Here is a 56,580-nt window from a genome sequence, read left to right on the forward strand (position 1 = left end):
CGCAGCCCTCCGTCCCGCAGCCGCCCGTCCAGGAGCCGTCGTTCGCGCAGGTCGTGTTCCCGCAGCAGACCGCGGGTGACCAGCCGCTCTCATCGGCGTCCTCGTCCACCGGTGTCGCGGGCGTCACCGATCCCGTGTCGGCGACCGCCGCGGCTGCACGAGCCGGCCACGCTGTCCAGGGCGGGACGAGCGTCGGAGGCGATCCGTCCCTCCAGACCGAGACTGCACCCGCAGCGCCCGGTTCCCGCACGTCATCCGGTGCGCGCAGGACGTCGAAGGCGGCGGCGCGCCGTTCGGCCGCTGCCGCACGCTCGACGGCGAAGGTCGAGGCGGCCGCTGCGCGGCAGCAGGCCGGCGCCGGGCGCACGGAACGCTCTGGCATGCCGAGGGGCGCTGCGGCCGAGCGACGGACCACGACACCGACCGCGACGAGGGCGTCGCGTCCCGCACGTTCTTCCGCCGAGTCCGGTGCTCCCGCGCGGCCCGTCATCGCGCCGTCGACGGCGGCGTTCCTCGCGGCCGTGCTCGGTGTCGTCGTCCTGGCGCTCGGGGCGCTCGGCGTCCTGTCGGGCGGGCAGGTGCACGCCGCCGGAGTCGTCGTCGGCGTGCTCGCGATCCTGCTCGCGACGCTGGTGCTCCGCGGGGGAACGGCTTCGACGTGGCGACTGATCGCGCTGGTCGGACTGGTGCTCGGTGTCGTCGGCACCGCACTCACGCTCTACGAGGTCGCGGTCGTCGCTGGACCGGCCATGGGCATCCACGTCCCCGCGATCCCCGGTGGGCCGGGGCTCACCGGCCTCGGCCTGTAGCCACCGGCCACGCGGCGGAGGCCTGCCGCCACCGGCCACGCGGCGGAAGCCCGTCGCCACCGGCCACGCGGCGGAGGCCTGCCGCCACCGGCCACGCGGCGGAGGCCTGCCGCCACCGGCCACGCGGCGGAGGCCTGTCGCCACCGGCCACGCGGCGGGGGGCCGCCACTGCTCCCGGTCACACGTGCCCGACGCGCCGGGGGCGACCGCCTCAGACCGCGCGGATCACCCCGCGGCTGAGGATCGCGTTCGTCAGCGCGTCGACCGGCTCCCTGGCCACCGTCGGGTTCGCCATGAGCACGTAGTCGACGCTCGGCAAATCGGGGAGACCGAGTCGCTGGGACACCTTGACGAGGTCCGCGGGGATCAGCGAGTGCGGGAACACGGCGACGCCGATCCCGGCCCGGACGGCGGCGAGGACCCCGTTGACGTCACGGGTGTTGCAGGTGATCCGCCAGGTGCGGCCCGCTGCCTCGAGGGCGTCGATCGCCATCTGCCGACTGATGCTCGGTGCCTGGTAGGCGATCAGCGGTACCGTCTCGTGCCGCTCGACCGCGATGCCGTCCTGCGCCATCCACACCATCTGGTCGGTCGCCACACGGGTGCCGTCGGCGGACTCCCCCGCGGTCTGCTTGATGAACACCAGGTCGAGCTGCCCGGCCCGCAGTCGGCGGAGGAGCGGGGTCGACTGGTTGATCGTCAGCTCGAGGTTGATCTGGGGGTGCAGCCGTCGGAAGTCCCGGAGGATCCGCGGCAGCTGGGTGATCGCGAGGTCGTCGGCGGCACCGAAACGGAGGCGCCCGCGGGTCGCCGTCCCGGAGAAGTACGAGTCGGCCTGCGCGTGCGCGGCGAGGATCGACCGGGCGAACCCGGCCATCGCGTCGCCGTTGTCGGTGAGCGAGACACCCCGGGTGTCCCGCGCGACGAGGGTCCGCCCCGCCGCGTCCTCGAGCCGTCGGACATGCTGCGACACCGTCGGCTGGCTGATCCCGAGCCGGGCCGCCGCCTGGGTGAAGCTCGCGGTCTCGGCGACGGCCAGGAACGTCTGGAGGAGGACGGGATCGAGCACGGTGCCCTCCTGGTGCGGTCGTTCGGCCTCGGTCATTGCGGAACCCAATGGGTTGATAGCCACCATACGGGGATCGAATGGGTCGCGGGCAACTAGTTTCGAAGGTGAATCACCAGCACCATCCATCACCGATCGTCGGAGCATCTGTCGTGACCGCGCCACCGTCCCTGTCCACCCGCACGTCGTCGACGCCGTCCGCCACGGCCTTCCCCCCGACGGAGCCACTGCCGATCCAGGGCGAGCGACCACCGTGGCGGCACACGCTCATCGCCCTCTCGGTGCCGAACTTCCGCCTGTTCACGGCGACGAACCTCGTCGCGATGACCGCCGGCTGGATGCAGCGGATCGCGCAGGACTGGCTCGTCCTCGAACTGACGCACTCGGTCGCCGCCGTCGGCGTCACCGTCGCGATGCAGTTCGCCCCGATGCTCCTGTTCGGACTGCTCGGCGGCGTCATCGTCGACCGGTACCCCAAGCGGATGCTGATGATGCTCACGCAGGGTGGCTTCGCGCTGCTCAGCGCGCTGCTCGCCGTGCTGACCCTGACCGGCGTGGTCGAGGCATGGCACATCTGGGCGATCGCGTTCGTCGTCGGGCTCGTCACCGTGATCGACAACCCGGCTCGCCAGGTGTTCGTCAGCGAGATCGTCGGCCAGAAGCACCTGCGGAACGCGATCAGCCTCAACTCGTCGGTGTTCCAGCTCGGCGGGATGATCGGTCCGGCGCTCTCCGGGCTCCTGCTCGTGGCGGTCGGCGCGGGCTGGTCGTTCGGCGTCAACGCGATCGCGTGCGCGGCCGTCGTCGTCACGCTCGGCTTCCTGAACGCCTCTGAGCTCCACCGGATGCCGTCGATGCCGCGTCGGAAGGGCCAGCTCGTCGAGGGTCTGCGGTACGCGATCGGCAAGCCGACGATCATCGTGCCGGTGATCCTCGTCGCGTTCTTCTCGGTGTTCGCGCTGACGATGCCGGTGCTGCTGTCGGCCTTCGCGTCGAACGTCTACCACGTCGGTGCCGGGGGCTACGGCCTGTTCAACTCGATGATCGCGATCGGAGCACTCACCGGGGCGCTGCTCTCGACCCGCCGGGCGACCGTCCGGCTCCGGACGATCGTCGGCGGTGTGTTCAGCACGGGGGTGCTCCTCGTGCTGGCGGGGTCGATCCCGGTGATCGCGCCCTTCGCGATCGTGCTCGTGGCGGTCGGGATGTCGCAGCTGCTCTTCCAGACGGCGTCGAACTCCCTCGTGCAGATGTCCTCGAACATCGCGATCCGTGGGCGCGTGATGAGCCTGTACGTGCTCGTGCTGCTCGGCGGCCAGGCGATCGGCGGCCCGCTCATGGGGCAGATCGTCGACCACTTCGGTCCGCACGTCGGCATGGTCGTCGCCGGCGGGGTGCCGGCCCTCGCGGCAGCCGTCATCGGCGTGCTGCTCGCGCGTCGGGGTGGCTTCCACGTCGAGATGCACCTCCGCCACCACATGCCCCTGCCGCACATCGTCGGGCAGCGCTGAGCGGCGGCGTTCCGCGCCGTCGGCCCGCGGCTCCGTGTTCTGAACACCTCCGTCCGACCGGAACACCCGGATGCCGGTGTTCTCGGCGGACGCGCGTGTTCAGAACACGCGTGGTCGCGCTGCGGCCAGGGCGCTTGCGCATCGTGTCCGCTCGGAATCCCCCGGAGGCCGCGGGTGTTGGCTGGAGGCATGCGATCCATCGTCTACACACGCACAGGTGACCCGTCCGTCCTCGAACTCGTGGAGCGCCCCGTGGCGGATCCGGGGGCCGGAGAGGTCCGGGTGCGCATCGTCGCCTCCGGCGTGAACCCCACCGACTGGAAGGCCCGCGCGGGCGGCACGTACGGCGAGGGCCTGCCGTTCCCGGAGATCACCCCGAACCAGGACGGCTCCGGCGTGGTGGATGCCGTCGGACCCGACGTCGACGGGCTCGCCGTCGGTGACCGGGTGTGGCTGTTCATGGCCGCCGCGTCGCGCCCGACCGGGACCGCACAGGAGTTCACCGTCGTCCCGGCCGAGCGTGTCGTCCCGCTGCCCGACGGCGTCTCGTTCGACGTCGGCGCGTCGCTCGGTGTCCCCGCGATGACCGCGCACCGAGCCCTCACGGTGCACGAGGACGGACCCTCGCGGCTCGCTCCGGGCAGCCTCGCGGGGCGCACCGTCCTCGTCGCGGGTGGTGCTGGCGCAGTCGGACACGCCGCGATCCAGCTCGCCGTCTGGGCCGGCGCAACGGTGATCTCGACGGTGAGCAGCGACGCCAAGGCCGCCCTCGCGACGTCCGCCGGCGCTCACCACACGGTGAACTACCGGTCCGACGACGCCGCGGCGCAGATCAAGGAGATCGCACCCGACGGCGTGGACATCGTCGTCGAGGTGTCGATCCCGCAGAACGCCGACCTCGTCGCCGAGGTGCTGGCGAACCACGGCGTCGTGTCGATCTACGCGAACAACGGCGGCGACGCGGCGACACTGCCGATCCGGCCGAACATGACCGTGAACGCGCGCTACCAGTTCCTGCTGCTGTACACGATCGGTGATGCCGCGCTCCAGGCCGCCGCCGAGGACGTCACCGCCGCACTCCGCGACGACGCCCTGCCCGTCGGCGAGGAGCACGGCCTCCCGCTCACCCGGTTCCCGCTCGAGGACACGGCCGGGGCGCACGCCGCGGTCGAGGCCGACACGGTCGGCAAGGTGCTGGTCGAGGTGGCGGCCGAGTAGCGCTGGCGTGGCTCCGGGGCCGGTTCCGGGCCTGGCTCCAGGGCCGGTCCCGGGTCGGGCTCCCAGGCCGGTTGCAGGCCCGGCTCCAGGCCCGGCCCCGGCCCGCGATCAGGACCCGGCAGGCTCGGTCTCCGCCGGGGGCACCGGGTCGGCTGCCAGCGCCTTGCGGCGTCGGTACACCTCCACCCCGATCGCCACGGGGATCGCCGCGAGCGCCAGTCCCCGCATCCACGGCCGGTCGAACACGTGACCGGTCGCGTGGTCGATCGACACCGGACCGGCGCCCCCGAGCGCGAACATCGACGCCGCGAAGCCCAGGAAAGCCGGGAACTCCAGGCCGCCGTCGGAGTTGAAGAACCCGTTCGGCACGTGGATGCTCGACGCCACCCCCATGGTCGTCGCGGCACCGGCACCCGCGAGCGGCGTGCCGATCCCGAGCGCCAGGGCAGCCCCCGCCCCGGCCTCCCCGAGTCCGGCGAGCACCGCGTGCTGCTTGCCGGGTCGGAACCCCATGCCGTGCATCGCCTGCGCGGTGCCCTCGACACCGCCCCCGCCGAACAGCCCGAAGAGCTTCTGCGACCCGTGCGCGACGAGGACGGCGCCGAGTCCGATGCGGAGGATGGTCTTGGCAGCGACGGCTGCGGAGGAGGAGTGCGTCATCGTCAGGACGGTACGCCGAGGTCGCTCGGACCGCCCGCGTCGGACACGGGGCGGACAGCGTTCGCGAGCAGCCAGCGCGCCACGCCGTCGTCGGCGTTCGACGCGATGACCGCCGTCGCGGCGCGGCGCACCTCGGCCACGGCGTTCCCGACGGCGTAGGCCTCGTCCGCGATCGCGAACATCGGCAGGTCGTTGAGGTTGTCCCCGAACACCACGATCCGATCGGCCCCGAGCCGGTCGGCCAGGGCACGGACCGCGACCGCCTTCGAGGTGCCGGCGGGAGCGACCTCGAGCCAGATCTCCTCCGGGTGGTAGGTGTCCGGGTGCGCGTTCACGACGGCACGGTCCCCCACGACCGCTCGGATCGACGCGGCGAGCGCCTGCATCTCGCCCGACCCGCCGATGCACTGCACGATGAACACACCGGACGTCGGCAGGTCGCCCCAGTCGCCGAGCGGGTCGTTCCGCGGGTCTGCGGGCCGGTCGTCCCAGAAGCTCTCGACGCCGGCGTTCCGGGCGGCGCGGACCCACGACACACGCTCCTGGCCGTCGTCGTCCACGCGGAACACCAGCGGCGGGCAGCCCTGTGCGCGACAGACCTCGATCGCGGCACGCACCACGTCGTCGGGGAGTGCATGCCGATCGAGCGTCGTGCCGTCGACCGCGTCGTACGTGAGGATCCCGTTGTAGAGCACGACGGGCACCCCGAACCGGAGGTCCCCGAGGATCCTCGAGGTCGAGAGCCACGACCGGGCGGTCGCACAGGTGATCAGGACACCCGCCCTCTGCAGCGTGGCGACCGCATCCGCGGTGAACGGGCTGACGTCGCCGGTGGGTGCGAGGAGGGTCCCGTCGAGGTCGGTCACGTACATCGTCGGCACACCCCCACCCTGCCAGAGCCAGGGTGCGGAATGCTGCCGGCGCCACGGGGACCGGGTCGCGGGTGTGCGGGTCACGGCCGGCAGGCTGCCGGACCCGGACACGGACGGGAGGCGCGGTGCGGGTCGGACGCGCACCGCGCCTCCCGTCCGGTGGTCGCGTCCGCGGCGTCTGTCGGACGGAACCGGTAAGCATGGGACATGACCTCTCCTGCACAGCACCGAACCGCGATCGTCTTCGGCGGAGGAGGTGTCGCCGGCATCGCCTGGGAACTCGGGCTCGTGCAGGGCCTGCTCGAGGCGGGTGTCCCGCTCGACGACGCGGACCTGGTCGTCGGGACGAGCGCCGGCAGCGTCGTGGGCGGGCTCCTGCGGTTCGGGAGCGTTCCGCAGAGCTACCGGGAACAGCTCGCGCCGACGCCGTCGTCCTACGAGGCACCGCTCACGCCGGACTGGGCGGGGATCGGCGGGCAGCTCGCCCAGGCCCTCCGCGGGGTCCGGACCGACGACGGCGGCCAGGAGGCCCGCGCGCGGGTCGGTCGGCTGTCGATGGCGGTCACCGCAGGCCAGACAGCGGACGAGCGGGAGACCACGTTCGCGGAGTCCTTCCCCTCGGGCACCTGGCCGGCGGCACCCCTGGCCGTGTGCGCGGTGGACGCGGTCGACGGGTCGTTCCGCGTGTTCACCGAGGCGGACGGCGTGCCGCTCACCCGCGCGATCGCCGCGAGCTGCTCGGTGCCGCTCGTGTGGAGCCCGGTCGAGATCGGAGGCACGCCCTACATCGACGGCGGCGCACGCTCCGTCACGAACGCGGACGTCGCAGACGGGTACGACCGTGTGCTCGTGATCGCCTGCCGACAGGAGGACCCGTCGCCGACCGGACCGTGGCTCGACGTCGCGGTTTCGGGGTTGGCCGCCGCCGGTGCGCGGGTCGAGGTGGTCGTCGCGGACGAGGCATCCCAGGCCGCGTACGGCGACGACGTGCTCGCCGTCGCGAGTCGTGCGCCGTCGGCGAGGGCCGGACGGGCGCAGGCCGAGGGTCTCGCGGAGCGGCTCACGGCGTTCTGGCGGGGCTAGGACAGCCGCCACTCAGGAGTTCTCCACAGATCCTCCGCAGCCCTGCCGCCGATCCGTGCCGCTCGCTAGCGTGGGAGCATGCCACACGACGACACGACGCCCTTCTCCGATCTCGACGCCTTCATCGCCCTGCCACGGGTGGACGGCATCGCGCTCGCGCCCGATGGTTCGCGTGTCGCACTGACGGTGAGCACCCTGAAGCCCGACGCGACGGGGTACACCCGCTCGATCTGGGCGGTCCCGACGTCGGGTGCCGGTGATCCTGTCCGTCTGACGCGGTCCGCCAAGGGCGAGGGCGGTGTGGCGTTCAGCCGACACGGGGACGTCCTGTTCACCTCGGCGCGACCCGACGCGGACGCCGATGCGGACACCGAGGCGTCGCAGCTCTGGCTGCTGCCGGCTGCCGGCGGGGAGGCCCGTGCGGTCACCCGTCTCGCTGGTGGCGTCGGCGGGGTGCTCGCCACCGCACTCGCGTCCGACACCGTGGTCGTCGGGGCGGATCTCCTGCCCGCGGCGAACGCGACACCGGACCGACTGCTCGAGCGCGACGCCGAGCTCCGGGCGTCGCGGAAGGACGCATCCGTGACCGCGATCCTGCACGAGACGTACCCCGTGCGGTACTGGGACCACGACCTGGGCCCCGACGAACCACATCTGCTCGCGCTCGACCTCGCCGGGTCGACGGACAGTGCGGTCGCTGCTGCTCGGAGTGGAGCGGCGGCGGGTGCCGGGTCTGGTGCGGGTGCTGGTGCGGGTGCCGGGTCTGGAGCGGTTGCTGGTGCGGGTGCCGGGTCTGGTGCGGGTTCGGGGCGCGAGACGCCGACGACCCCGTACCCATCGACGCTCCCCCGGCCCCGGACGCTCACCCCGAGCCCGGGCCGGAGCGCGGACACGGCAGGGCAGGCACTGAGCCCGGACGGCAGCACACTCATCGCCGCGCTGAAGGTGCCCGAGCAGCGGAACGGCAGGACGCGCCTCGTCGCGATCGATGTCCGGACCGGTGCCCACACGGTGCTCTTCGACGAACAGGACGTCTTCTTCGAGATGCCTGCGGTGAGCCACGACGGCCGATCGATCGCGTACCTCCGTGCGGTGCGGGACACCCCGGCCGGCCCGAACGACCACGAGATCTGGGTCGCCGACATCGACGGCGGCAACGCCAGGCGGATCGCGACGACCTGGGACCGCTGGGCGAACGAGTTCGTGTTCGACGCCGATGATCGCGCACTCGTCGCGACCGCGGACCAGGACGGCCGGGGCCCGGTCTTCCGACTGCCGATCGACGGCGGCGCAGTCGAGCAGGTCACCACCGATGACTTCGCGTACACCGGCATCGCGGTGGACGCCTCGAGCGGTGTGATCGTGGCGCTGCGGTCCTCGTGGACGACACCGCCGCACCCCGTGCGGATCGATCCCGACGGTTCGGTCACCGCGCTGCCGACGCCCGCGCCGCTCCCAGCCGTGCCGGGCCGGATGTCCGACGTGTCGACGACCACCGAGGACGGCGTCCGCGTCCGCGGGTGGCTCATCACCCCGCCGGACGCGACCGCGGAGACCCCGGCGCCGCTCCTGCTCTGGATCCACGGCGGTCCGCTCAACTCGTGGAACGCCTGGAGCTGGCGCTGGACCCCGATGCTCGCCGTGGCCCAGGGCTACGCGGTCCTCCTGCCGGACCCGGCGCTGTCCACCGGGTACGGCCTCGACTTCATCGCCCGCGGATGGGACGCCTGGGGCCAGGCGCCGTACACGGACCTCATGCGCATCACCGACGAGGTCGTCGCCCGCCCGGACATCGACCAGTCCCGGACGGCGGCGATGGGCGGTTCGTTCGGCGGCTACATGGCGAACTGGGTGGCCGGGCACACCGATCGGTTCGACGCCGTCGTCACGCACGCCTCGCTCTGGGCGCTCGAGCAGTTCAACGGGACGACCGACTCGTCGGACTACTGGCAGTCGATCTTCTCGCCCGAGGGCATGGCGGCGAACGACCCGCATCGCTTCGTCACGGACATCGTCTCGCCGATGCTCGTGATCCACGGCGATCACGACTACCGGGTGCCGATCGGCGAGGGCCTCCGGCTGTGGTCCGAACTGGCCGAGCACCACGCGGGTGCCGACGGGTCGATGCCGCACCGGTTCCTGTACTTCCCGGACGAGAACCACTGGGTGCTGAAGCCCCAGCACGCCAAGGTCTGGTACCAGACGGTCTTCGCGTTCCTCGGGCAGCACGTGCTCGGCACGGACTGGGAGCGGCCCGCACTGCTCGGGTGATGGTCCGAGGTCCGGCTCGATGCAACGGTTCGGAACGATGCAACGGTCCGAGGTGGTGTTGCGTGGTGCAACACCACCCGGATCCGGCGTAGGCTCGGAGTGTCGACGGCGACGGTGCCGTCCACGGACGGAGGCGGCATGCGCATCACGGGAGCAGTGCTCCGCGAGATCGGCAGTGCACCGCCGTACGCGTCGACCCGCCCGATCGAGGTCACGGATCTCGAACTCGACGACCCCGGTCCCGGTGAGCTCCTGGTCCGCATCGAGGCCGCCGGGATCTGCCACTCGGACCTGTCGGTCGTCGACGGGAACCGTCCGCGGCCGGTGCCGATGCTCCTCGGGCACGAGGCGGCCGGCATCGTCGAACGCATCGGCGAGGACGCCCCGGAGCTCGACGGCGTGCGGGTGGGCGACCGCGTCGTCCTGACCTTCCTCCCCCGCTGCGGACACTGCGCCGCGTGCGGCACGGACGGGCGGCTCCCCTGCGAGGTCGGATCCGCCGCGAACGCCGCCGGGACGCTCGTGGGCGGCGCGGTCCGTATCCGCGACACGTCCGGCGCGCCGATCGCCCACCACCTCGGTGCATCCGCCTTCGCCACACACGCTGTCGTCAACCGCACGTCGGTCGTCCGCGTCGATGCCGACGTCCCACCCGGGGTCGCGGCACTGCTCGGTTGCGCCGTGCTCACCGGCGGTGGAGCGGTCCTGAACGCGTCCGGAGCCGCACCGGACGACACGATCATGGTTGTCGGACTCGGCGGCGTCGGGATGGCAGCGCTCCTCGTCGCCGTCGCGCTCGGGCACCGCGTGGTCGCCGTCGACGCGATCGAGGCGAAGCTCGACGCCGCGAGGGATGCCGGTGCCGCCGAGACCCGCACACCCGTGGACCTCGCCGAGTCCGGTGTGACCGCACCCGTCGTCATCGAGGCGGCCGGACACCCGACGGCCTTCGAGACGGCGGTCGCGGCCACCGCAGCCGGCGGGACCACGGTGACCGTGGGCCTCCCGTCCGCCGACGCGCGAGCGTCCATCGCGCCACTGGCGCTCACGAGCGGCGCCCGGTCGATCGTCGGCAGCTACCTCGGCTCGTCCGTGCCGTCGCGGGACATCCCGCGGTACGCACAGCTCTGGCGCGAGGGCCGGCTGCCGGTCGAGCGCCTCATCTCCGGACGCGTCGCACTCGCGGACGTGAACGAGGCGATGGACGCGCTCGCATCGGGGCAGGCGCTCCGCCAGCTCATCACCTTCGACGCCACACCCACCACGGCCGACCCGACCGCGGACCACTCTCGAGAGGACCTTCCATGACCGACACCGAGTCCCCCAGCACGCAGCGCATCGCGATCGTCACCGGCGGTGCACGCGGCATCGGTGCTGCCACAGCGAAACGCCTCGCTGCAGACGGGCTCGCGGTCGCCGTGATCGACCTCGTCGAGAGCTCGACGAGCGACACGGTCGAGGCGATCACCTCCGCGGGCGGCCGCGCGATCGGCGTCGGGGCCGACGTCTCCGTCACCGCCGACGTCCAGGCCGCGGTCGCCCGCATCGCCGACGAGCTCGGCGCACCGACCGTGCTCGTCAACAACGCCGGGGTGCTCCGCGACAACCTGGTCTTCAAGATGACCGACGACGACTGGGACACCGTCGTGAACGTGCACCTCCGCGGCTCGTTCCTGATGAGCCGCGAGGTCCAGAAGCACCAGGTCGAGGCCGGGTGGGGGCGGATCGTGTCGATGTCCTCGACGTCGGCCCTCGGCAACCGCGGCCAGGCGAACTACTCCGCGGTGAAGGCCGGGCTGCAGGGGCTCACGAAGACCCTCGCGATCGAACTCGGCCGGTACGGCGTGACGGCCAACGCGATCGCCCCGGGGTTCATCGCGACGGACATGACCCGGGCCACCGCCGAGCGGATGCAGGTGTCGTTCGAGGACTTCCTCGAGGGCGCGGCGAAGGAGATCCCGGTCGGCCGCGCAGGCCAGCCGGAGGACATCGCGAACGCCGTGTCGTTCTTCGTCTCCGAGGCGTCGTCGTTCGTCTCCGGACAGGTGCTGTACGTCGCGGGCGGGCCGAAGGCGTGATGCGCTTCAACTCCCCCGCGGCGCTCGTCGACGCCGGCAGCCTCGACCTCGGCGAGTCGTCGTGGCTCGAGGTCACCCAGGACATGGTCGACGGGTTCGCCGACGCCACGGGCGACCACCAGTGGATCCACGTCGACCCGGTCCGTGCGGTAGACGGACCCTTCGGGGGCACGATCGCGCACGGGTACCTGACACTCGCGCTCGTCCCGCGGTTCGTCGGCGAGGTCCTGGAGGTCGGACACCTGGCACTCGCGATCAACGCCGGGTCCGACCGCGTCCGGTTCGTGCAGCCGGTCCCGGTCGGCGTCCGGGTCAGGGCCGGGGTGCGGCTCGTGGCCGCGGAGCCGTCCGGGCCGGGGATCCGCGCCACGGTGCGGGTGACGGTCGAGATCGAGGGCGAGTCGAAGCCGGCCCTCGTCGCCGACACCCTGACGATCTACGTGTCCGAGGACTGACCCCACCGCCGACGCACATCGTCTCGCGCCCGTAGCGGCCATCGGTCGAGCGCAGGCCGTTCAGCAGCGTGGCCGCAACCCGGGCCCCGCGCGCAACGGGCTCACCCGGCCGACGCACCCGATGTCGGGATCGTCGGGGTGTCGTGTTCGAGGTCGAAGGCGTAACAGGCGCTGACGACACCGGTGATCACGATGCCGTCGGCGGTGTTGAAGTCCGCGAACCGGCTGTCGGGTCCGAGCCCCACCACCCTCGTCGAGTCGCGGATCTCCGCGTCGTATCCGCGTGCGTGGAACAGGGCCAGGACGGTGCTCGCGACCTCCTGTCCGTCCGCCACAGCGGTACCGCGAGCGGTCCGTGCGATCTGGATGCCCGCCTCACCACGACTCGTGGTGCAGGTCATGAACCGATCCAGCGACGGTTCCTCCCAAGCTCCTGGAACCGCTCGTGTGATCGCTTCGATGAGGTCCAGCGATTCAGCGTTCGCGGACTCGACGGTGACCGCGGGCGGGTTCGTCATGGCACTCCTCGTGTGTTGTGGTTTCCCGGATGAGCGTGCTCCAGAACAGCCGGTGCACGCACCCAGCAGCACTGCTGCGATGACGACCACCACTGTCGTGCGGATGGTCTTCGAAACCTCACCCGTCATAGTTGCTCCGCGTCACGTGGTTTCCCTGTCCGACCGTGATCTTCGCGACACTGTCGAGCGAGTGGCTGCCGGGCGACAGGTATCCGTCGCCGTCACTCACCCAGTGTCCGTCGGACAGGAGCACCCCCGGATTCGAGTCGTGCGTGTGGCTGCCCAGCAGCAAGCCGTCCGGGCCGACGTCGAAGAGCTTCGTCCCGAACGCGGCGGTCGGCTTGGTCCGATGCTGGGACGGCCCGCGCCCCAGGTCGGCCCACCGATCACCCCGAGCCTCCGCCGAGTACATCTCGCCCGCCGGGACCTGGAGGTCGCTGCGTCGCTCGACCGCCAGACCCGCTGACGCGAGGGTGACGAATCGATCGGCGCGCGTCTGCTCGAGCGCGACGGACGAGACCGTCGTCCCGTAGGAATGGCCGACCACGTTGATCGTCGGATCGCCGTGGCGTGTCGCCCGGACTCCGTTCAACTCTCCGGCGAGGTAGGTTCCGCCCACTTTCGCCTGACGCACCGAGGGCTCCGTGAGCAGCGACGGGGCGTCGTACCCGATCCACGCCACGACCGCGTGCGTCGATCCCGGGTCGTACGTCATCTGGGTCCTGCGAAGCCGATCGGCCGAGTCCACCCACTGCGGGACAGCGTCCTCGCCGGCCGTCCAGGTCAGCATGCCCGGCACCAGGTAGGTGACATCGTCTGCGATGTCGAGGTCGCCGATGGTCAGTGCCGCCCTTGGCACGCCTCGCGGGTCGAGCGTCGTGATCTGCAGCGGAGTTCCCGTCGCGTCAGCGAGTGCCATCTGCTGACGGATCTTCGCGATGGTCCTGTCCAGGGCGGTGTTCCGCCCGGACGATCGATACGCGCGGACAGCGGTCCGGTTCGCGAGGTCCCGCGCCGAGAAGAACACACCCTGGAGGTTCCCGATCAGCACCGGCAGCGCCGTTGCCAGTGCCTGCTGCACTGCCGACAGCGTGTGCGGATCGTTCCCCAGACCCCGCCACCACGCGTCCACGGCCGTCGGATCGGGCGGCTGGTCGATGAACGCCTCGTACGCCGTCGCGTGCCGCTTCCGCCACCGTTCCAGCTCCGGGACGGTCATCACGCCGAGCCGCTCGAGCAGTTCCAGCTGACGATCGGTGATCCGCTTGTCGAACGCGGCAGCCGCACCGACGAAGTCGAATCCGTACCGGGTCTCGGGGACCGAGTGCTGACCGACGAACAGTCCGTCGTCCGTGTCGGTGTTGCGGAGGCGCCGGAGCGCGTCCGCGCAGTCGGCCTGGGCGGCGGTCCAGTCCCGCCGGAGTCGCTGGACGCGATCCTCGAGCTCGGCGTTCGCGTCGACGAGGTCCCCGATGCCACGCCAAGTCAGGGGTTCATCACCGACATCGAGGTCGTCGTTCCGCCGCCCCACCACCGCGGCAGCGTGCGCCCTGAACGCCGCGATGTCCTCCTCGAGCCGCCGCTGACGAGATCGGAGCGTCGTGACGGCGGCACAGAAGTCGTGAAGCGCCGCACTCGCACCGCCGGTGTCGGTGCTCAGGTCCACCCCAGCCGCGGCCGACGGGGCCATCGCGCCGTACAGACGCTCGACCGCACCGGGCACGGCCAGTCCGGATGGGAGCGCTCCCGTCCATCGGAACGAGATCTCGACAGCTGCGCGGCCGATCTCCCCACCCGCACTCCGCAGCACGCCCGACGCCGATTCGAGCGTTGCGACGTCGATCGCGATCCTCGGGAGATCGGACACGTCGACCATCCCGGCGATGGCGACGGCCGTCGTCATCGTGCGGCTCCGACGAGGTCAGCCACCGTCGGATGCGCCGCCGCTCGGAGGGCGTTCGCTGCCATCTCGTCATCGCCGAGCACGATCGCCGCGACGACATCACCGGTCGCCCCGAGCACAGCACCGATGTGCGCCTCGATACGCCCTGCCGCCGCATCATGCCGCCGGGCAAACAGCGACATCGCCGTCCGGACGTCCTCCGACGCGGCGACGGCGTCCACGGCATCCCGCAACCCGTCACCGAGCTGACGCCCCGCTCCGGCGATCTGCTCGGCCGCGCTTGCTTCCTGCACAACCACGTCACGAACCCCCGCAACGTCAACGCTCCACGTCGTCATCGATCCCCCGCTCCTCGGTCGGGATTGACGATAGCCACTCTGTGTTTCAGTGGCAAATACGTCGTGTTTCACATGCACAGAGCGTCGCTCAGTGCCCGCGTTGCTCCGTGTGGCCGGTCGGCGTGCGCAGCGAAACACCGCTCTCCCAGCACAACACCGCGCTCGATGGCGGTGTCCCAGCAGGAGAGCGGTGTCCCGCGGTGGTGGACGGACGTACGCTGACGCCATGGAGTCCGATGCCCGCGAGGACTGGGGTGCTGCCGACGAACGGGTGCAGCAGGTGATCGAGGGCCGCTACCCCGTCGTCGGGATGTCGAGCCAGGCACTGTCGACGGTGATGGCCGGCGTGTTCGCGGCCATCACCGTCGTCACCGCCGGCGGATCGATCGTCGACCCGAGCAACGCGGTCGTCTCCCTCCCACTCGCGGTCATCAAGCTCGCGCTGGCCCTCGTCGGTGTCGCGCTCGCCGTCGTCGGGTGGCAGCTCGCGAGACGGCGGAACGAACTCGCCCCGGCGGGGAGCGGGTACTCGCCGGTCCGGACGCTGACGTCGTCACAGCGCCGCGTGGTCCGGCGTCAGACCCGGGGACGAGACACCCTGACCGCCGAGGCTGCCCCGATCGTGGCAGCACTGCTCCGAGAGCGGCTCGCCCCAGCTCGAACGGTCCTGATGACCGTCGCCGGGTTGGAGCTGACCCTCCTCGGCAACGCGCTCCCGACCGTCTGGCTCTCGATCCTCACGGCGATAGTCATCGTGTCCATCGGTGCAGCCGTGGTGGTCTCGCACCGGATCGACACCCGCCGACTCGCCGCGGTGGAGCGCGCGTTCCCGTCCGTCTGACCCACGGCGACAACGGTCACCGCGACGCCGGACGCGGTGACCGCGACGGTGACGACCGTGACGGAGTGGAGCCGCGCCTCCCGTCCGGATCGCGAGCGGCCTCGCCGCGGGAACACCGTCCACCGAACACGACACCGCACTCAACCGCGGTGTCGTGGCGGGAGCGCGGCGTTCAGCAGGCCGGCTCCGCGACCCGGGCGAGGACGAAGCCCTGCGGGTCGCGCTCGTGCGCCGCGGCCGGCGGCCGCACCCCGCTGTCGACCACCGTGAAGCCGGACGCGACGAGCGCGTCGGTGACCTCCGTGACGGACTGGAGGCGCGCCTCCAGTCCGAATCCCTGTCTCGCCGCCCAGGCGAGCGGGCGCGTCCCCGCTCCCTCCTGGAACGCGAGGAGCACGTGTCCAGCAGGGGCGAGGACCCGGCGCCACTCGGCGAACACGCGCGGCAGCGCCTCCGGCGGCGTGTGGATGACGGAGTACCAGGCCAGGACACCACCGACGGAGCCGTCCGCCCAGGGCTGAGCGTCGAGCGGGGCGACCTCGAAGCGGACCCCGGGGTGTGCGGCCTTCGCGATCGCGATCATCGCCGGCGACAGGTCGGACCCGACGACGTCGACCCCGCGTGCGGAGAGAACGGGTGTCATCCGGCCGTGGCCGCACCCGACGTCGGCGACGACCGACACCGGGCTTCGTGCGACGACGTCTGCGAACGCCGAGATCCACGTCTGGTCGCTCGTCGTCTCCGCGCGGAGATCGGGCAGCGCGGCGGCGTAGGCAGCAGCTCCGGCGTCGTACGCAGCGCGGAGGAGGTCGTCCATGCGTCGACGGTACCGCCTGGCTCGAGAAGTCCTCGGGCGACGACGGCGGCTCCCGATCTCGCGGCCGTCGCGGACGCCACTGTCCGCAAGACACGAAGTCGGCGGCACCGCGCAGAGACATACCTCTGCGCGACGCCGCCAACGTGGTGTTTTGCGGATGGGGGGCCGGCTACAGCCGCTCCAGCACCATCGCCATGCCCTGGCCGCCACCGACGCACATCGTCTCGAGCCCGTAGCGGCCGCCGGTCGAACGCAGGCCGTTCAGCAGCGTGGCCGTGATCCTGGCCCCGGTCATGCCGAACGGGTGCCCGAGTGCGATCGCGCCGCCGTGCACGTTGAGCTTGTCGGGGTCGACGTCGAGTTCCCGAGCCGAGGGGATCACCTGGGCGGCGAACGCCTCGTTGATCTCGACGAGGTCCATGTCGTCGATCGTGAGGCCAGCGCGCGACAGCGCTTGCCGCGACGCCTCGACCGGTCCGAGGCCCATGATCTCCGGCGACAACCCGGTGACGCCCGTCGAGACGATCCGGGCGAGCGGGGTGATGCCGAGGGACGACGCCATCGTGTCGGACATGATGACCATCGCCGCCGCGCCGTCGTTGAGCGGGCAGGCGTTGCCGGCGGTCACGGTGCCGTCCGGGCGGAAGACGGGCTTGAGCCCGGCCAACCCGTCGGTCGTGGTGCCCGGTCGAGGTCCGTCGTCGGCCGATACCGCGGTCCCGTCGGCGAGCGTCAGCGGTGTGATCTCGTCGTCGAAGAACCCGGCGTCCCGAGCGGCGACCGCACGCTGCTGCGACCGCGCGGCGTACTCGTCCTGTTCGTCGCGGGTGACCCCGTGGACGGAGGCGACGTTCTCGGCAGTCTGCCCCATCGCGATGTAGGCGTCGGGCAGCTCCCCCGACGACCGAGGGTCGGTCCACGCGGACGCCCCGCCCGTCGATCGGGCAGCGGTCCGCGCCTCGGCATCGGCGAACACGAGGTTCGTGAGCGTCGCACCGGGGATGAAGTCCGACGACCCGACCGCCGTCCGCGACACGCTCTCGACCCCGGCGGAGATGAACACGTCGCCCTCACCGGCCTTGATCGCGTGCAGCGCCATGCGGGTCGTCTGCACCGACGAGGAGCAGTACCGCGTGATGGTGGTGCCGGGGAGGTGGTCGTAGCCGAGCAGCACGGCGACGATCCGGGCCATGTTGAAGCCCTGCTCACCGCCCGGCATCCCACACCCGAGCATGAGGTCGTCGATCCGTGCGGGGTCGAGCTGCGGCACCTGGTCGAGTGCGGCACGGACCATCTGCGCGGTCATGTCGTCGGCGCGGAGCGAGGTGAGCGACCCCTTGAACGCACGGCCGATCGGCGACCGGGCGACGGAGACGATGACGGCCTGCGGCGAACCGGCCATCAGACGAACGCCGCGATCCCGGTCACGGCGCGACCGACGATGAGCGTGTTCATCTCGCGGGTCCCCTCGTACGAGTAGATCGCCTCGGCGTCGGCGAAGAACCGCGCGACGCCCTTCTCGAGCACGATGCCGTTGCCGCCGAGCACCTCGCGGCACCAGGCCACGGTCTCGCGCATCTTCGACGTCGCGAAGGCCTTCGCCATCGCGGAGTGCTCGTCGCGCTGGACGCCCTCGTCCTGCATCCGGGACGCCTGCAGGCAGAGCCCGATCGACGCGGTGATGTTCGAGAGCGACTTGACGAGCAGGTCCTGCACCAGCTGGTGCGACGCGATGGGCTTGCCGAACTGCTCGCGTTCCTTCGTGTAGCGGAGGGCAGCCTCGTACGCACCGACGGCGATCCCGACGGCCTGCCACGCGACCTCGCAGCGGGTCAGACGGAGCACGGTCGCGGTGTCGCGGAACGAGTTCGCGTTCTGCAGCCGGCGGCTCTCCGGCACAACGACGCCGGACATCACGATGTCGGCGTTCTGCACCATCCGCAGGGCGATCTTGTCCTCGATCTTCGTCGCGGTGAACCCGGGGGTGTCCGTGGTCACGAGGAAGCCCTTGACCTGCCCGTCCGCGGTGTCCTTCGCCCAGATGACGACGACGTCCGCGAAGGTCGCGTTCCCGATCCAGCGCTTCTCGCCGTCGAGGATCCAGTTGTCCCCGTCCCGCCGCGCGGTGGTCCGGAGACCGCGGGCGGAGTCAGAACCGGAGAGGGGCTCGGTGAGCCCGAACGCGCCGAGCACCTCTCCGGTGGCCATGCGCGGCAGCCACTCCTGCCGCTGTTCCTCGGAGCCGCCGACGGCGATCGAGTTCATCGCGAGTCCGGACTGCACGCCGACGAACGTCGCGACGCTCGCGTCGACGCGGGCCGTCTCGAGGGCGGCCCAACCGCGGAAGACGGCGGTGTTCTCGAACTGCCGGACGCTCGGGATCGCAGAGCCGAACGACCCGGTCTCGGCGAGGGGCTTGATGAGGTGCATCGGGAACTCGGCCTTCGCCCAGTACTCGTTCGCGATCGGCGCGACCTGCTCGTCGAGGAACGCACGGAGCCGCAGCGCATGCGCGCGCTCGTCGTCGGTGAGCACGTCCATGTACCGGTAGAAGTCGGCCTCGAGGTAGTCCGAGGCGGGTGCGACCGGAGTCGCGGGGGCCGGGATCGCAGTGGCCGGAGCCGTGGTCGTCGTTGACATGCCTCCACTGTGCATCGTTCTGGAGAATGTTGCAACATCGGGGTTAGGATGCTCAGCATGGTCACGACATCGAGGTCGGGGACGGCGGTCGCCGTCGACGACGACACCGCTGCCGTCGGCGCGGTGGACGACGCCGGGCGGATGGTCGGCGACCGCGGGACGGCGCTCGTCCCGAGCGTGCTCTCCGACAGACTGGAGGCCCATCCCGACGCCCTGCGCGCGTTCCGTTCCGCACGCCACCGGTTCATCGACGGGGACAGGATCGACATGAGCCGGCTCGCCACCGAGCTCGGCGTGGACCGGACGAGCCTCTTCCGCTGGGTCGGGAACCGCGACCAGCTCCTCTCCGAGGTCCTCTGGTCGCTCGCCGTCCCGACGCTCGACGGCGCGGATCGGGCTGTCGATGCCCTGGGACCGGCCCGGATCATCGGGGTCCTGTCGCACTTCGTCGCCGACCTCATCGACGCGTCCTACTTCCGGGTGTTCCTCATGCGGGAGCCGTCGCGGGCACTCCGACTCCTCACCACGACCGACAGTGACGTCCAGCGTCGGTTCATCGCCGTCGTCACCGCACTCATCGACGACGAGGTCGTCGCCGGACGTTTCGACCCGGCACCCCTGTCGACCCACGAGCTCGCATCGCTGCTCGTGCGGATCTCCGAGTCCTTCACCTACGCCGACCTGATCAGCGGTGAGCCGCCGAGCGCGGATCGCGCCCGGGCCGCATTCGAGTACATCCTCCGACCGACCACGACGTCGACCACGACCACGACGACCACGGCCGCCTGACCAGGCCCGTTCACCGACCAAGAACCACCGACCAGGAAGCACGGATGCCCGACAACGACGTCGCCACCATCGACCGCACCGACCCCGAGGCACACCAGCAGCCCGATCCGTTCGGGACCGTCGAGGCGTTCCCCCACCGCCGCGCGTTCGACACCCGGTGGAACGACAACGACGTGTTCGGCCACGTCAACAACACCATCTACTACGCCGCGATGGACACCGCGATCACGAGCTGGTTCGTCAGCGAGTACCACCTCGACCCCACCGGCAGCGAGTGGATCGCGGTGATCGTCGCCTCGTCGTGCCGGTTCGTCAAGTCGGCGGTGTTCCCGGACGTCATCGAGGTCGGGGTGCGTGCCGAGCGCATCGGCCGCTCGAGCATCGTCTGGCGCTTCGGGCTGTTCCGGCAGTCCGACGGGGCGCTCCTCGCGACGGGCGAGTTCGTGCACGTCGTCGTCGCCCGCGACGGCGACCGCCGACCGGTCCCCGTGCCGGACGACCTCCGCGCGCTCGTCGAACGCACCATGCTCCGACCGGAGGCCGACGCTCCCAGCGCACACCGAGCCTCCAGTCCGAATCCCTCCTGACCATCCCGATCACGCAACCCGCACCTCGATCACGCAACCGAAAGGAACCGGAATGAACGACGATGTCCTGACCGGACCCGGCCTCGCCACCCTGAGCGTCGCCGCCATCCTCGCCGAGTCCGCCCACCGCCACCCCGACAAGACCGCGGTCATCTGGGCCGGCAACGACGGGCCGGAGCACGAGGTCAGCTACCGCGACCTGTGGGACCAGGCGCGCGCGACCGCCGGCGTGCTGCGGGACATGGGGATCGGGAAGGGCGACCGCGTCGCGATGATCATCCCGAACGTCCCCGCGTTCCCCCGCGTCTACTACGCGATCCTCGCGCTCGGCGCCGTCGCCGTCCCGGTGCACCTGCTGTTCAAGCACGACGAGATCGAGCACGTCCTCCGGGACAGCGGGGCGAAGGTCGCCGTCGTCGCCGCGCCCATGCTCGGCGAGGCACTCCCCGCGGCCGCGGCCGTCAGCATCCCGGTGCTCTCGGTGATGGTGCCGGACGAGATGGTGCCGCAGGTGCCCGTCCCCCGCCTCGAGGACCTCGCCGCCGACGCGACCCCGATCGACCGGTACGTCTCCACGAGCCCGATCGACGCCGCGACGCTGCTCTACACGTCGGGGACGACCGGGACGCCGAAGGGCGCCGTCGGATCGCACGTCGCGCTCGTCGAGCAGGTGCACGTGTCGCTTCTCGACGTGTTCGACCTGACGCACGACGACGTCATCTTCGGCGGGCTCCCGCTCTTCCACACGTTCGGCCAGACCGCCGTGCTGAACACCGCGTTCCGCCGCGGGTGCACCATCGTGATGCTCCCGAAGTTCGACGCGGTGCAGGCGCTCGAGGCGTGCGTCGAGTACGGCGTCACGGCGTTCGACGGCGTGCCGACGATGTTCATCGCGCTCCTCCAGGCCGCCGGGGTCACCGACGCGCGACCGCCGCTGCGGTTCTGCGTGTCCGGCGGCGCCTCACTGCCCGTCGCCGTGCTCGAGCAGTTCCAGGAGACGTTCGGGGCACCGGTGCACGAGGGGTACGGGCTCACCGAGACCTCGCCGATCGTCGCCGTCAACCCGATCGGCATCCCGACGCAGCCCGGGACCGTCGGGATCCCGCTGTGGGGTGTCGACGTGGTCATCGCCGACGCCGAGGTCGAGGACCGCATCGTGCCGCTCCCGCTCGGCGAGCTCGGCGAGATCGTCGTCCGCGGACATCTGCTGTTCAAGGGGTACCTCGGGCGTGCGGAGGCCACGGCGGAGGCGGTCGTCGACGGGTTCTTCCGCACCGGCGACCTCGGCACGATGAGCGAGGACGACCACATCACGATCGTCGACCGCAAGAAGGACATGATCGTGCGGAACGGCTACAACGTGTACCCGTCCGAGGTCGAGGCGATCATGCACCACCACGAGGCCGTCGGGAACATCGCCGTGTTCGGGGTGCCGCACGACACCCACGGGCAGGAGGTGCACGCGGCCGTGGTCGCTGCGCCCGGCGTGACGCTCGACGCCGAGGTCGCCGACGAGCTCATCGCGTACGCGAAGGAGCACATGGCGGCGTACAAGTTCCCGCGCGTCGTCCATGTGATGGACGCGCTGCCGCTGGGGCCGTCGGGCAAGGTGTTGAAGCGGCAGCTCGTGGCGGAGTTCGCGGACGCCGCGCCCGCGGCGGTGGCGCCCCCGACGAGCAGCATCGGGGTGGTCGGCGCGTAGGGGGCGCGGCGCGGCGCTCGGGCGGGGCGGGTGTTCTGAACACGCGCGTCCACGGCGAACACCCGGATGCGGGTGTTCGCCATGGATGGCGGTGTTCCGAACACCCGGAGCCGGAACGGCCGCCCCGCCCCGCCCCTCCGCTACAGCAGCCCCGCGGACAGCGCGTTCGGCGTCCCGAACCGGTGCGCCGTGATCGACACCGCCTGCTCCCGGAGGAACGGCAGCATCTCGACGCGGCCGGACTCCGTCACGGGGCCGTCGTACACCGCGAGGTCCGGTCGCCCGTCGGTCGCGGCAGCGAGCGCCGCGAACGACCCACCGATGAGCCGGACCCGACCACCGTCCATCCGGACGACCGACTCGTGGAACGAAGACGACGACGCGATCGACAGTGACGTGACAGCGGGCACGGTCCGCAGCGCGTTCGACACGACCGCGGGCAGTGACACCGACGGGTCGACCGACACCGCCACCGAGGCACCGGCCACCGAGGCCGCCGCGACGACCCGGACCAGGTCCCCGATCGACCCGTCGGCGGCGAGCCGCACGAGCACCGGCGACGGCCACGGCAGGTACCGCGCGACGTTCCGCTCGGCCTCGATCGCGGAGACGTCATCCGCCGTACCGAACAGCGTCGACCACGCGAGCGCGTCGGACGCCACGGCGCGATCCAGGGACGCTCGCGCAGCCGGAGACAGGGCGGGCCCGGCATCGGCCTGGAGGCGCGTCACGGCCCGGTCGGTCACGGCACCGCCCGCAGATGCCTGCGTCGGCACCCACGACCCGAGCCCCATCAGGTACGACAGTCCACCGGCCTTCGTGCCCGGACCGACGGCCGACTTCTTCCACCCGCCGAACGGCTGCCGCCGGACGATCGCCCCGGTGATGCCCCGGTTGATGTACAGGTTGCCCGCCTCGATGCGCTCGAGCCACGTCCTGAGCTCGCGGGGATCGAGCGAGTGCAGCCCCGAGGTGAGGCCGTAGTCGACCTCGTTGACGATGTCGATCGCCTCGTCGAGGGACGACGCGGTCATCACCCCGAGGATCGGCCCGAAGTACTCCGTGAGGTGGTAGTCCGATCCGCGCCGGACCCCGCCACGAACACCGGGCGACCAGAGCGAACCGGCCTCGTCGAGCTGCTTCGGTCGCAGCATCCACGACTCCCCCGGCCCGAGCGTCGTCAGCCCGGTGAGGAGCTTGCCCGCCGCCGGTTCGATGATCGGGCCCATCTGCGTCGTCGGGTCGGACGGCAGCCCGACGGTGAGCGACGACACCGCGTCGAGCAGCTGGTTCTTGAACCGCTTCGACCGGGCCACGCTCCCGACGAGCACCACGAGCGACGCCGCCGAGCACTTCTGCCCCGCGTGCCCGAACGCCGACGCGACGACGTCCTTGACCGCGAGGTCGAGGTCGGCCGACGGCGTGACGATGATCGCGTTCTTGCCCGAGGTCTCGGCGAGCAGCGGCAGGTCCTGGCGGAACGACCGGAACAGCGAAGCGGTCTCGTACGCGCCGGTGAGGATCACCCGGTCGACGAGGGGCGACGCCACGAGCGACTCACCCAACGAGTCCTCGGCAACCTGCACGAGCGTCAGCACGTCAGCGGGAGCCCCCGCGGATGCCAGCGCCGCTCGCAGCACCGACGCGAGCACGGCACCGCAGCGCTCCGCGGGTCCGGCGGGCTTCAGCACGACACCGGACCCGGCGGCGAGCGCGGCCAGAGTGGACCCGGCCGGGATCGCGACGGGGAAGTTCCACGGCGGCGTGACGAGCGTCAGCGCAGCGGGAACGAACGAGGCACCATCGACGGAGGACAGACCGACGGCGAGCTCCCCGTAGAAGTGCGCGAAGTCGACGGCCTCGGAGACCTCGACGTCGGCCTGGTCGATCGTCTTGCCGGCCTCGGCGCCCATCACCTCGACGAGCTCGGTGCGGTGCGCCTCGAGGGCGTCGCCGAGCGCGTGCAGGACGGCACCCCGCTGCACTCCGGTCCACGCGCCCCACTCGACGCCCGCCGAACGGACCCGGTCGAGTGTCGACGTGAGCAATCCGGGGTCCGTCACCCGCGCCGAGTCGATGTCGTCGACCCCCAGCGTCGACGAGGTGACCCGCTCCGTGATCGCGCGCGCCCACGCGCGGTTGGCGGCGATCGACGGATCCGTGTCGGGCGTGTTGGAGAACGCTCCGACGGTCGGGGCGACGACAGCCGCGAACCGGTCCGCCGACCGGTGTGGCGCCGGGGCCTCGAGCGCCCCGGGAGCCCCCAGAGCGGCGAGCGATGCCCGGAACCGCGACTCCTCCCGTGCGAACAGGGACGGGGACGAGGACAGCTCGAACACGGCGGACATGAAGTTGTCCTGCGACGCACCCTCTTCCAGCCGACGGATCAGGTACGCGATCGCGACGTCGAACTCGGCCGGGTGCACGACCGGCGTGTAGAGGAGGAGCGAGCCCACGGTGTTCTGCACGGCGGCGGCCTGCCCCTGCGCCATGCCGAGGAGCATCTCGAAGTCGATGCCGTCGCGGACACCGCGCTGCCCGGCGAGGAGCCAGGCGTGCGCGACGTCGAACAGGTTGTGGCCGGCGACACCGACCCGGACGTTCTCGACGCGCGAGGGGGTGAGCGCCCAGTCGAGCACGCGCTTGTAGTTCGTGTCGGAGTCCTGCTTGGTGTGCCACGTCGCGAGCGGCCAGCCGTGCACGGACGCCTCGACCTGCTCCATCGGCAGGTTCGCGCCCTTGACGAGCCGGACCTTGATGTCCGCGCCGCCGCGGGCACGACGGGCGGCGGACCACTCCTGCAGGTGCTGCATCGCGCCGAGGGCGTCGGGCAGGTAGGCCTGCAGGACGATCCCCGCCTCGAGCCCGAGGAACGCCGGCTCGTCGAGGAGCGCCGTGAAGACCGCGATGGTCAGGTCGAGGTCCTTGTACTCCTCCATGTCGAGGTTGATGAACTTCTGCGGCGACGCGGCGGCGGCGCGCTCGAAGAGGGGTCGGAGCTGTCCGACGATGTCGAGCACGGCCTCGTCGAACGCCCACGGCGAGTGCGGGTGCACGGTCGAGGAGACCTTGATCGACACGTAGTCGACGTCGTCGCGTGCAAGGAGCGCCATCGTCCCCGCGAGTCGCCTGGCCGCCTCCTGCTCGCCGAGGACCGCCTCGCCGAGCAGGTTCATGTTGAGTCGGATCCCGGGCTTCTTGATCTTCCGAATCGCCGGACCGAGCTTCGCGTCGGTCGCGTCGATGATCAGGTGGCCCACCATCTCGCGCAGCACACGGCGCGCGAGGGGCACAACGACACCCGGGAGGACCGGTGCGAGTCCGCCACCGAGGCGCACCAGACCGCGCATGGCGGCCGGGAGGAACGTGGGGACGTCCGGTGCGATGGTCCGGAGCGTGCGCCCCGCGACCGACAGGTCCTCCGGACGGACGACACCGTCGACGAAGCCGACCGTGAACGCCAGGCCCTTCGGGTCCTTGAGGACGCCGGCGAGCTGCGCGGCGCTGCCGTCGACCGGGTACCCGGATGCCTCGTCGAGCCAGCGGCGGACGAGCGCGACGGTCTCGGCGGCGAGCGCGTCGTCGGCGGGCGCGGCTGATGCGGCAGGAACGGCAGCGGTGTCGGTCATGTGACCAGTGTGGAGCGCGGGGACACTGTAGGGAAAGCGATGATTCGTGATGCATCATGTTCAGTACAGCTACCGAGTGGAGGAGCCGACCGATGCTCGACGTCCGACGCCTCGTGATCCTCCGAGAGCTCAGTGTCCGCGGGACCATCGCCGCGGTCGCCGACGCGATGAACTTCACGCCCTCCGCGGTGTCGCAGCAGCTCGCGACGCTCGAGCGCGAGGCCGGCGTGCCGCTCCTCCGGAAGGCCGGCCGCCGCGTGCAGCTCACCCCCCAGGCGGAGGTCCTCGTGGCGGCTGCCGGCGAGGTCCTCGACACGCTCGATGCCGCACAGGCCGCCCTCGAGTCGACCCTGACGACGGTGCAGGGCCGGGTCCGTGTCGCCGTGTTCCAGTCGGCCGCCCTCGCCCTCATGCCGTTCGCACTCCGGGCCATGGCGGAAGAACACCCCGACGTCCGCGTCGAGATGGTCCAGCGTGAACCGGAGTCGGCGCTGTACGAGACGTGGGCACGCGACTTCGACATGGTGATCGCCGAGCAGTACCCGGCACATGCCGCTCCCCGACACCCGGGGCTCGACCGGCGCGACCTGACGACCGACGCCGTCCGACTGGCACTCCCACCGGTCGACGTCGCGCTGCGCCCTGTGTCGACGCTCGCGGAGGCGGCAGCGATGCCGTGGGTGATGGAGCCGCGCGGGACCGCGTCCCGGCACTTCGCGGAGCAGCTCTGCCGGTCGACGGGGTTCGAGCCCGACGTGCGCTTCGAGACCGCCGACCTGCAGACCCAGATCCGCCTCGTGGAGTCGGGCAACGCGGTGTGCCTCATCCCGGACCTCGTCTGGGCCGGACGGCCGACACCGGCGCGGCTCGTCGAGCTGCCGGGGTCGCCGCGGCGGACGATCTTCACGTCGGAGCGGGAGTCCGGACGGCGTTCTCCGGCCGTCCGGGCGTTCCGCGAGACGCTCGAGCGGGCCGCGGTGGCGCAGCGGGCGCACCCGGACGGGGTCGCCCCCGCACGATGACCCTGCTCGACGCCGCGGTCCGCCCGTCCCCCAGTTCGTGGGGCTTTCGGCGGACCGTCTCGCACAGTGTCTCCTGAACCCCCTACGATCTGGGCACAGCCAGATTCATGGCTGATTCACATACTCGACATGTGAACACATGTCGGGTCTCGGACACACAGGGGATCTCCGTGGACCACAGCACCACTCCGTTCCGCCGCGCGTGCGCGGTCGGGGCGACCGTCACCATCGTCGGCCTCGCCGCCGGACTCGGCGGGCTCGGCGTCAGCGCCGCGTCCGCCGCGGAGCCGACCAGCGCGACGTCGCAGAGCAGCGACACGTCGAGCCCGGCGAGCGGTGACGCATCGACGCCGACCTCCGCACCCGCGGACAGCGGCACGAGCACCGCCGACACGAGCACGACGGCGCCCGGCACCACGGCTCCGAGCACGTCCGCCGGATCCACCGCGACGACACCGGACGCCGGCACGGACCCGAGCGGGACGGGCACCACGCCCGCGGCCACGACCCCGACGAGCGCGACGCCGACCGACACGACGCCGACCGCGACCGCCCCGGCCGACGCCACGCCCGCGGACACGACCCCCGCGACGAACGCACCGTCGTCGAGCACGCCCACGACGGTCACGCCCGCGGCCGCCGACCCCGAGGAGTCCTTCTTCGCCGGCAACGCGGTCGTGGACGGGAACGCCCGCGTCGGCGACACCCTCACCGCCAGCCTCGAGGGCAGCACCGATGTCGGCACCACCACCTACCAGTGGTTCCGCGACGGGAACGCCGTGCTCGGAGCGACCACCGCGACCTACGCGCTGACGGCCGCCGACCTCGCGACCCGCATCACCGTGCAGATCACCGCGACGAGCACGGACGGCACGCAGCAGACCACCCGCACCGGGGCCGCGCAGCGCTTCGTGCAGCCGGCGGGAGCCCCGGGCTTCGCCGAGACCAGCGTCGAGGTCCACGTGACCGCCGGCGAGGAGCTGAGCTACCTGTCGACCGCGACCGGTGACCCCGGCATCGACTACTCGATCGACACCACGCAGAACCCCCTCGTCGACGGCGTGACCTTCACGAACGGCCTGTTCTCCGGGACGCCCTTCTTCGCCGAGTCCGGCGTCTACACGGTCACCGCGACGAACGCCGCCGGTTCGGCCTCGCAGAGCGTGTCGCTCGTCGTCGACCCGGCTGCCACGGCCGGCCTGTTCGGGTACCTCCTGCCGACGGACGAGAACTCGGACGACGTCTGGTTCGCGGACAGCCTCGACGGCTCCTCGGACCCGGTCACCGTCACCGACGGCACCGCCCTGGCCGTCAACGCGTTCTTCGAGGACGAGTTCGGCAACGAGTCGGCGTCGGCGTTCGAGCTCGGCACGCTGACGTCGAGCAACGCGGCGGACACGATCACGGCCGAGTCCGAGGACGTCCCCGCCGGGGTCGTGTTCCACGGTTCGGGCGCCCGGACCCTGACGTACCGCGCCGGCGCGTACACGATCTCCTGGTCGGTCACCGTGACCGGTGCCGCGGTGACCACGCCGGTCGCCACCACGCCCGTCGTCGCACCGGTCGGCTCGACGATCGTCGTCCCGGCCGCCGCCCCGACGCGCGCCGTCGCGACCGCGCACCGCTCGGGTCTCGCGCACACCGGCTCCGACGACGCCGGGCTCCTCGCCTGGGCGCTCGGGCTCATCGCCGCGGGTGCCGCGGTGACCGTCCTGCGGTTCCGTCGCCGACGCACCCAGCGCTGACCGTCCCTCCAGTCCGCATCGTCACCGTCCCGTGGGCGGTCACCGATGACCGGACGGGAGGAACGGATCCCCTGACCGGAGCCCGTCACCCCACCGGGGTGGCGGGCTCCCGCCATGCCCGGCTGCGGATCGGTACCGTTGGCACATGCCGAACCTCCTGCACCTCGACTCCTCCGCCGACCTCGCACACTCCCGCTCCCGCGCCCTGACCGCCGCGTTCGCCGAGGCGTGGACCGCCCGCGGACCGGAGTACACCGTGACCCGCCGCGACCTGCACGTCGACCAGCTCCCGCACCTCGAGGCGTCCGCACTGCACTGGCCGGAGTCCGCCCGGCAGCCGGGTGCCTCGATCCCCGACGGGGCCGAAGCCCTGCAGCAGGAGGTCATCGACGAGCTCCTCGGGGCGGACGTGCTGCTCGTCGGTTCGCCCCTCTACAACTACACGGTGGCGTCGACCCTCAAGGCGTGGATCGACCGCGTGCACGTCCCCGGGGTCCTGGCACCCGCCGAGCCCGGTGACGTGCAGCCCCTCGCCGGGCGTCCCGCGGTGACCGTCGTGTCCCGTGGTGGGTCGTACGACGCGGGCACGCCGTCCGAGCACTGGGACCACGGGAGCCCCGTCCTGCAGCTCATCCTCGGCACCGCACTCGGCATGGACGTGCACCCCGTGACGACGAGCCTGACCCTCGCGGACGTGCTGCCGGGGCTCGCGGAGTTCTCCGAGCGGTCGCACGACGAGTTCGAGGCCGCGCGTGCGGAGCTCGTCGGCCTGGCGCGGACGCTGTAGCCCCGAACGGTTCTGCCCCGAACGGTTCTGCCCCGAACGGTTCTGCCCCGAACGGTTCTGTCGCAGGGAGCGTCAACTGGCCGAGGGACTCCCTGGCACAGTTGACGCCCGCTGGGGCAGAACCGGTTCCGCGCGCGCGGCCGGGAGGGACGACACGCGTCGCGCAGGTCGGCCGCGTCGGTAGGGTGGCCGGGTGACGAACCCGGCTGCCCCCGCTGGTCCCGCAGGCACCGCTGGCGCTCCGACCCCGCGCCCGCCGAGCCCGCCCGCCCCGATCTCCGCCGTGCAGGCCGAGGCCCTCCGCTCGGGGCAGCTGCCGCCGCTCGAGCAGGTCCGCGACGGCGTCTGGACGATGTCGATCCCGTTCCGGGCCGGCATCCCCGACTCCACGCTGACCTACGTCGTCGAGGGCTCCGACGGCTCCCTCACACTCATCGACCCCGGGTGGGGTGTGGACGCGACGCTCGACCTCCTCGACGACGGACTCCGGATGATCGGGCACTCGCTCGACGACGTCGCGCTCGTCGCCGTCACGCACCTGCACATCGACCACGTCGGTGCCGCCGCCGCGGTCCGTGCCCGGTCGGGGGCGCGCGTGGCGATGCACCCCGCCGAGGCGTTCGCGATCGATCACCAGCTCGAGGACCGTGCCCTCGACGACGAGGACATCACCGGGTGGGGTGTCCCGTCCGCGCTCCTGCCCGAGCTGCATGAGAAGTGGGGGTCCGGTCGGCGCATCCCCTCGGTCGACATCCCGTCGGTGTCGCCCGACCTGGTCGTCGAGGACGGTGACCTCCTCCCGGTACCCGGGCGGACGATCCGGGCGCTGTGGACCCCGGGGCACACGACGGGCCACCTGTGCTTCGTCGACGAGCCGGACGGGCTGCTGTTCACGGGCGACCACGTGCTCCCGCGCATCAACTCCGGACTCGGGCTCGGCGGTCGGTCGACGACGAACCCGCTCGACGACTACCTGGCCTCCCTCGACCGGGTGTCCGCGATCGACCGGTCGTCCGGACGCGCCCCGCTCGAGGTCTGCCCGGGGCACGAGTACCGGTTCGCCGACGTCGGCACGCGTGCTGCGGTGCTCGCGGACCACCGCAGCGAGCGGCAGGAGGCCGTCGCGGCGGCGCTCGACGACTTCGCCGCGCGGGGCGAGCGTCCGACGATGTGGGAGGTCGCCTCGCGGGTGCCCTTCCGCGGCGGGATCGACTCGATGACCGGGTACCTGCTGGCCTCCGCGCTCACCCAGACGGGGTTCCACGTGCGCGCGCTCGGCCGCCAGGACGAGGTCCGGGCGGCCTCGCGCAGCTGATCCCACCCCGGTACGGCTTGTCGCTGTGCCCGGAAAGCGACGAGATCGCCCGGGATTCGGCCGCGATCGGTCGCTCTGCCCGAAAACCGACAGGCGCACGGTCCGACCGAGCGGTCGAGCGCACGGTCCGCCCGAGCGCCCGAGCGTGCCCGCTCAGTACGGCGCGGTCTGCACCTGCACACCCGCGGCGGCCGCGACCTCGCGGACCCGGGCGTCGAGCTCGGCACCGCGCAGGGTCTTCGGGAACCCGATGACCGTCCGGTAGACCGGCAGGTCGATCGCCGTCCACTGTCCGTTGCTCACGACGACCCGCAGTGCGTCGACCCGGCCGAACTGATAGCGGCCGCCGGCGGTGGTCTCCCCGGACCCGACGGACTGCACGAACTGCCGCGGGATCCCGAGGACGAGCGTCGGGGTGCTGCCGCCGGTGTAGACGCCGATGCCGTTGTGGTCGGCCACGAGCGTGGCGTACCCGCGACGGGGTGGTCGGCCCACGAGCGTCGTGCCGAGCATGGAGGCCGCGTTCTCGATCTCCTTCGCGAGGTCGCGCTTCATCGTCACCGCAGCCAGGTGCGCACCGGGGTGCTGGGTCGCGAGGGCCCGCTCCCGGCTGCGGGTGCGGGCGTGGGAGACGGCGAAGACGATCTCGATGACGACGAACACGGCGAGCGCGATGAGCACGAGCGAGATGACGATCCCGCCGGTGGACATGCCCTCTTCGTGCTCGCGCCAGGCCAGCAGCCCGAAGCGCAGCACGATGTAGGCCGCGACCACCGCGATCCCGATGATGCCGCCGCGTCGACGACCCGCCCCGTTGTCGTTCCCCATGGGAGACAACTCTAGGGCGGCGATAGTCTCGTCCACGTGAACGATCCCGCAGGAACCTCCGCGTCCGACTCCGCCGCCGAGAGCCCCGTCCGCGTCGAACGGCCGGCTCCGGGCGTGCTCGTCGCGACCCTCGACAGCCCGGGCACCGGGAACGCGCTCGACACCGAGATGGTCCAGGCGCTCGAGGACCTCGCCGACAGCGTGCACGGAGACGTCGACGTCCGCGTGGTCGTCCTCCGGGCCACGGGCGAGCACTTCTCGCTCGGCTACGACGTCGCGGAGCTCGCTGACCGGGAGCGTGACAGCATCCCGGGAGACCTCGACCGCCAGGAGCGCACCGCCGACGTCCTCGCGGCCATCCGGTCGCTCCGCGTGCCCGTCGTCGCGGCGATCGACGGCAGCACGAGCGGCACGGGGCTCGCCCTCGCTCTCGTCGCGGACATCCGGATCGCCGGGCCGTCGGCGGTCTTCCAGGCGACGTTCACACCGCTCGGCACCGCGGCGGGCGAGCTCGGCGTCTCGTGGTTGCTCCCCCGGCTCGTCGGTCCGTCGATCGCCGCGGACATCGTGTTCACGGGCCGCGTCGTCGACGCCGACGAGGCCGCCCGGGTCCGCCTCGTGAACCGTGTCGCCGAGGACGTCGACGCCGCGGCACTCGACCTCGCGACGACCATCGCGGCGAACTCCCCGGCGGGCGTGCGGCTCTCGAAGCGCGCACTGCAGGCCGCGCAGGAGATCCCGTCGTACGACGCCCACCTGGAGCTCGAGAACCGCGGGCAGACCCTCCTCACGCGCACGTCCGACATGGCCGAGGCGCTCGAGGCCTTCCTCGAGAAGCGCCAGCCGTCGTTCGGGAACGCGTGATGGCCGCGCGCGCCGAGGCATGGCAGGGCATCACCGTCGAGCACCTCGGCGACGGGGTCAGCCGGCTCAGCATCGACAACCCGACGAAGATGAACGCCGTCGACGCCGCGGTGTTCGCCGAGATCGGTGCCGCCGCGCGGGAGCTCCGCCGCGACGGCACCCGCGCGCTCGTGCTGACCGGCGCCGGCGACCGGGCGTTCTGCGCCGGGTACGACCTCGCCGCGATCCCGGGACTCCGGGCGACGACGATCCCGGAGTTCCTCGACATCGAGGACACCGCGAGCGAGGCGCTCCAGGCCGTCCACGACCTGCCGTTCCCGGTCGTCGCGGCCGTGAACGGTGCCGCGGCCGGCGGCGGCCTGTCCATCGCACTCGCGGCCGACATCCGGATCGGTGTGCCGAGGACGAGCTTCACGGCGTCGTTCGTCAAGGTCGGGTTCTCCGTCGGCGAGCTCGGCACCTCGTGGATGCTCCCCCGTGTCGTCGGCCCGGGCGTCGCCGCGGAGCTCTCGTTCACCGGCCGGACCGTCCGGGCACCCGAGGCCCTGGACATCGGCCTGCTCGACCGCGTCGTCGACGCCGGCTCGGACGCCGAGGCCGCCGCGCACGTCGCGCTCCTGCAGGAGCAGGCGGTCGCACTCGCGCGCACCATGGCGGATCCCGCGCGTCGCGGCACCAGGATCGGCAAGCGATCGCTCGGGAGGGCCGTGGAGACCCCGTCGTACGAGGTCTCGGTCCGCCAGGCCCTCGGTGACCGCGCATGAGCGCGACCGACGGGAACGACGCGAGCACCGCCTCCAGACCGACAGGCGAACCGGCGGGAGGACGGACGGGAGGCACGGTGCCGGTCGCGCGCACCGGCGTGCGTCCGGAGGACGACCGGCGTCACCGTCCGGAACCGGGCGGCCGGATGCGGGACAGCCTGTTCTTCCAGACCGTGCTCGCCGAGGAGCAGGTCGCGCTGCAGGTGTACCTCTTCGTCACGGGGACCGGCGCGGCCGGCTACAACGTCGTCGTGTGGGGGGGACCCGGCGTCCCTCTCGTCCGGCAGTTCGACGGCGGACGCGTCCCCGACGACATGGACTTCGACGACTTCTCGGTCGGGTCCCTGACGATCCGGAACCTCGAGCCGCTCCGCACCGCGACGGTCTCGGTCCGTTCGGAGCACCTCGACCTCGACCTGTCGTTCCGGGCGATCCAGGACGCGTTCTCGTACCACGACAACCCCGACGGACTGCCGTCGTGGTTCGCGCTCGACCGGATCGAGCAGACCGGCCGGGTCGAGGGTGTTCTCCGCGCGGGCGACCGATCGTACGAGCTCGGACCGATGGGCCACCGCGACCACTCGTGGGGCATGCGCGACTGGCGCGCCCCGCAGCACTGGAAGTGGTTCGTGGCCTACACGCCGTCGGGTGCCGCGGTGAACGGCTGGATCTGGGTCGCCCGGGGCACGTGGGGGTTCGCGGGCTCGGTGCTCCGCGACGGTGTCACGGTCCCGGTTCGGACGATCGAGCACGCCGCGACGTACGACGATCGGTTCCAGCAGCAGACCCTGCGTGCCGTGCTGCACGACGTCGACGGCGGGGCGACATCGCTCGAGCTCGACGTCTTCGGGGTGGTGCACCTCGGTGACGAACGCACCGGGACCACCATCCTCGAGGGTGCGTGCACCGCGCGCATCGACGGCGAGGAGGGCGTCGGACAGTTCGAGACCGAGTGGCCGACGCCGTACTTCGAGCACCTCGGCGGTTCGGACCCCAGCGGGGCGGACGCCCGCGGCACGGATCGCCGCGGCGAGCAGGGACCGAGCGCGCCGGCATGAGCGACCCGATGCAGCCCGACGCCGCCACGACCGGGGCGCTCGGGACGTGGCTCGCGCGGCACGACCTGGTGTCCGAGCCCGTCACGGTCCGTCCGATCGGGGACGGTCACGCGAACATCACCTACCTCGTCACCGGGGCGGACTCGCGACGCGTCGTGGTCCGTCGTCCGCCGCCGCCGCCCACCCCGCCGGGCGCGAACGACGTCCTCCGCGAAGCGCGGATCATCGCGGCCGTGCACGCCCATGCCGACGACGATGGTCCGAACGCGGTGCCCGTCCCCGGCGTGCTCGCGGTGGCCGAGGCCGGCGACGTGCTCGACGTCCCGTGCTTCGCGATGTCGTACGTCGCCGGTCCGGTCGTCACCACGACGCTCCCGGACACCCTCGCCACGGCCGACGACCGGACGGCACTGGCGTTCGACCTCGTCGACACGCTCGCGGCCCTGCACCGCATCCCGTGGGACTCGCTCGGGCTCCGCGGTCGGCCGCAGGGCGCGAACCTCCGGCAGCGCGACCGGCTCGCGATGCTCGTGGCCGACCAGGACGGCGCGCCACCGGCCGCGTTCGCCGACGTCGACGCATGGCTCGTGCGGCATGCACCCGCGGAGTCCGGCGCCGCGCTCGTGCACAACGACTTCCGGCTCGGCAACGTGCTGCTCGCCCCGGACGCTCCTCGTGTCGCCGCCGTCCTCGACTGGGAGCTCGCGGCGATCGGCGATCCGCTCGTCGACCTCGGCTACCTGATCGCGGCGTGGTCCGGCCCGGGCGGACCCCGGAACCCCGTGCAGGAGCTCGGATCGGCGACGAGTGCGGCAGGGTTCCCGGACCCGGCCATGCTCGCGACGCACTACGCGGAGACGACGGGGGCGTCCCTCCAGTCCATGTCCTGGTACGTGACGCTCGCGAACTGGAAGCTCGCGGTCCTCTACGAGTACAGCCGCAGGCGGTACGAGCGCGGCGACGGCGATCCGTACTACGCGGGCACCGACAAGGTGGCTGCGTTCTTGGAGGCTGCCGACAAGTCACGACACGACTTCTCGTCGGACAGGTAGCGGAACGGTGAACGATCGTCGCTGTTAGCCTGGGAATCGGCCGAAGACGAGTCCAACCACACGCAGCGCGCCGCCGTTCCCGGAGACCAGACCGGGGTCGCCGCGGGCCACGTGCGGCGCCCGGACCAACCGGGAACCGTCCCGTCTCCGAACCAGCAGAGTCGGAACAGGAGCACGAATGACGAACACGATCGGTCACTACAGCCCGGAACAGGTCGAGCAGTACTACGCGAGCGGCGACTGGCAGGACCGGGTCCTCATCGACATCGTCCGCGAGCGCGCCGACCAGCACCCCGATCGGACCTTCGTCACCGACGGCACGCTCAGCCTCACGTACGGACGGCTCCGCGACGACGCGATCCGCCTCGCCGCCGGGCTCAAGGGCCTCGGGGTCGGCCGGGGCGACCGTGTCGTCGTGCAGATGCCGAACTGGGCCGAGTTCGCCGTGATCGTCACCGCGATCTCCCGTCTCGGCGCGATCCTGGTGCCGACGATGCCGATCTTCCGCCACGACGAGGTCGGGTACGTGCTCCGGCACTCCGAGGCGCGGGTCGTCATCGGCCCGCACGTGTTCCACCGCTTCGACCACCTCGACATGTACACCTCGCTCCGCGACGACATCGAGACGCTCGAGCACGTCGTGATCGCGCGCGCCGAGTACCCGGGCAACCTCGCCGACCTCGGCGGGACCGACCTGGCGTCACTGTTCGTGCAGGGCGACCTCGACGAGATCGACGCGTCGCTCGGCGAGACGGCCGCCCCCGACGACGGGTTCCTCGTCGTGTACACCTCCGGCACCACGAGCCGTCCGAAGGGCTGCTACCACACGTTCAACACCGTGTACGCCGCGGCGGTGGTGCTCAACGAGCGGCTGCACGTCGACGAGCACGACGTGTTCTTCAACCCGTCACCCGTGTCGCACTCGACGGGGCTCATCACCGGCCTCCTCGAGCCCCTGCTCGCCGGGGGCGGCACCCACTTCATGCCGGTGTGGCAGCCGGACGAGGGCATCGACCGCATCCGGGACTTCGGCTGCACCATCACCGTCACGAGCACCACCTTCCTGACGACCGTGATGGAGTCCTACGACCCCGAGCGGCACGACATGTCGTCCATGCGGTACTGGGTCTGTGCCGGTGCGCCGATCCCCGGGGCGACCGTGCAGGCCGCTCGGGCGATGTTCCCGTCGTGCCAGATCCTGTCGCTCTACGGTCGGAGCGAGAACATGACCACGTCGCTGTGCGCGCCGGAGGACCCGGCCGAGAAGTCCGTGCTGTCCGACGGCCGTGCGCTCAAGGACTCGGCGATCATGGTCGTCGACGAGGACGGGCACGAGGTCGCACTCGGCGAGTCCGGCGACATCGCGTACCGCGGCCCGTCGCACATGCTCGGGTACTACCGCGACCCCGAGCAGACCGACGAGCTGTTCACACCCGAGGGCTTCTCCCGCTCGGGGGACCTCGGCCACATGGACCCCGACGGGTTCGTCCGGGTCAGCGGCCGGATCAAGGACATCATCATCCGGGGCGGGATCAACATCTCGTCCCGCGAGGTCGAGGACATGCTGTCGGAGCACCCCGCGGTGCGCTCGGTGGCCGTCGTGGCGATGCCGGATGCCCGCCTCGGTGAGCGGTCCTGCGCCTTCGTGGTCGTCGCTCCCGGGCAGGACGAGCCGTCGCTCGGGGACCTGACGGACTTCCTGCGCGCCAAGCAGATCGCGGTGCAGAAGCTCCCCGAGCGGGTGGTCGTGATCGATACGCTGCCGATGACCCCGGTCGGCAAGGTGCGGAAGAACGTGCTGCGCGACCAGATCGCCGCGACCATCGAGGCGGAGCTGCACGGGGTGTCGAGCTCGCGCGACTGAGCATCGGGCACAGGTCGCGGTGCGCGGCAGTCGTCGCGCATCGCACCACGGCTGCCGCATGGCACCACTCCCGCTGCAAGGCGCCACTCCCGCTGCATCGCCCCTCTCCCGCTGCATGGCGCCACTCCCGCCGCATCGCCCCACTCCCGCCGCATCGCCCCACTCCCGCTGCATCGCCCCACTCCCGCTGCAAGGCGCCACTCCCGCCGCATCGCCCCACGGGTGACCCCGGGTGCGATGCGCCGTTCGTGGTGCGATGCACGGTCCGCGGTGCCTGCACTCCCACCACCCGCCACACCGCTTCTCACCCATCGCACCACTCCCGGCGCAAGGCACCACTGATCACCCCGGGTGCGATGCGCCGTTCGTGGTGTGATGCGCCAATCGGGGCTCCACGCGCGGTCCGCGGTGCCGCGGCGCGGGGTGGGAGCAGGATGGTCCCATGACCCTGCCGTCCGCGGAGAACCCCGTCCAGCCCATGCTCGCCAAGGCGGTCACAAGCGTCCCCGAGCCCGACTCCGTCGAAGGCGGACTCCGCTACGAGCCCAAGTGGGACGGGTTCCGCGGGCTGGTCTACTTCGACGGCACGGACGTCGAGATCGGCAGCCGTGGCTCGAAGATGCTGACGCGGTACTTCCCGGAGCTCGTCGCCGCCTTCGCGGAACAGCTCCCCGGGCCGTGCGTGCTCGACGGCGAGATCATCGTCCGCCGGCCGACGGACGACACCGGCGACAACGCTCCCGGAGAGCGGCTCGACTGGGAAGCCCTGTCCCAGCGCATCCACCCCGCGGCCTCCCGAGTCGAGCAGCTCAGCGTGGCGACACCGGCCGCGTTCGTCGCCTTCGACCTGCTCCGCTTCGAGGACCGCGACCTGACCGACCTGCCCTTCGACGATCGTCGCGCCGCGCTCGAGACGCTGGCCGAGTCCCTCGCCGACCCGCTGTTCCTGTCCCAGACCACACTCGACGTCGACGAGGCCCGTCGCTGGCTCGAGCAGTTCGAGGGTGCCGGCCTCGACGGGGTCGTCGCGAAGCCCCGCACCGCGCCGTACGCACCGGGCAAGCGGACGATGCTCAAGGCGAAGCACCACCGGACGGCCGACGTCGTCGCGATCGGGTACCGGGTGCACAAGAGCGGCTCGGGCGTCGGGTCCCTGCTCCTCGGTCTGTTCGACGGGGACGAGGTCCGGCAGGTCGGCGGCGTCTCGGCGTTCTCGGACGTCCGTCGGCAGGAGCTCGTCGCGGAGCTGGAGCCCCTCGTGGTGCGCGATGCGGACGGGAGGCCCGTGGTCGGCCAGGGCGAGCGCAGCCGGTTCTCGTCGGGTCGCGACACGACCTTCGTCCCGCTCCGGCCGGAGCGGGTGCTCGAGGTCCGGTACGACCAGATGGAGGGCGACCGGTTCCGGCACACGGTGCAGTTCGAACGCTGGAGGCCGGACCGGTTCGCGTCGTCGTGCACGTTCGACCAGCTCGAGGTCCCGGCGGCGTACGACCTCGGCAGGGTGCTTCAGTGAGCATCACTCACTGGCAGGTCGTCCCCCGATCGGGGAGTGACGCGCGGGCCGATCCCGATGTCCTCGTCACCCTTGTCCCCCGAAAAGCCTCTGTCGAATGTCCATCCTGCGCGATGTCGTCCCCGTGATGCGACGAACCGGCGACTTCGTGTCACGATGATTCCATCAGCATCCGGGACCCCGGTGACCTGCGGTCACATGAGCACGAGGAACAGCCATGAGCACACAGCTCCTCCCCCGGCGGACGTCGCAGCGAACCCCCTTCACCGAGGTCCGTCAGTCACGGCAGCTCCGCGCACTCATCGCGAGCGCGACCATCACCGGCATCGTCAGCGTCACCGTGGCGAGCCTCGCCGCCGTCACGATCTGGCTCGGCGCGTGACCGGCCAGCACCCGGTCGACGGGATCTCCGAGGCGCACCGCACCACATGGTCGCGACTGTCGCGGTTCCGGACCGCGAGCATCGCCGCGCCCCCGTACACGCTGCGCGACGACGAGCCCGACCAGGGCATCGAGACGACGATCTGACCGAGCGGGCAGGCGCCCGCTAGTCCTTCCGTGCCCGCGAGGGCTGCACGCGCGACGGCTCCCCCGGCATCTTCGGGAAGTCCGGCGGGAACGGCATCTCGCCGAGACCGTCCTCCAGGTCACGCTCCCACCAGCCGAGCAGCCCCTCGAGCCGCCCGGGTGACGCGTGCATGTCCTCCCACGGGTCACCGGCGCGCTTCAGCCGTCCGGGTGTGGTCGCGATCGTCAGGGTGGTCGGATCGGTGTGCTCGAGCTCGTCCCACTCGAGCGGCGTGGAGACGGACGCGTGCGGCAGCGCCCGAGGGCTGTAGGCGCCGGCCATCGTGCGGTCGCGGTTCGCCTGGTTGTAGTCCACGAAGATGCGCTGTCCGCGCTCCTCCTTCCACCACGCCGTCGTGACCTGGTCGGGCATCCGGCGTTCGAGCTCCCGGGCGGCGGCGATCACGGCATGGCGGACGTCGAGGAACTCCCACTCGGGGTCGATCGGGGCGAACACGTGCAGTCCGCGGTTGCCCGAGGTCTTGATCCACGCGCCGAGACCGACCTCGTCGAGGACCGTCCGGAGCTCCTGCGCCGCGGGGATCGCATCGCGGAAGTCGGTGCCGGGCTGCGGGTCGAGGTCGATCCGCAGCTGGTCGGGGAAGTCCGGGCGGTCCGCACGCGAGGCCCACGGGTGGAACACGACGGTGTTCATCTGCGCGGCCCACACGGCGACCGCAGGTTCGTCGATGACGAGCTGCGGGTGGCTCCGGCCGCTCGGGTAGGTCACCTCGACGGAGCGGACGTACTCCGGGGCGCCCTTCGGCGGGTTCTTCGAGAAGAACTGCTCGCCGTCGACACCACCCGGGAACCGCTGCAGCGAGATCGGCCGCCCGCCGTTCGCACGGACGAAGGCGTCGCCGACCTCGACGAGGTAGTTCGCGAGGTCGAGCTTCGTCAGCCCCGCGTCCGGCCAGAGCACTCGGCCGGGGCTCGAGACGCGAACTTCCCGGTCGCCGTCGGGACCGGGCACCGTCACGGTCGTCGCTTCGCTCACCATCCCTGAACGGTACTCATGCACCCCGCGCACCAGCGGTGAGCCGGTCACCCAGGATGCGTCCGCATGCAGCGACATCGTCCTGCGGAACCGACGTCGCATCTGCCCCGCAATGTCGCTCGATGCGCAAACATGCAGCGACCAGCCCCACGAGCCGCTCCGGCCGGAGCCACGACCGGGCAGACTCGACACGTGACGGATGCGGCGTACCTCGGGGTGGACCTGGCCTGGGGCGAGGGCTCCCCCACGCGGCCGGCCAACGAGACGGGGCTCGCTGCACTCGCTCGCGACGGCACCGTGCTCGACGCCGGCTGGGCCCGCGGGCTCGACGCCGTCGAGACGTGGATCGCCGACCGGCTCGGACCTCGGACCCTCGTCGCGGTCGACGCCTCGCTCGTGGTGACGAACCCGGCGCGGACGATGCGTGCCGGGGAGCGGCAGGTCGCTTCGCGCTACGGCCGGTGGCGCGTCGCCGCGAACCCGACGAACCTCGGCACCCCGCACCAGGCCGGCGCACGACTGCTCGACCGGTTGGCGTCGCACGACGTCGGGTACGTGTCGGACACGGCGTCGATGCGGGAGCGGACCGGCCCAGCGGTGTTCGAGTGCTACCCGTACACGACCATCGTCGGGGTCGAGGAGCTCGGCTACGACGACGAGCGCCCGCGGTACAAGCGCCTCGACACGAGCATCCCCCGGCCGGAGGCCCGCGCGCGTCGCGCAGTCGCCTTCGACGAGCTCGTCCGGCGGATCGGCACGCTCGCCGACCCACCGCTCCGGCTCGAGACCCACCCGACGACCGCCGAGCTCGTCACCGAGCCGTCGGGCATCGTCGATCGCGCGTACAAGCACCGCGAGGACCTGCTCGACGGCGCCCTCTGCGCATGGACCGCAGCGTACTGGGAGCGGCACGGCGACGAACGCGTGCAGGTCCTCGGCACCGACGGGCTGGTCCCCGAGGACGCCCCGGACGCACTCGGCCGCCGGCCGGGCATCGTCGCGCCCGCTCGCCCCGAGCAGCGCCGGCCGCGTCCGTGAGCGGCGCCGGAGCGGTACGCCGGACTGGAGGGACGGTGCGGGCCCGCCCCGCGCCTCCCGGCTAGGGTTGGTCCGTGACCGACGCGCGCACCGACCGACTGCGCATCGCGCTGGTCTCCCTCCACACCTCCCCCGGCGACGAGCCGGGATCCGGCGAGGTCGGGGGCATGAACGTCGTGGTCCGACACCAGGCCGAGGCGCTCGCGGACCTCGGACACGCGGTCGAGGTGATCACCCGGCGATCCTCGCCGGACCAGCCCGACGTCGTCGAGCTCGTCGAGGGCGTCTGCCTCCGCTTCCTGTCCGCGGGGCCTGCCGAGGCGGTCCCGAAGGGCGAACACGACGCGTTCATCGAGCCGTTCCGCGACGGCCTCGCCGCACTCGACCGCGAGTTCGACGTGTTCCACTCGCACCACTGGTTCTCCGGCATGGCCGCCCTCCCCGTCGCCCGCGACCGCGGCGTCCCGCACGTGCAGTCCTTCCACTCGATCGCCGCCGACGCCACCACGCCGCTGTCCGAGGGCGAGCGCCCCGAGTCCGCCGGACGGATGGCGGGCGAGACGTTCCTCGCGCGGTCGTCGGACGCCGTCGTCGCGATCAGCGAGGCCGAGGCGACGACGATCCGCACCCGGCTCGGCGCACCCGCGGACCGCGTGGTGATCGTGCCTCCCGGTGTCGACGGGTCCGTGTTCCGCCCCGCGACCGGCGGCATGCGAGCACGACGGCCCTACGCCGTGGCCGCGGCCCGGGTCCAACCGCTCAAGGGCCTCGACCTCGCGATCGCCGCGATCGCCGCCGTGCCCGAGGACGTCCGCCCGGACCTCGTCATCGCTGGTGACGCGTCGAGCGAGGCCGGTGGCTACGTCGAGGAGCTGCGCGCGATGGCCGCAGACCTCGGGATCGCCGACAGGGTGCACTTCGTCGGACCGCAGTCCCGGCCCGACCTGGCGATGCTCTTCCGCGGATCGAGCCTCGTGCTCGTGCCCTCGCACTCCGAGACGTACGGCCTCGTCGCGCTCGAGGGTTCGGCCTCCGGCGTCCCCGTCGTCGCGGCGGCCACCGGCGGACTCCGCGAGGCGGTCGTGCACGGTGAGACCGGTGTCGTACTCGAGTCCCGCGAGGCCACCGACTGGGCCGCCGCGATCACCCGGATCCTCACCGACCCGGAGCACGCACGGCAGCTCGCGACAGCGGGCCGGGAGCACGCCGAACGCCTCAGCTGGGAGCAGTCGGCCGCCGGGCTCGTGGACGTCTACCGCCGGGTCCGTCGGGTCCCCGGCGTCTGAACTCCGTGACGCTCGACCTCGCGCGGTTCTGGTCGCTGCTCGACGCGCTGCCGGTCGAGGCGGACGCCGAGTTCCTGTACGACGCCGGGACCCCGGACGGCGCGCTCCGTCGCGCGAACCTCGACCGGTACCTGTCGCTGCTGCACGACGCGGGCTCCCGGGTCCTCATGCTCGCCGAGGCGCCCGGCTGGCGCGGCATGACGAACACCGGGGTGCCGTTCACGAGCGTCCGGGAACTCGATGCCCGGCCCGGCCTCGTGACGGGCGACGAGGCCGGCGACGGGTTCCGCGTCCCACCGGAACCGACGGCCCCGTGGGAGGCCTCGTCGCGCATCGTCTGGTCAGCGCTCCGGGACTGGTCCGTCCCGCTGCCCGTGGCATGGGGTGTGTTCCCGCACCACCCGTTCGTCGCTGGAGACCGCCTCACGAATCGCACCCCGCGTCCCGCCGAGGTCCGGGCCGGTGCGCCGATCGCGCTCGAACTGGCGTCGGCGATGGGGATCGAGCACGTCGTCGCCGTCGGGAGGAAGGCACAGGGTGCACTGGCGGACGCGGGCGTCGACGCCGTTGCGGTGCGGCACCCGGCGCAGGGCGGAGCTCGGCAGTTCACCGAGCAGCTGGCCGCGTTCGCGGCAGCACACTGAGGCCACCGCGGCACCGCGGCACCGCGACGCACCCGCCGGTCAGCTCACTCCGTCTCGATCGTCACGCCCTTCGCCCGCAGCTCCGCGTCGACGTGCGCCGGGAGCGGTGCGACGGTCCACACGGCCTCGAGCGCCGGCAGGTCGACGATGTCCGACCACGTCTGCGGGTCGTAGCGGTCGTCGTCACCGTCCCAGTCCGGGTGCACGTCCTGGTAGATCTCGAGCGTGCCGTCGATGGTCAGCGTCGTGACGAGCTCGAGCTGGGCGGGCATCACGTCGAGCGATGCGTAGTACTCCCGGGCGAGCGCGTCCTGTCCCTCGACGGCGTCGCCCTCCTCGTCGCCGTCCTCCGCCCCGCCGGTGTACGGCACGAGCACGTCGAGGTCGTAGCACAGCGCCTCGAGCACGAGCAGTTTGGCGTTGAAGTCGGCGAAGTCGTAGGGCTCTTCGGTTCCGTTCGAGGCAGCGTCCATGGCGAGGATCGTAGACCGGCCGCCTGACGGACGCGCGGAACGGACCGGACGGGAGGCGCGCCTCCAGTCCGGTCCGCAGCGGACGCCATCAGGCGGTCGCCACCCGACCGGTGTCAGGACGCGGGGACGTCCTCGTCGATCGCCGCGCGGAGCACGGCTGCCAGCTCGGTGACGTGCGGCTCCCGCAGCAGCGAGGAGTGCTCGCTCTCGAGCCGCGGCCAGCGCATGTCACCGGTCAGGAACTCCGCCCACGCCTCGCGGCCGTCGGGGTTGTTGTCCGCCTGCACGAACGTCACGCGGCCGTCGTACTGCGGCACCCTGTAGCGCTTCGACATGAGCGACGCCTGGTCGAACAGCGCGTCGAACTGCTTCTGCCCCGAGTACTGGAACACACCCGCTCCGTACGCGCGGATCCGGCGGCCGACGCGGCGGAACTGCGCCGCGCCTCCCGGCAGGACACGGCGGACCTGCTTGTCGACCGTCCGGAGGACCGCCGCGATCGCGGGGTTGGCGTTCTCGCGGTCGGGGAGCCTCGCGAACTCGAGGGCACCCTGCTCAGCGGTGGTGCGCGGGAGGTAGGTGTCGAGGAGCACGACGTGCTCGACGACCTCGCCCGCGGTGGTCAGCATCCTCGAGATCTGAAGGGCGACGAGCCCACCGAGCGAGTGTCCGACGATGAGGTACGGACCGTGGGGCTGGACGACCCGCATGAGCTCGAGGTACCGCTTGGCGGACGCCTCGATGCTCCAGTCCGGGAACGTCCGGCGCTCGAGACCGTGCTGCTGGAAGGCGTACACGTCATGCCCGGCGAGGTGCCGGGACAGCGGCAGGAACGTCAGCGCGAGCGCGCCGGCACCCGTGATGCAGAAGACCGGCGAGCCGCTCCCGCCACTCGTCAGCTTGACGACGTCCGGGTGGCTCGGGATCGCGGCGGCCCCGGAGCGGACCCGGCGCGCGAACTCGCGGACGGTCGGGTTCTCGAGGATCTCCGACGACCGGAGGTCCACGCCGATGCGCTCCTGCACCGTGGCGAGCATCTCCTCGGCGGACAGCGAGTCGCCACCGAGCTCGGCGAAGTCGTCGTCGAGTCCCACCGACGGGAGACCGAGGACCTCGGCCCAGATCTGGCCGACCACGAGCTCCCACTGGTCGAAGGTCGTCTCGGACATCTCGGTGCCGGTGGACTCGGCGGCACCGACGACCACCTGCGCGGCGTCGACCTCGGAGTCCGTCGCGGTGACGGTCGGTGCCGTGACCGGCGTCGTCGCGCCGGGGGCCGGGACCGCGGGCAGCTGTGCACGGTCGACCTTGCCGCGCTCGTTCCGCGGGAGCACGATCATCGGCACGATCGCACCGGGGACCATGTAGTCCGGCAGCTGGTCGCGGAGTGCCCGACGGATCGCCGCGGGCGACGCGGTCCGCCGGCCGGAGCGCTGCACGACGTAGGCCACGAGGCGCGTCGGTGCCGGTGGGTTCTTGACGGCGAGCACGATGGCGTCCTGGACACCGTCGAGCGCACGGATGGCGGCCTCGACCTCGCTCGGCTCGACGAGGTAGCCACGGACCTTGACCGCGTCGTCCGCGCGACCGAGGAGCGTGATGCGCCCCTCGGCGTCGAACCGGCCGAGGTCGCCCTGCTTCCACGTCGGGGTGCCGTCGTCGTCGACGCCGGCTCGCGCCGCCGTCTGCTCCGGGGCGCCCCAGTACCCGGCCGTCATGGCGTCGGAGACGACCTGGATGTCGCCGGTCTCGCCGACGTCGGCCAGCGATCCGTCCGCGCGGAGGATCCTGACCTCCTTGCCGAACGCGATCCGGCCGGAGGGGACGGGACCGTCGGGGATCGGGTCCCCCGGGGCGATCTCGTTGAAGGCGATCACGTTCGTCTCGCTCGAGCCGGTCCAGTTGAAGAAGGACGCGTCCTCGTGCATGAACGGCCGGAGCGCGGCGATGTCCGGACCGGTGATCGCTTCGCCGACCGTCGCGAACATCCGGACGCCGTGCAGCCGCGACTCGTCGGCGTCGAGGGCTGCGACGACCGAGCGCACGAGGTGCGGTGTGCAGTGGAACGTCGTGACCCGCTGGTCCACGATCCACGCCATGAGCTTCTCGATCCCGGTGTCGCGGGGATCGACGATGTGGACGCTCGCGCCGGCGAGCAGCCCGGTGACGACGAGCGAGAACCCTGCGGCGAACCCGTGCGGCAGGACCGAGGAGACCCGGTCATTAGCACCGATCCGGAAGGCGATCCGCTCACTCGCGGCGTCGACGAGCACCTGTCGGTGCGTCATGACGACGCCCTTCGGCGCCCCGGTCGAGCCGGAGGTGAAGATGATGGTGATACCGTCACGACCACCGCGCTCGAGGCCTGCCGGAACGAGGGGGATCGCGTCGTCGCCCGCCGCGACGGCAGCGGCGTCACCGAGCATGGACGACAGCGCGTGCACTCGGTCGGCACCGTCGACGAGCGGCAGCGAGTACTCGTGGTTCGCGTCGTCGGCGATGACCTCGCGGATGCCGGCGAGCCGGATCACGTGCTCGAGACGCGCCTGCGGGAGGTGTGGATCGAGCGCGACGAACAGCCGCCCGGCCTTGACGAGCCCGAGCATCGCGAGGACACCGTCGGTGCCGTGCGCGGTCATCAGTCCGACCGGGACGGTGTCGCCACCGAGGGTCGGTCCGACACCGGGGCCGGTGTGGTCGTCCGGCGCGAGTCGGTCGTCCAACAGCACGGCGAGCGCGCCCGTGAGTCGATCGGTCTCGCGGTAGGTGAGCGAACGGCTGGCGTCGGTGAGTGCCGAGCCGTCGGGGTTGGTGGCTGCGGAGATCGCGAGTCCCTCGATGAGGGACCCGACGGGCTCCGAGTCGATCTGCGCCTGGGAGTGGGCGTGGGTCAACAAGGGTGAAACCTCCCGTTTCGGGTTCGGGGGTCAGTCAGTGGTTGGGTGTCACGGTACCCGCCGGTCCACAGCTCGTCCATAGATGAGCGTCGATCATGCGGGGTCCCGCCTCATTGCCCGCGTCGGTCGGGATGTGGTCGACGCAAGCTGGAGTGGCTGTCCGATGGTTGTTCGGAACCGGTGGACAGGTGGTTCGGTCCTCCCCGCGCGAACGGCGTGTTGCAGGCAGCGGAGAGGTTGCTGTGAGGACGGACAGGTTCCGGGGAACCGCGTCAGGCTGAGGCATGGCAACCACGACTCCCACCGCGGCCCCGGACGGCGACACCGAGCTGAAACGCGTCATCGGCCCGAAGCTCCTGCTGTTGTTCATCGTCGGCGACATCCTCGGGACGGGTGTCTACGCCCTCACCGGACAGGTCGCCGCGGAGGTCGGGGGCGCCGCGTGGGTGCCCTTCCTCGTGGCGTTCGGCGTGGCGCTCCTCACCGCGTTCTCCTACCTGGAGCTCGTGACGAAGTACCCGCAGACGGCGGGTGCCGCGCTCTACGTGCACAAGGCGTTCGGCATCCACTTCGTCACGTTCATCGTGACGTTCGTGGTGATGTGCTCCGGGATCACGTCGGCGTCGACGGCGTCCAGGGCGTTCGCCGCGAACCTCGGCGTCGGGTTCGGCCTCGAGCTGCCGAACGGCGTGGTGATGCTCATCGCGATGCTCTTCATGCTGCTCGTGATGGCGGTGAACTTCCGCGGGGTCAGCGAGAGCGTCAAGACGAACGTCGTGCTCACCCTCGTCGAGCTGTCCGGCCTCGTGATGGTGATCCTCATCGGGTTCTGGGCGATCGCCGGTGGGAACGCGGACTTCTCGCGGGTCGTGCTCTTCGAGAGCCCGTCGGACAAGTCCCTGCTGCTGTCCATCTCGGCGGCGACCTCGCTGGCGTTCTTCGCGATGGTGGGGTTCGAGGACTCGGTGAACATGGCCGAGGAGACCAAGGACCCGTCGCGGATCTTCCCGAAGGTCATGCTCACGGGACTCTCGATCACGGCGGTCATCTACGTGCTCGTCGGCATCGTCGCCGTCGCGATCGTTCCGGTCGGTCAGCTCGCCGACAACGAGACCCCCCTCGTCACCGTCGTGAACACCGCCGCACCCGGGTTCCCGATCGGGGCGCTGCTGCCCTTCATCTCGATGTTCGCCGTCGCGAACAGCGCGCTGATCAACATGATGATGGCGTCGCGTCTGCTCTACGGGATGAGCAAGCAGGGGGTCCTCCCGGGCTTCCTGTCGAAGGTCAGCCCGACCCGCAGGACCCCGTCGGCCGCGATCGTCTTCACCACACTGCTGTCCCTGGCGCTCATCGGCTGGGTGTCGCTCTCGCCGGAGTCCCCCATCGTGGCCGTGCTCGGTGGCACGACGTCGCTCCTGCTCCTCGCGGTGTTCGCGGTCGTGAACGTCGTGGTGCTCGTGCTCCGGAAGGACCGGGTGGAGCACAAGCACTTCCGGGCCGGGGTCGTGGTGCCGCTCATCGGGGTCGTGGCGTGCGTGTGGCTCGTGCTCCCGGTGTCCTCGGGCCGTGCGGTCGAGCAGTACCAGATCGCCGGGGGCCTGCTCGCGATCGGGATCGTCCTCTGGGCGGTGACGTGGTTCTCGCGGCGGCGTCGCGGGTCCGCCGAGGTCGGCTCGTCCGGATCGGCGGAGACGGCGTCGGAGTCTGCGTCTGCGGAGGCGTCGCCGGAGCGCTGACTGTGCCGGGGTGCCGCGCTGCCGCGGTGCCGTGACGCTGAGACGTGTGGAACTGTCGGGTCGCGTTCCTGGACCCGACAGTTCGGCACGTCTCGTCTGCGGTCACCTGCCGGGTCTGCCGCCTGCCGGCTCTGCCGACGATGCGGACGGGAGGCCCGTCATGCGACGCGTGCGACCGCCCGGTCCGCCTGCTTCCGCAGCCAGTCGATCCGCTTGCCCGGCCATCCGTGGACGAGTGTCGTCCAGCGCGCCGGGAGGGCATCCGCGCCGAACCGGGCGCCGGCGAGACCCCCGGCGATCGCCGCGACGGTGTCGGTGTCCGCGCCGCCCCTGACGGCCAGCTCGAGCACGTCGACGACGTCCTCGCCGCGTGTGACCGCGGACACGGCGGCCTGGAGTGCCGCGACCACCCATCCGTTCCGGTCCGTGAAGTCGACGGGGTTCGACTGCTCGGCCTCGTCGAGCAGGTCGAGCCACCGGGCACGCCGCGGCCTGGGCAGGAGTGGGATGCCCTTCCGGACGTCGAGCGAGCCCTTCTGGACGGTGTGGCGGATCGCGACGGTCCAGAGCACACAGGCGTCGCCGGCGTCCTCCTCGTGGTGGGTCAGATCACTCACCCGGCGGGCGGCGAGCGCCAGCTGCTTCTTCTGGCCGTCACCGAGGAACCCGAGCGCGAGGGGCGCCGTGCGCATCAGCGAGCCGTTCCCCGCGGACCGACCCGTCTCGTCGTGCACGCTCGCCGCGGCCGCCCGTGCCGCATCCTCGGTGTTGGCGGCGAGGCGTCCGAACACCGCTCGCGTCTGTGCTCCCACGTCGGCGGCGTCCTGTGCCCAGTCCGACCACTCCGCGACGATCCGCCCGAGGGTCCGCGGGTCGTCGAACCGGTCGCCGCGCGCGACGGCTTCGAGGATCGGGATCGCCATGCTCGTGTCGTCGGTCCACTCGCCGGGGCTCCAGCCGAACGGGCCGCCACCCCGCATCTCGACGAGGGTGTCCTCACCGAGCGGCGGACCGAACTCGTAGCCGGCCCCGAGTGCATCGCCACAGGCCGTGGCCAGTACCGCACCGACGGCCCGGTCTCGCATCGTGTCGTCCATGGTCCCCTCTCCGGTCGTCCACGCTATCGGGTCTGCTGACCGGGTGGCAGGACGATGTCGGCGTGACGGTCGGCCTCGGTGTGCCCGGCCCGCCCGGCCCACTCGGCGTGCTCGTCGCGCCCGGTGTGCTCGGCCGGCTCGGCGCGCCCGGTGCGCCTCACCCGGGCGGCTCGGATCCGGATGCGGACACGCCTGACCGACGCCCGGATCCGTTCTCGGAGGAACCAGGCCACCGCGAGCCCGAGGATGACGAGCGGGATGAGCTCGGGAGCGGCGAGGGACACTCCGAGGATCATCTCGAACGCCTCGAACCCGACGAGGGACCCCACGGCGACCCATGTCTAGCCGGAGAACATCATCAGCCGCTCGTGGATGCGATCCCGGTGCCGACGTCGCGACACCGCCTGGTCGTGCTGGTCGTGCTGGTCGTGCTGATCGTGCTGATCGTGCTGATCGTGCTGATCGTGCTGATCGTGCTGATCGTGCTGGGGCATGGTCGCACTCCTCGGGTCGAGATGGGTCGTCGAACTGCCGACCCGTCCCGTGAGCGCTGCCTACCGAGTGGTGAGCAGCCGCCAGGAGGGTCGTCGGACCACTGACCCGGGTGCACGGGGTCCGCGCGCACCGACCGGCCGCGGCACCGCTCCGATCGGCGCCGACACGTCCGCGGAACGGCATCGTCGGCGCCCTGCGCGAGCAGACCGTGTGCCGTCCCGCCCCGCCAGGACGAGGACCGCGCGCAACCGTGCCGCGACGATCTCGGCGTGCGCGACCGCGGCGGCGACGACGCCGGTCGCGAGGATGCCCGCCACGGCGAGTCCGACCACGACGGCGAGGACGTGCTGATCGATCCCGTGCCCACCGAGCCGCAGCCAGACCTCGGTGTCCACGAGGCTCTGCAGCAGCACGAGCTCCAGGGCGGCCGCGAGTGCGATCACACGATCGCGTGCAGCCGTCCGCGCATGTGCATCCACCCGCGCGTGTGCAGCCCCGCGTGCGTGTGCCACTCCGCGCAGAGGCATCCGTGGACGACCGCGGTGCGCATCGGAGACGATCGGTCGTCGGTCGTGCATCGAGGCCCTCCCCCCGTCGATCCGCCCAGGCAGTGGGCGCCCGTCCATCCGACGTCCGCCCATCCGACGTCCGTCCACGCTACCCCTGGCCGGGCGGACGCATGTCGCAGCGTCGAACTTCCAGGGTCCTCACCTACTGTCGTCCCGTGCAGCGCGCAGCCATCGTCATCGCCTCCGTGTTCGGCGCCGGTGTCGTCGCCGCGGTCGTCGGTGTCGTCGTGCTCGTGGTGCTCGCGGTGAACTCCCTGCACGGCCTCGGCTCGAGCGCGGCCACGCCCGCCGCGGTCACCTGCCCGGCCGCGGCCTCGAAGACCGTCGGCGGGATCGTCGTCCCTGCAGGACCCGTTGCCGGCTACTGCCAGGACCGCCTCGTGAACGCCGCCTACGTGATCGAGGCAGCCCGGGCCCAGGGGATCGGCCCGCACACCCAGGCGGTCGGTGTGATGACCGCCATCGGCGAATCCGGACTCGTGAACCTCGACCACGGCGACACCGTCGGACCGGACAGCCGAGGTCTCTTCCAGCAGCGGGACAACGGCGCCTGGGGCACCTACGAGCAGCGCATGGACCCGTACACGGCCGCGACGATGTTCTTCACCAAGCTCGTCAAGACGCCGGGGTGGAAGACCATGACCCCGACCGAGGCAGCGCACTCCGTCCAGGTGAACGCCGACCCCGACCACTACGCCAAGTTCTGGACCCAGGCGACCGAGGTCGTCGAGGGGCTCACCGGCGCGGACGTCCCCGAGGTCGCACCCCAGTAGCGCACCAGGGCGGGCGACAGAGCCCACCGGGGCCGCAACTCCCCGCACCGGTGCACGCCCATCACCACCCGAGCGTGCCCGGCTCACCCTTGAAGGGGCCCACGATCCGCCGCGTGATCCACCCGCCGTAGAAGTCACCCGCCTGGGCGAGGACCCGCTCGCCGTCGACCTCGCAGGAGTCCATCTCGGACGGGTAGATCGCCACCCGGTCCACGAGGTCCCCGAACCCGCTCTCCGGCGTCGGGTAGTACCAGCCCGCATGGACAGCGGTCCGGCCCCCACCGTGGACGTCGACGTACCCCGCCCTCCCCTTGAACTCGCACATGCTCGACCCGCCCGTCGAGGTGAGCGCCCCCGGCCCGAACGCCGACCGCGGCAGGTAGTACACCGGCGGATGGCTCGTCTCGAGCACGCGCACGCTGTCGGTCGTGTCGGCGATCACCGTCCCACCGAGCCGCACGACGACCCGTTCGCTCGACCGTTCGACCCTGGGCGGTCTCGGGTAGTCCCACACCGATTCCTGTCCCGGGCCCGGCTCGATCGGTGCCGGGTGTCCCGGCCCCTGACGTGGCGTGCCGCGCCCGAGGAACCGGCGTGCAGCGTTCGGGCGTTCGGACTTCGGCGTGACCATGCACCAGGTCTACGCGGCGGACATGTCGGCCGCCCGAGGAGTTCCGCGCCGATGAGCCCGGCTCCGGCAGCGGCCCCGTCACGCGGTCCGCCGGACGTCGAGACCGGATGCGGCGGACACGACGCCCTCGGCTCCGCGCTCGCCATCGCTGGTCCCGACGTCCAGCCACGCCACCCCGTCGTCGTGCACGAGCAACTGCGCGCGGATCACGACACCCGCGTCGGCGAAGGCCCCCTCGATCGCGTGCACCCACTCCCACTCCGCGAGGCTCGGGCACGCCGACCCCGGGCGCTCCCACGCGATGACGACGAACAGCGTGCGGAGCTGCCGGGTCACCTCCGCGATGGTCTCCGCGGTGTGGTCGACCTCGTCGTCGTCCGGGTGTTCCGGCAGGTCGGTGATCGGGAGGACGAGGTCGATCGTCCGTCGGTCCTCCGCGACGAACAGGAGCCAACACTGTTGGCGGATGGCCGCGTGGACGAGGTCGTCGACGAGGCCGATCACATCGGTGTCGGTGCGGATGGTGCTGGATGAACGTCGTGTGCTGTCTGGCATGCCGACGAGCCTGGCCGAGCCGCGCCTCCCGTCCGATGGGTCAGGCGGCCGCTGTGGAGAACGCGACCACGGGAGCCAGCTGGGGAGGACGAGCAGGACGTGCACGCCTCCGGGCTGCGGTCTACAGCCCCAGCCCCCGCCCGATGATCTCGCGCTGCACCTCGTTCGCCCCGCCGTAGATCGTCGGCGCGATCGCGGTGCGGAGCTGTGCCTCCATGCCGAACTCGGATCCGTACCCGTAGCCGCCCATGAGCTGCACGGCCTCGAGCGCGGTGTGCTTGTAGACCTCCGACGCCTTGAGCTTGGCCATCGACGCCTCGGTGTTGAGCTCGTCCTCGAGCCCGTCGTCGATGCGCCCGGCGAGGTCGTACAGGAACGCCCGGCAGTGCACGATCTCGGTCGCGAGGTCCGCGATCCGGTGCCGCACCGCCTGCTTCCTGCCGAGCGGAGCGCCGAACTGCTCACGGGTCGTGACGTGGCCGATGAGCTGGTCGAGCGCACGCTGGGCGCCCCCGACGCTCATCGCGGCGATGATCACCCGTTCGACGGCGAGTCCGCGACCGATGTGCCGCCACGCCTCGCCCTCCTCACCGACGAGCGCGGAGCCTGCACCGGACGCGTCGGACACGTCCGCCACGTCGGACGCCGCCGGTACACGGACACCCTCGAGGTACACGTCGTTCACCATCCGGGCCCCCATGGTCCGGATCGGCTCGATGCGGACGCCCGGTGTCGAGGTCGGCACCATGAGCAGCGACAGCCCGTCGTGCCGCACGCCGGTGTCGGCGGTCCGCGCGAGCACGAGCAGGTGCGACGCGAGGTGCGCGAACGAGATCCAGGTCTTCCGGCCGGTGATGACCCACTCGTCACCGTCCCGCACGGCCTTCGTGGTCACCGACGCCAGGTCGGAACCCGCCGAGGGTTCGGTGAAGGTGACGGACTCGACACGGCCGGCCACGATCCCCTCGACGACCGTCCGTCGCTGGGCCGCATCGCCCCACTTCAGGTAGCTCTGCGCCGCGGTGAGCGCCGTCGAGTAGGCGAACACCGGCACCCCGGTCCTGGCGGTCTCCTCGAGCAGCAGGCACTCCTCGGTGAACGTGCGCCCGCCACCGCCGTCGGCCTCGGGCAGGGACACGCCGAGCAGTCCCAGTTCGGCGAGTGCGGCGAAGGCTGCGTCCGCGTTGAGGTCGGCGTCGTCGTTCGTCAGCCGGAGCCGGGTGGCTTCGTCGGGGACGATCTCGGCGCACGCGCGGCGGACGTCGGCGAGGTAGGACTGCTGCTGCTCGGTGAGGCGCATGGTCCCCGACCGTACTCCGACCGTGCCCGGCACCCGGACAGGCCGAGCATGCACGAACTCGTGGTCAGCGTGCCGGACCCCGGGTTCCTGCATCCTCGACGGGGCCCTGCACCTCGACGGGGGCCTGCACCTCCGATGGGCCTGCACCTTCGACGGGTCAGGCCCCGAGCCGCGACCCCAGGAACTCCACCATCGTCGACACCAGCGCACGCCGGGAGTCGAGCCGCCGGTACTCGTGCCCCTCACCCGCGAGCTCGAGGTACGACACGTCGTGCGACCGGTCGTGCAGCGCGTCGACGACCTGCGTCGCCTCGCCGATCGGCACGTTGGTGTCGAGCTCCCCGTGCACGACGAGGAGCGGCGCACTGATGTCCGCCACGGCTCGCATCGGCGACAGCGACGCCAGGAGCGCGGCGTCGTCGACCGGGTGCCCGTACTTCGTCGACGCAGCGGCGCCGATCCACGGCTCGGTGTCCCGGTAGAACGTCGCGAAGTCGCTCATCCCGCACACCGACACCCCCGCCGCGAACACGTCCGGGGTGAACGCCACCGAGGCGAGTGTCGCGTACCCGCCGTACGAACGCCCCTCGACCGCGATGCGATCCGGGTCCGCGACGCCGATCGTGACCAGGTACCCCGCGCAGTCCACCACGTCCGCCAGGGCGTCCCACCGGAGCGCGAGGTCGTCGGCGTGCACGAAGGTCCTGCCGAACCCGGACGACCCCCGGATGTTCGGCGCGAACACCGTGATCCCGGCGGCGACGAGCGCCTGGTGCTGTGCCGAGAACGCCGGACGCTCCTGCGACTCCGGTCCGCCGTGCAGGTGCAGCATCGCGGGACCGCCGCTCGGACTGCCGGGAGGGACGGTGCCGGTGGAGCCGTCGGCGGACGGCCCCGCAGACGGTGCGGCCCGGTACAGCCACCCCGACAGCTCGAGCCCGTCCCGCGCCCGGAACCGTTCGAGCGTCGGCTCGACGAGCGGGACGTCCGGCAGTGTCGGGACGTCGGTCACCCGTGACCACGTGCGTTCGTTCGTGTCGAGCCGCCAGAGCTCCCGCGGATGCGTCGGGCTCTCGGCGGCGAGCAGCACCGAGCGCCCGTCCCGCGAGAGCACCGGGTCGGTGACGACGAGCCCCGGCACGTCCGGCACCGGTGTCCGCGACGCACTGTGCGTGTTGACGAGTTCGAGCTCGCTCCGCCCGGCGACGTTCCACACGAGCAGCAGCGTGCGCCCCGCGTCGTCGGCGTCGAGGTACTCGAGGTCGGCGTCGTCGCGTCCGACGAGCACGCGCGAGGTCCCCCGCCACCCGTGCGGCCCGAGCGGCTGCGCGACGAGCTGCCGGCGCGGGAGGCCCGCCTCGGTCGCCATGTACGCCACGAGGGGCGAGGTCTCCGACGCCGGGGAGGGTCGGATGAACGCGATCTCGGCCGAGCCACCTCGGGGCACCTCGAGGAGCGGGTGGTCCTCGTCGGTGAGCCGGTCGACGACCACGACGAACTCGTGCCCACGCTGGCCGTCACGGAGCACGACAAGGCGCTCCTCGACCGACACGTCGAGGATGTGGATCAGCTCCCCCACGGCGAGGTCGTCGCGGACGCCGGTGTCCGGGTCGACCATGAACGCGCGGGCCGGCTGCTCGGGCTCCGTCGAGGGCAGGGTGATGACGACGCGGTGTCCGCTGCGGCTCCACGGCCCGAGCTCGGCGTGCTGGATTCGTGAGCCCGCGATCTGCTGCGCGTCGGAGCCGTCGGGCCGGACGACCCAGACCTGTTGCCGGACGCCGCCGTCGGTGGCCAGGGCGACCGCGAGCCACTCGCTGTCGGCCGACCACGACACCGCCACGACCGGGTCGTCGGACAGCCGGATGCGGGCGGGATCGGGGAGCGGGCCGCCGACGACGACGTCCTGGACGAAGACCTCAGGGGTGCCGAACCGGTCGCTGACGAACGCCACGCGGCGGGCGCTCCGGGTCATCGTCGGTCCCCAGGACCCCCACGCCGTGACCAGCTCGTCGCCGAGCGCGACCGCCTGACGGACGCGGGCCGACGAACTGCCGTCAGCCGCGCCTCCAGTCCGAGCGTCGGAGGACGAGACGGACGCGACCGACGCGACCGACGCGACCGACGGCGACGCCGCCATCAGCGGACGCCCTGCGCCTGCAACCACATCTCGATGAGGCCGAGCTGCCAGAGGGCGTTCGACCCGAGCTGGGTGCGGGTCTCGTTGGGTGCGTCGAGCATCCGCGACACGGTACGCGAGTCGAACAGTCCGCGCGAGCGAGCCGCCGGATCGGTGAGCGCAGCACGGACCCGGTCGAGGACCGGACCCTCCATCTGCCGGATCGCGGGCACCGGGAAGTACCCCTTGGTGCGGTCGATCACGGCGTCGGGGACGATCCCCCGGGCGGCCCGCTTCATGACGCCCTTGCCCCCGTCGGCGAGCTTGAGCGACGGCGGGATCTGTCCGGCGAGCTCGACGAACTCATGGTCGAGGAACGGCACGCGCGCCTCGAGTCCCCACGCCATCGTCATGTTGTCCACGCGCTTCACCGGGTCGTCGACGAGCATCACCGTCGTGTCGAGCCGGAGTGCCGCGTCGACGCTCGTGTCGGCACCGGGGACCGCGAACCGCTGCCGGACGAACTCCATCGGGGTGTCCGTGTCACCGAGCCACTCGGCGCTGAGCAGTCCCGACATGGCCGACCAGCGACGGTCCATGAACACGCCCGCGTACGCCTCGGCGGCCTCGTCGCGCGGGACCCCGGCGAGTGGCGGGTACCAGTCGTAGCCGCCGAGGACCTCGTCGGCGCCCTGCCCGGACTGCACGACCTTGATCGACTGCGAGACCTCCTCCGCGAGCAGGTAGAACGCGATGCAGTCGTGGCTGACCATCGGCTCGCTCATCGCCCGGACCGCGCCG

At 71.8% G+C, this 56,580-nt stretch carries 52 protein-coding genes (2 of these 52 running past the window's edge); 29 read left to right on the forward strand and 23 right to left on the reverse strand.

Annotated elements, in window-relative coordinates; all coding sequences use genetic code 11:
- Positions 1-809, forward strand: partial view of a hypothetical protein gene (locus ASF23_RS03015; protein WP_055948585.1) — the final stretch only. Its footprint begins 1,459 nt before the window's first position; only the last 809 of its 2,268 coding nucleotides appear in the window; the start codon falls outside the window, past its left edge; the stop codon is at positions 807-809.
- Between the two features lie 211 nt (positions 810-1,020).
- On the opposite strand, the gene ASF23_RS03020 is transcribed toward ASF23_RS03015, so the two are convergent.
- Positions 1,021-1,878: a LysR substrate-binding domain-containing protein gene (locus ASF23_RS03020; RefSeq protein ID WP_055949211.1), complete on the reverse strand. Its 858-nt coding sequence runs from the start codon at positions 1,876-1,878 to the stop codon at positions 1,021-1,023.
- Between the two features lie 149 nt (positions 1,879-2,027).
- Here ASF23_RS03020 and ASF23_RS03025 point away from each other — a divergent pair, with 149 nt between their 5' ends.
- Positions 2,028-3,386, forward strand: a complete 1,359-nt coding sequence (locus ASF23_RS03025; protein WP_055948587.1) for an MFS transporter — start codon at positions 2,028-2,030, stop codon at positions 3,384-3,386.
- A 189-nt stretch (positions 3,387-3,575) separates the two neighbouring features.
- Entirely contained in the window at positions 3,576-4,604 is a 1,029-nt protein-coding gene (locus ASF23_RS03030) for an NADPH:quinone reductase (protein WP_055948590.1), read from the forward strand.
- A gap of 108 nt (positions 4,605-4,712) precedes the next feature.
- Here ASF23_RS03030 and ASF23_RS03035 read toward each other — a convergent pair whose 3' ends face one another.
- Together ASF23_RS03035 and ASF23_RS03040 are read right to left on the reverse strand one after the other, a co-directional pair.
- Positions 4,713-5,264: a DoxX family protein gene (locus ASF23_RS03035; RefSeq protein ID WP_055948593.1), complete on the reverse strand. Its 552-nt coding sequence runs from the start codon at positions 5,262-5,264 to the stop codon at positions 4,713-4,715.
- Between the two features lie 2 nt (positions 5,265-5,266).
- Positions 5,267-6,220, reverse strand: a complete 954-nt coding sequence (locus ASF23_RS03040; RefSeq protein ID WP_156364067.1) for an HAD family hydrolase — start codon at positions 6,218-6,220, stop codon at positions 5,267-5,269.
- 123 nt (positions 6,221-6,343) lie between these two features.
- Between ASF23_RS03040 and ASF23_RS03045 the strand changes: the two genes are divergently transcribed.
- The 5 genes from ASF23_RS03045 to ASF23_RS03065 all read left to right on the forward strand — a co-directional run bounded on the left by ASF23_RS03045 (position 6,344) and on the right by ASF23_RS03065 (position 12,023).
- Positions 6,344-7,219 (forward strand): patatin-like phospholipase family protein, encoded by an 876-nt coding sequence (locus tag ASF23_RS03045; RefSeq protein WP_055948599.1) that lies wholly within the window; start codon positions 6,344-6,346, stop codon positions 7,217-7,219.
- A 78-nt stretch (positions 7,220-7,297) separates the two neighbouring features.
- Positions 7,298-9,490, forward strand: coding sequence for a S9 family peptidase (locus ASF23_RS03050; RefSeq protein WP_055948603.1), 2,193 nt, complete (start codon positions 7,298-7,300; stop codon positions 9,488-9,490).
- Positions 9,491-9,628: 138 nt separating this feature from the next.
- Positions 9,629-10,798 carry an alcohol dehydrogenase catalytic domain-containing protein gene (locus ASF23_RS03055; RefSeq protein WP_055949214.1) on the forward strand — a complete coding sequence of 390 codons (1,170 nt, stop codon included), beginning with the start codon at positions 9,629-9,631 and terminating at the stop codon, positions 10,796-10,798.
- Positions 10,795-11,568, forward strand: coding sequence for an SDR family oxidoreductase (locus tag ASF23_RS03060; RefSeq protein ID WP_055948606.1), 774 nt, complete (start codon positions 10,795-10,797; stop codon positions 11,566-11,568). The genes ASF23_RS03055 and ASF23_RS03060 overlap by 4 nt, the downstream gene beginning before the upstream one ends.
- Positions 11,568-12,023, forward strand: coding sequence for a MaoC family dehydratase (locus tag ASF23_RS03065; protein WP_055948610.1), 456 nt, complete (start codon positions 11,568-11,570; stop codon positions 12,021-12,023). Before ASF23_RS03060 ends, ASF23_RS03065 begins: the two co-directional genes overlap by 1 nt.
- Before the next feature lie 101 nt (positions 12,024-12,124).
- Here the strand turns inward: ASF23_RS03065 and ASF23_RS03070 are convergent, their stop codons facing one another.
- The 3 genes from ASF23_RS03070 to ASF23_RS03080 all read right to left on the reverse strand — a co-directional run bounded on the left by ASF23_RS03070 (position 12,125) and on the right by ASF23_RS03080 (position 14,782).
- Entirely contained in the window at positions 12,125-12,424 is a 300-nt protein-coding gene (locus tag ASF23_RS03070; RefSeq protein WP_156364069.1) for a hypothetical protein, read from the reverse strand.
- A 235-nt stretch (positions 12,425-12,659) separates the two neighbouring features.
- Positions 12,660-14,444 carry an alpha/beta hydrolase gene (locus ASF23_RS03075; protein WP_055948615.1) on the reverse strand — a complete coding sequence of 595 codons (1,785 nt, stop codon included), beginning with the start codon at positions 14,442-14,444 and terminating at the stop codon, positions 12,660-12,662.
- Complete coding sequence (locus ASF23_RS03080) at positions 14,441-14,782, reverse strand: DUF6507 family protein (protein ID WP_156364071.1); 342 nt, start codon at positions 14,780-14,782, stop codon at positions 14,441-14,443. The genes ASF23_RS03075 and ASF23_RS03080 overlap by 4 nt, the downstream gene beginning before the upstream one ends.
- Positions 14,783-15,008: 226 nt before the next feature.
- Here ASF23_RS03080 and ASF23_RS03085 point away from each other — a divergent pair, with 226 nt between their 5' ends.
- Positions 15,009-15,623 carry a hypothetical protein gene (locus ASF23_RS03085; RefSeq protein ID WP_055948619.1) on the forward strand — a complete coding sequence of 205 codons (615 nt, stop codon included), beginning with the start codon at positions 15,009-15,011 and terminating at the stop codon, positions 15,621-15,623.
- Between the two features lie 172 nt (positions 15,624-15,795).
- Here the strand turns inward: ASF23_RS03085 and ASF23_RS03090 are convergent, their stop codons facing one another.
- The 3 genes from ASF23_RS03090 to ASF23_RS03100 form a co-directional block, all read right to left on the reverse strand.
- The gene (locus ASF23_RS03090) at positions 15,796-16,440 is read right to left on the reverse strand and encodes a class I SAM-dependent methyltransferase (protein ID WP_055948626.1); all 645 of its coding nucleotides are present in this window, start codon (positions 16,438-16,440) and stop codon (positions 15,796-15,798) included.
- Positions 16,441-16,609: 169 nt separating this feature from the next.
- Complete coding sequence (locus ASF23_RS03095; protein WP_055948629.1) at positions 16,610-17,842, reverse strand: acetyl-CoA C-acetyltransferase; 1,233 nt, start codon at positions 17,840-17,842, stop codon at positions 16,610-16,612.
- Positions 17,842-18,981 carry an acyl-CoA dehydrogenase family protein gene (locus ASF23_RS03100; protein ID WP_055949216.1) on the reverse strand — a complete coding sequence of 380 codons (1,140 nt, stop codon included), beginning with the start codon at positions 18,979-18,981 and terminating at the stop codon, positions 17,842-17,844. The genes ASF23_RS03095 and ASF23_RS03100 overlap by 1 nt, the downstream gene beginning before the upstream one ends.
- 156 nt (positions 18,982-19,137) lie before the next feature.
- Here ASF23_RS03100 and ASF23_RS03105 point away from each other — a divergent pair, with 156 nt between their 5' ends.
- The 3 genes from ASF23_RS03105 to ASF23_RS03115 are packed head-to-tail and all read left to right on the forward strand — an operon-like array spanning position 19,138 to position 22,158.
- Entirely contained in the window at positions 19,138-19,869 is a 732-nt protein-coding gene (locus ASF23_RS03105; protein ID WP_235510752.1) for a QsdR family transcriptional regulator, read from the forward strand.
- Positions 19,870-19,913: 44 nt separating this feature from the next.
- A complete protein-coding gene (locus tag ASF23_RS03110; RefSeq protein ID WP_082473741.1) occupies positions 19,914-20,456 on the forward strand; it encodes an acyl-CoA thioesterase in 543 nt (180 codons plus the stop codon).
- Positions 20,457-20,508: 52 nt separating this feature from the next.
- A complete protein-coding gene (locus ASF23_RS03115) occupies positions 20,509-22,158 on the forward strand; it encodes a long-chain-fatty-acid--CoA ligase (protein WP_055948632.1) in 1,650 nt (549 codons plus the stop codon).
- Between the two features lie 140 nt (positions 22,159-22,298).
- Here ASF23_RS03115 and ASF23_RS03120 read toward each other — a convergent pair whose 3' ends face one another.
- The gene (locus ASF23_RS03120; RefSeq protein ID WP_055948634.1) at positions 22,299-25,787 is read right to left on the reverse strand and encodes a proline dehydrogenase family protein; all 3,489 of its coding nucleotides are present in this window, start codon (positions 25,785-25,787) and stop codon (positions 22,299-22,301) included.
- Positions 25,788-25,879: 92 nt separating this feature from the next.
- Here ASF23_RS03120 and ASF23_RS03125 point away from each other — a divergent pair, with 92 nt between their 5' ends.
- The 4 genes from ASF23_RS03125 (at position 25,880) to ASF23_RS03140 (ending at position 30,656) form a co-directional block, all read left to right on the forward strand.
- The gene (locus tag ASF23_RS03125) at positions 25,880-26,809 is read left to right on the forward strand and encodes a LysR family transcriptional regulator (protein WP_055948637.1); all 930 of its coding nucleotides are present in this window, start codon (positions 25,880-25,882) and stop codon (positions 26,807-26,809) included.
- A 170-nt stretch (positions 26,810-26,979) separates the two neighbouring features.
- Complete coding sequence (locus ASF23_RS03130) at positions 26,980-28,554, forward strand: hypothetical protein (protein ID WP_156364073.1); 1,575 nt, start codon at positions 26,980-26,982, stop codon at positions 28,552-28,554.
- 145 nt (positions 28,555-28,699) lie between these two features.
- Positions 28,700-29,341, forward strand: a complete 642-nt coding sequence (locus tag ASF23_RS03135) for an FMN-dependent NADH-azoreductase (protein ID WP_055948643.1) — start codon at positions 28,700-28,702, stop codon at positions 29,339-29,341.
- A gap of 193 nt (positions 29,342-29,534) precedes the next feature.
- On the forward strand, positions 29,535-30,656 hold the full coding sequence (locus ASF23_RS03140; protein ID WP_156364075.1) for an MBL fold metallo-hydrolase: 1,122 nt from the start codon (positions 29,535-29,537) through the stop codon (positions 30,654-30,656).
- A 153-nt stretch (positions 30,657-30,809) separates the two neighbouring features.
- Here ASF23_RS03140 and ASF23_RS03145 read toward each other — a convergent pair whose 3' ends face one another.
- A complete protein-coding gene (locus tag ASF23_RS03145; RefSeq protein ID WP_055948649.1) occupies positions 30,810-31,484 on the reverse strand; it encodes a hypothetical protein in 675 nt (224 codons plus the stop codon).
- Between the two features lie 36 nt (positions 31,485-31,520).
- Between ASF23_RS03145 and ASF23_RS03150 the strand changes: the two genes are divergently transcribed.
- From ASF23_RS03150 to ASF23_RS18110, 8 genes are all read left to right on the forward strand, one after another.
- A complete protein-coding gene (locus ASF23_RS03150; protein ID WP_055948652.1) occupies positions 31,521-32,348 on the forward strand; it encodes an enoyl-CoA hydratase/isomerase family protein in 828 nt (275 codons plus the stop codon).
- A complete protein-coding gene (locus ASF23_RS03155) occupies positions 32,348-33,112 on the forward strand; it encodes an enoyl-CoA hydratase/isomerase family protein (RefSeq protein WP_055948655.1) in 765 nt (254 codons plus the stop codon). The genes ASF23_RS03150 and ASF23_RS03155 overlap by 1 nt, the downstream gene beginning before the upstream one ends.
- Positions 33,109-34,170 (forward strand): DUF7064 domain-containing protein, encoded by a 1,062-nt coding sequence (locus tag ASF23_RS03160; RefSeq protein ID WP_055948658.1) that lies wholly within the window; start codon positions 33,109-33,111, stop codon positions 34,168-34,170. The genes ASF23_RS03155 and ASF23_RS03160 overlap by 4 nt, the downstream gene beginning before the upstream one ends.
- Complete coding sequence (locus tag ASF23_RS03165) at positions 34,167-35,222, forward strand: phosphotransferase family protein (RefSeq protein ID WP_055948661.1); 1,056 nt, start codon at positions 34,167-34,169, stop codon at positions 35,220-35,222. Before ASF23_RS03160 ends, ASF23_RS03165 begins: the two co-directional genes overlap by 4 nt.
- Before the next feature lie 178 nt (positions 35,223-35,400).
- Positions 35,401-37,086 (forward strand): AMP-binding protein, encoded by a 1,686-nt coding sequence (locus tag ASF23_RS03170; RefSeq protein WP_055948664.1) that lies wholly within the window; start codon positions 35,401-35,403, stop codon positions 37,084-37,086.
- A gap of 442 nt (positions 37,087-37,528) precedes the next feature.
- Complete coding sequence (locus ASF23_RS03175) at positions 37,529-38,599, forward strand: ATP-dependent DNA ligase (protein ID WP_055948666.1); 1,071 nt, start codon at positions 37,529-37,531, stop codon at positions 38,597-38,599.
- A 217-nt stretch (positions 38,600-38,816) separates the two neighbouring features.
- On the forward strand, positions 38,817-38,981 hold the full coding sequence (locus ASF23_RS18105; RefSeq protein ID WP_156364077.1) for a hypothetical protein: 165 nt from the start codon (positions 38,817-38,819) through the stop codon (positions 38,979-38,981).
- Positions 38,978-39,127 carry a hypothetical protein gene (locus ASF23_RS18110; RefSeq protein WP_156364079.1) on the forward strand — a complete coding sequence of 50 codons (150 nt, stop codon included), beginning with the start codon at positions 38,978-38,980 and terminating at the stop codon, positions 39,125-39,127. Before ASF23_RS18105 ends, ASF23_RS18110 begins: the two co-directional genes overlap by 4 nt.
- Positions 39,128-39,146: 19 nt before the next feature.
- Here ASF23_RS18110 and ligD read toward each other — a convergent pair whose 3' ends face one another.
- Complete coding sequence (ligD, locus tag ASF23_RS03180) at positions 39,147-40,166, reverse strand: non-homologous end-joining DNA ligase (RefSeq protein ID WP_055949225.1); 1,020 nt, start codon at positions 40,164-40,166, stop codon at positions 39,147-39,149.
- A gap of 189 nt (positions 40,167-40,355) precedes the next feature.
- Here ligD and ASF23_RS03185 point away from each other — a divergent pair, with 189 nt between their 5' ends.
- The 3 genes from ASF23_RS03185 to ASF23_RS03195 all read left to right on the forward strand — a co-directional run bounded on the left by ASF23_RS03185 (position 40,356) and on the right by ASF23_RS03195 (position 43,131).
- Positions 40,356-41,201, forward strand: coding sequence for a DUF429 domain-containing protein (locus tag ASF23_RS03185; protein WP_055948670.1), 846 nt, complete (start codon positions 40,356-40,358; stop codon positions 41,199-41,201).
- Between the two features lie 74 nt (positions 41,202-41,275).
- Entirely contained in the window at positions 41,276-42,487 is a 1,212-nt protein-coding gene (locus ASF23_RS03190) for a glycosyltransferase (RefSeq protein WP_055948673.1), read from the forward strand.
- A 5-nt stretch (positions 42,488-42,492) separates the two neighbouring features.
- Positions 42,493-43,131, forward strand: coding sequence for a uracil-DNA glycosylase (locus tag ASF23_RS03195; RefSeq protein ID WP_055948676.1), 639 nt, complete (start codon positions 42,493-42,495; stop codon positions 43,129-43,131).
- Between the two features lie 44 nt (positions 43,132-43,175).
- Here ASF23_RS03195 and ASF23_RS03200 read toward each other — a convergent pair whose 3' ends face one another.
- Positions 43,176-43,604 (reverse strand): DUF6892 domain-containing protein, encoded by a 429-nt coding sequence (locus tag ASF23_RS03200; protein WP_055948680.1) that lies wholly within the window; start codon positions 43,602-43,604, stop codon positions 43,176-43,178.
- Between the two features lie 113 nt (positions 43,605-43,717).
- Positions 43,718-46,501: an alpha/beta fold hydrolase gene (locus ASF23_RS03205; protein WP_082473743.1), complete on the reverse strand. Its 2,784-nt coding sequence runs from the start codon at positions 46,499-46,501 to the stop codon at positions 43,718-43,720.
- Between the two features lie 284 nt (positions 46,502-46,785).
- On the opposite strand from ASF23_RS03205, the gene ASF23_RS03210 reads away from it, so the two are divergent.
- The gene (locus tag ASF23_RS03210) at positions 46,786-48,240 is read left to right on the forward strand and encodes an APC family permease (RefSeq protein ID WP_055948685.1); all 1,455 of its coding nucleotides are present in this window, start codon (positions 46,786-46,788) and stop codon (positions 48,238-48,240) included.
- A gap of 158 nt (positions 48,241-48,398) precedes the next feature.
- On the opposite strand, the gene ASF23_RS03215 is transcribed toward ASF23_RS03210, so the two are convergent.
- From ASF23_RS03215 to ASF23_RS03225, 4 genes are read right to left on the reverse strand one after another with little or no spacing between them, the layout of a single operon-like run.
- Positions 48,399-49,337, reverse strand: a complete 939-nt coding sequence (locus ASF23_RS03215) for an ADP-ribosylglycohydrolase family protein (RefSeq protein ID WP_055948688.1) — start codon at positions 49,335-49,337, stop codon at positions 48,399-48,401.
- A 23-nt stretch (positions 49,338-49,360) separates the two neighbouring features.
- On the reverse strand, positions 49,361-49,666 hold the full coding sequence (locus ASF23_RS03220; RefSeq protein ID WP_055948691.1) for a hypothetical protein: 306 nt from the start codon (positions 49,664-49,666) through the stop codon (positions 49,361-49,363).
- Positions 49,667-49,678: 12 nt separating this feature from the next.
- On the reverse strand, positions 49,679-49,831 hold the full coding sequence (locus ASF23_RS18115) for a hypothetical protein (RefSeq protein WP_156364081.1): 153 nt from the start codon (positions 49,829-49,831) through the stop codon (positions 49,679-49,681).
- Positions 49,832-49,891: 60 nt separating this feature from the next.
- Positions 49,892-50,275 (reverse strand): hypothetical protein, encoded by a 384-nt coding sequence (locus ASF23_RS03225; RefSeq protein ID WP_055948694.1) that lies wholly within the window; start codon positions 50,273-50,275, stop codon positions 49,892-49,894.
- A gap of 281 nt (positions 50,276-50,556) precedes the next feature.
- On the opposite strand from ASF23_RS03225, the gene ASF23_RS03230 reads away from it, so the two are divergent.
- Complete coding sequence (locus ASF23_RS03230; RefSeq protein ID WP_055948698.1) at positions 50,557-51,174, forward strand: hypothetical protein; 618 nt, start codon at positions 50,557-50,559, stop codon at positions 51,172-51,174.
- A 61-nt stretch (positions 51,175-51,235) separates the two neighbouring features.
- Here ASF23_RS03230 and ASF23_RS03235 read toward each other — a convergent pair whose 3' ends face one another.
- From ASF23_RS03235 to ASF23_RS03255, 5 genes are all read right to left on the reverse strand, one after another.
- Positions 51,236-51,805 carry a DUF427 domain-containing protein gene (locus ASF23_RS03235; RefSeq protein WP_082473745.1) on the reverse strand — a complete coding sequence of 190 codons (570 nt, stop codon included), beginning with the start codon at positions 51,803-51,805 and terminating at the stop codon, positions 51,236-51,238.
- Positions 51,806-51,883: 78 nt separating this feature from the next.
- Positions 51,884-52,360 carry a hypothetical protein gene (locus tag ASF23_RS03240; protein ID WP_156364083.1) on the reverse strand — a complete coding sequence of 159 codons (477 nt, stop codon included), beginning with the start codon at positions 52,358-52,360 and terminating at the stop codon, positions 51,884-51,886.
- Positions 52,361-52,481: 121 nt separating this feature from the next.
- Positions 52,482-53,660, reverse strand: a complete 1,179-nt coding sequence (locus ASF23_RS03245; protein WP_055948704.1) for an acyl-CoA dehydrogenase family protein — start codon at positions 53,658-53,660, stop codon at positions 52,482-52,484.
- Between the two features lie 157 nt (positions 53,661-53,817).
- Positions 53,818-55,800, reverse strand: a complete 1,983-nt coding sequence (locus ASF23_RS03250; protein WP_082473746.1) for a S9 family peptidase — start codon at positions 55,798-55,800, stop codon at positions 53,818-53,820.
- On the reverse strand, positions 55,800-56,580 hold the 3' end of the coding sequence (locus ASF23_RS03255) for an N-acetylglutaminylglutamine amidotransferase (protein ID WP_055948708.1). Its footprint extends 1,019 nt past the window's final position; only the last 781 of its 1,800 coding nucleotides appear in the window; the start codon falls outside the window, past its right edge — the gene reads right to left on this strand; its stop codon occupies positions 55,800-55,802. Before ASF23_RS03255 ends, ASF23_RS03250 begins: the two co-directional genes overlap by 1 nt.

Source organism: Curtobacterium sp. Leaf261 (genome assembly GCF_001422205.1).
Taxonomy (GTDB): domain Bacteria; phylum Actinomycetota; class Actinomycetes; order Actinomycetales; family Microbacteriaceae; genus Curtobacterium.

What these genes read in the sequence shown, in the direction of transcription:
- ligD (WP_055949225.1), bottom strand. Translation starts at nt 40,166, where the DNA reads ATGGTGAGCGAAGCGACGACCGTGACGGTGCCCGGTCCCGACGGCGAC.
- ASF23_RS03095 (WP_055948629.1), bottom strand. Translation starts at nt 17,842, where the DNA reads ATGGCCGGTTCGCCGCAGGCCGTCATCGTCTCCGTCGCCCGGTCGCCG.
- ASF23_RS03210 (WP_055948685.1), top strand. Translation starts at nt 46,786, where the DNA reads ATGGCAACCACGACTCCCACCGCGGCCCCGGACGGCGACACCGAGCTG.
- ASF23_RS03115 (WP_055948632.1), top strand. Translation starts at nt 20,509, where the DNA reads ATGAACGACGATGTCCTGACCGGACCCGGCCTCGCCACCCTGAGCGTC.
- ASF23_RS03245 (WP_055948704.1), bottom strand. Translation starts at nt 53,660, where the DNA reads ATGCGCCTCACCGAGCAGCAGCAGTCCTACCTCGCCGACGTCCGCCGC.
- ASF23_RS03200 (WP_055948680.1), bottom strand. Translation starts at nt 43,604, where the DNA reads ATGGACGCTGCCTCGAACGGAACCGAAGAGCCCTACGACTTCGCCGAC.
- ASF23_RS03215 (WP_055948688.1), bottom strand. Translation starts at nt 49,337, where the DNA reads ATGGACGACACGATGCGAGACCGGGCCGTCGGTGCGGTACTGGCCACG.
- ASF23_RS03080 (WP_156364071.1), bottom strand. Translation starts at nt 14,782, where the DNA reads ATGACGACGTGGAGCGTTGACGTTGCGGGGGTTCGTGACGTGGTTGTG.
- ASF23_RS03175 (WP_055948666.1), top strand. Translation starts at nt 37,529, where the DNA reads ATGACCCTGCCGTCCGCGGAGAACCCCGTCCAGCCCATGCTCGCCAAG.
- ASF23_RS03090 (WP_055948626.1), bottom strand. Translation starts at nt 16,440, where the DNA reads ATGGACGACCTCCTCCGCGCTGCGTACGACGCCGGAGCTGCTGCCTAC.
- ASF23_RS03060 (WP_055948606.1), top strand. Translation starts at nt 10,795, where the DNA reads ATGACCGACACCGAGTCCCCCAGCACGCAGCGCATCGCGATCGTCACC.
- ASF23_RS18105 (WP_156364077.1), top strand. Translation starts at nt 38,817, where the DNA reads ATGAGCACACAGCTCCTCCCCCGGCGGACGTCGCAGCGAACCCCCTTC.
- ASF23_RS03050 (WP_055948603.1), top strand. Translation starts at nt 7,298, where the DNA reads ATGCCACACGACGACACGACGCCCTTCTCCGATCTCGACGCCTTCATC.
- ASF23_RS03110 (WP_082473741.1), top strand. Translation starts at nt 19,914, where the DNA reads ATGCCCGACAACGACGTCGCCACCATCGACCGCACCGACCCCGAGGCA.
- ASF23_RS03120 (WP_055948634.1), bottom strand. Translation starts at nt 25,787, where the DNA reads ATGACCGACACCGCTGCCGTTCCTGCCGCATCAGCCGCGCCCGCCGAC.
- ASF23_RS03085 (WP_055948619.1), top strand. Translation starts at nt 15,009, where the DNA reads ATGGAGTCCGATGCCCGCGAGGACTGGGGTGCTGCCGACGAACGGGTG.
- ASF23_RS03170 (WP_055948664.1), top strand. Translation starts at nt 35,401, where the DNA reads ATGACGAACACGATCGGTCACTACAGCCCGGAACAGGTCGAGCAGTAC.
- ASF23_RS18115 (WP_156364081.1), bottom strand. Translation starts at nt 49,831, where the DNA reads ATGCCCCAGCACGATCAGCACGATCAGCACGATCAGCACGATCAGCAC.
- ASF23_RS03250 (WP_082473746.1), bottom strand. Translation starts at nt 55,800, where the DNA reads ATGGCGGCGTCGCCGTCGGTCGCGTCGGTCGCGTCGGTCGCGTCCGTC.
- ASF23_RS03045 (WP_055948599.1), top strand. Translation starts at nt 6,344, where the DNA reads ATGACCTCTCCTGCACAGCACCGAACCGCGATCGTCTTCGGCGGAGGA.
- ASF23_RS03160 (WP_055948658.1), top strand. Translation starts at nt 33,109, where the DNA reads ATGAGCGCGACCGACGGGAACGACGCGAGCACCGCCTCCAGACCGACA.
- ASF23_RS03235 (WP_082473745.1), bottom strand. Translation starts at nt 51,805, where the DNA reads ATGGTCACGCCGAAGTCCGAACGCCCGAACGCTGCACGCCGGTTCCTC.
- ASF23_RS03125 (WP_055948637.1), top strand. Translation starts at nt 25,880, where the DNA reads ATGCTCGACGTCCGACGCCTCGTGATCCTCCGAGAGCTCAGTGTCCGC.
- ASF23_RS03145 (WP_055948649.1), bottom strand. Translation starts at nt 31,484, where the DNA reads ATGGGGAACGACAACGGGGCGGGTCGTCGACGCGGCGGCATCATCGGG.
- ASF23_RS03070 (WP_156364069.1), bottom strand. Translation starts at nt 12,424, where the DNA reads ATGACCTGCACCACGAGTCGTGGTGAGGCGGGCATCCAGATCGCACGG.
- ASF23_RS03135 (WP_055948643.1), top strand. Translation starts at nt 28,700, where the DNA reads ATGCCGAACCTCCTGCACCTCGACTCCTCCGCCGACCTCGCACACTCC.
- ASF23_RS03100 (WP_055949216.1), bottom strand. Translation starts at nt 18,981, where the DNA reads ATGGACGTGCTCACCGACGACGAGCGCGCGCATGCGCTGCGGCTCCGT.
- ASF23_RS03055 (WP_055949214.1), top strand. Translation starts at nt 9,629, where the DNA reads ATGCGCATCACGGGAGCAGTGCTCCGCGAGATCGGCAGTGCACCGCCG.
- ASF23_RS03035 (WP_055948593.1), bottom strand. Translation starts at nt 5,264, where the DNA reads ATGACGCACTCCTCCTCCGCAGCCGTCGCTGCCAAGACCATCCTCCGC.
- ASF23_RS03105 (WP_235510752.1), top strand. Translation starts at nt 19,138, where the DNA reads ATGGTCACGACATCGAGGTCGGGGACGGCGGTCGCCGTCGACGACGAC.
- ASF23_RS03065 (WP_055948610.1), top strand. Translation starts at nt 11,568, where the DNA reads ATGCGCTTCAACTCCCCCGCGGCGCTCGTCGACGCCGGCAGCCTCGAC.
- ASF23_RS03155 (WP_055948655.1), top strand. Translation starts at nt 32,348, where the DNA reads ATGGCCGCGCGCGCCGAGGCATGGCAGGGCATCACCGTCGAGCACCTC.
- ASF23_RS03030 (WP_055948590.1), top strand. Translation starts at nt 3,576, where the DNA reads ATGCGATCCATCGTCTACACACGCACAGGTGACCCGTCCGTCCTCGAA.
- ASF23_RS03240 (WP_156364083.1), bottom strand. Translation starts at nt 52,360, where the DNA reads ATGCCAGACAGCACACGACGTTCATCCAGCACCATCCGCACCGACACC.
- ASF23_RS03075 (WP_055948615.1), bottom strand. Translation starts at nt 14,444, where the DNA reads ATGACGACGGCCGTCGCCATCGCCGGGATGGTCGACGTGTCCGATCTC.
- ASF23_RS03165 (WP_055948661.1), top strand. Translation starts at nt 34,167, where the DNA reads ATGAGCGACCCGATGCAGCCCGACGCCGCCACGACCGGGGCGCTCGGG.